Origin of the sequence: Paenibacillus sp. 2TAF8 (genome assembly GCF_052114825.1) — a bacterium.
Lineage (GTDB): Bacteria > Bacillota > Bacilli > Paenibacillales > Paenibacillaceae > Paenibacillus.
Genome location: NZ_JBFRFN010000012.1, coordinates 1 through 57671, shown reverse-complemented (window position 1 = coordinate 57671; position 57671 = coordinate 1). Strand labels below are relative to the sequence as shown.

The following is a 57671-nucleotide window of genomic DNA, read 5'->3' as shown; positions in this document are numbered from 1 at the left end:
TGTTCATCAAATTAAACGAGAACAATTCTTCTCTGCATCCCAAGATTGTGAATGGCAAAGTGAGTGTGACCATTAGATTGTATGCCAAAGGGGTCGTTGTGGATAACGAATCAGATTATGGTGACAAGCGTGAGAAAGAAATTTCGAATTTAAATGAAGCTATTCACCAGAAGATCAAAGAGGATATTGAGGAAGGCGTAAAGCTGGTTCAGCATAAATTCAAAGCGGACATTCTTGGCATCGGTCGATCTATCCATAGACAACTACCCAAGGAGTGGGACAAGATTAAAGATCGCTGGGAAGTTCTGTATCCAGATGTTCAGGTAAGTGTGGAACCGCATGTCATTATTGAGAATGTGGGTATTGTCAATAAACCAATTGGGGTCGTAGAGGAGGATATTGTGCATGATTAAACCGCTGCTGTACACCTATCTGGCAATGGTTGTTGGAGTGCTCATTATGGATTTCAAGCATCTGAAAGAAGCAGCCCCCATTAATCGCTGGTTGTCTTATGGCATCATCGCGCTTGGAACAGGCATCTGGTTTTATGTTACAACGTTGAAAAAAACCTTGTTCGTATCCGTATGGATGAGTCACATTATTCAACGTCTGCTGCCATTGCCTTGAATGACGTGGGATATGGCGGTTTGATATGCAAGAAACAGGTACGGAAGGAGGTGCAGGATGATTCAGAAGGTAACGCACAGGCAAATGGTCTTGATGCTCATGCTACTAAGTATTACGGGGACATTGCTGCAACCTCATGCACAAGCTATTTATTATGCGGAACAGCATGCCTATCTTTGTTACATACCGGTGGTTCTGATTATGTTTACATCGATGTGGATGCTCAGCCGTGTCCAGCGGCGTTTTCCGGACAAGGATCTGTTTGAATCGTTAGTGACACGATTTCCTTTTCTGGGTAGACTAGCCGGGTTCATGTACATTGCGTTTTTCTTCTTTGTATTTGCGAGGGATATTCGGCTAACAGGAGATTATGTAAGTATTACATTGCTGGAAACCACACCAATATCCATTATTGTGCTTACGCTGCTCATTATGGCTATATTTATCGTGCGGGGTGGTTTGGGTTCTCTGATTGGCATGGTCGAGCTGTATGTGGCTCTTTTTCTGTTGAACTCCATCATTGTACCGTTTATGCTGATCCAGCAGATCAATCTGGATAACCTGAAGCCTTATTTCGATGTTGACCTGGCGGGTGTGGGCAGGGGAAGCTGGTATCTCTTTTCATTTTATGGGGAGATGATTGCTCTGCCCTTTGTGATCAGGGGAAGTGACTTTCGAGTAAAATCGATTTTCACTGGCAACATAGTTACGGCACTACTGATGATGCTTATTGTCATCGAAACCATTACATCCATTGGTGTACCCATTGCTTCGAGGCTTGTGTATCCATCGTATGAGCTGGCAAGACAGCTGCAGATTAGTGACTTTCTAGACCGTTTCGATCTGGCGCTTGCCGCAGCAACTCTGCCATGTATCATAACCAAGATTGCATTTGACCTGTATTTTGTGTGCTGGGGATTGAAACGCATGATTCCCAAAGTATCCGGTAAAGTATTGACCGGACCGATTGCACTGCTCGGATTTGTCTGTGCATTCTGGTTTTTCCGTAACGCGGTTCAGCTGAATCGATTCACCCGGGAATGGACCTGGATTGCGATTGTATTTGAGGTGATATTTCCAATCGTTTTCTTTCTCTTCCTCCGTCCGCGCAAAAAGGAGGCTGGGCATGCCCCGAACTCCGAATCGGGAGAGAGGGCATCCAGAGGAAAACAGCAGGAAGGGGAGCAGAAGCAGGAGCAGACATCTGGTGAACCAGATCATTCTGAAGGGAAGTCAGAAAAGAAGTCTGGTGCTTCAGCGGAAAAGCCTATAGAGAAGAAAGGTAAAACATCACATGGTGGCGGCAATTTGCAGCCTTCCTGATGAAAATCATAAAAAATCGTTATAGCTAATTAGGCCAGAAAGCAAGCAGACGTGGTTTCCCTACGTACAAGTAGCCTGTATACTGTAGTCAGATTGATGAACTTTCGGCTTAATAAACGGGGGGAACATGAATGGCTCAACATTTGGCAGGGGTACGTGTGGCATTAACCGGACCTAGAAAGTCCAAAGAGATGTCTGTGTTGGTAGAGAAAATGGGCGGAATTCCGCTTGTGCGTCCTGCACAAGGCACGGTGTTTCTGGATGATCGTAACATTCGAGATGGACTGGTTTCCTGGATTTCTGATCCGCCGGATTGGGCAGTGTTTACGACGGGCATGGGGCTGGATGCTCTGTTCAACATGGCTGAGGAAATGGATATAGCCGGGCAACTTCGGGATGTATTGGCTGAATCATGTATTGCAGCCAGAGGGTACAAAACGGTAAATGCCTTGAAGAAGCTGAAACTGACTCCTTTGGTACGAGATGATGACGGCAGTACAGACGGATTGATTCGGGAATTTGGCTCACATGATCTGGCGGGGAAAAAGGTGATGTTACAGCTGCATGGAGAAACGGCTCCAAAGCTGATGCACTGGTTAGATAAACAAGGTGCTATTGTGAGGCAGGTATTGCCATACCGTCACGTACCGCCGGAAGAGGCAGAGCTGGAGCTGCTGTTGCATGAGATCATTCAGCATAAGCTTGAGGCTGTTGCTTTTACAAGCGGGCCGCAAGTTCGATTCTTGACAGAATATGCTGGATCCCAAGGCAAGCTGGAGCAGATGCTGACAGCCTTCAAGGAAGGTGTAATTCCGGCCTCCGTTGGTAAAGTTACAGCGAATGCTATGCGTGAGGAAGGTATCGAAGCACTGGTTGTACCAGAAGATGAGAAGATGGGAGCTCTCATTGTTGAACTTGGACGTTATTTTGTTGCGAATCCGGTGGGTGTTCGGGAGGAATAATAAAAAGAGTATTCATGGGGCAAAGATGCCCTAAGCGGGACTCTATTTCGTAATGATATGTAAAGGTTCTGATCCGTTTGCGGATCGGAACTTTTTTTCATTTTTATCCAAAATTAATGTATAGGACAATCTGGAGAAGCGTGGACATTATTTCCTGACCGATGGTATGATGAAGTCAATATGAAAGCAGCAAGGTGCTCTTGCATTAAGCAAGAGGTAACAGGGAATCGGGTGAAAGTCCCGAGCGGTCCCGCCACTGTAATGGTGAAGCGCTTTTCAACAAAAGTCACTCGGTATAACGGGGAAGATAGAAAAGATAGCTAATGATCCAAAGCCAGGAGACCTACCTTGCGTGTGTCACCAAACCCTTCGCGGAAAGGAGTGGTGTACGATAAGTTCGGGAAAGGGACAACAATGAGTTTGTCCTGTGAGGCTCTATATGGGCTATTATGGCTGCTTGTAATTCCTTATTGTGGAATATTACAGGCTAGGTTTCCTGAGTGTAAGTACATGCGTATCTCATCCGTGATCAGGATGGGATTTTTTTGTTTTTTATGGACAGGAACGAAGTTGCCGGGTTGAGCAGAAGAAATGATGTGTTACAGGGGAATAAGGTGAAAGAGGCACATCTGTATTGTAATAACTTTGCATTGGCGTTAAGGAGAAGCTTTCTTGAAGTGGACCTTTTAGATAAACAAAGGTTGAGGCGTTAATCGTATGACAAGTGAGGGGGAAAACGGTATGCAAAAGCAAGGCAAGCTGCTGATCATCGGTTTCGGTCCAGGTGCGATGGAGCACATCACCAAACGGGCACTGGATGCTTTGCAGGAAAGCGAGGTCATTATTGGATATAACACCTATGTGGATCTGATCCGGCCTTTGTTGAATGGACAAGCCATTGTGCGTACGGGCATGACAGAGGAAGTCAGCCGGGCACAAGAAGCGGTAAGACAGGCGGAAGCAGGACACATTGTTGCCGTAATCTCCAGTGGAGATGCTGGGGTGTATGGCATGGCAGGGCTTGTGTACGAAGTACTCATCGAGCAAGGCTGGAAGCCGGATACTGGCGTAGCTGTCGAGGTTATTCCTGGTGTGTCGGCTATTCAATCGTGTGCATCCTTGCTTGGTGCGCCAGTTATGCACGATGCCTGTACGATCAGCCTCAGCGATCATCTGACACCCTGGGAAACGATTATTCGCCGGGTTGAAGCTGCGGCTTCGGCTGATTTTGTTATTGCTCTGTATAATCCCCGTAGTGGACGGCGTACACGCCAGATTGTAGAGACGCAGCAGATGTTGCTTCGTTACCGTGATCCGAAGACACCGGTTGGCCTTGTCAAAAGCGCATATCGGGAGCGCCAGGACGTGGTCATGACAACGCTGGAGGAGATGCTGAATCACGATATCGGTATGTTAACTACCGTGATTATCGGCAATTCTTCCACCATGATGTACGAAGGAATCATGGTCACACCCCGCGGATATCAGCGGAAATATACGCTGAACTCCGCGGAACAGCCGCTCAGACCCCATGAGCGGCTGCGCACCGAAGCCGAGCCATGGTCGCTCGGCGCACAAGAAGCCCGCGCTGCCGCCTTCGGCGAGGCAGCGGGCGTTAGCGCGGCCCGCGATGCGCTGGCCGTGCTAACGGCGGAGCCGGCCCTGCGCGGCGCCAGCGCCGGAGCGGGCACGGCTCCGCAAGGGCAGCCGCCCGCAAGCGCATGGGCGGCCACCCCGCCTGCGGCAAGCCCGGCGAGCGCTGCTGGCACCGCCGTGCTTGCCGCAGAGCGGCCCGCGTCCGCGGCGGCGGAGGCCGCACCGCGCGCTGCCGCTGTGGCGCCACGCGCCGGTGCAGCCGAGCTCGCCGCCGAGGCTCYGACGCGTCTCGCGGCAGGCGGTGCGCTCACGGGCGAAGCGGCAAGCCGCTGGCTGGACGCGGCGGCGTCAGGCCCGGCAGCCGCGGGCGCGCTGGGCGCGAGCAGCGGCGCAACGCCGCTTGGCACCGCTGCTGTGCCCGTGCCGGGGCGCAAGGCGCCGCTCTTTGAGATCGGCATATCGCCCGGCGTGGGCAACAAAAAGTTCACCCCCGCTCAGATGGCGCTGCTGGCGCAGTGCGCAAGCGAGGATGGCGAACTCGAGTATACGCCAGAGCACCAGATCATTCTGAGAGTGCCGACGTTTGAGCCAGAGGCGCTGGTGGACGAGTTACGTGCAGCGAACTTTATCGTTGTTCCCATCGGTGATGTCATCAAGGTCAAAGCCTGTGACTTCTGTAACCTGGAGAAGGACGATGCGGTGCCGATGGCTAACCATTTGCAGGACGTCATCGGTGGATTATCCGCTCCGAAGGAGACGAGCGTAGCATTAAACGGCTGCGGTATGGCTTGTTACGGGGCGGTGCTGGAGGATATCGGTATCGTTTATCGCAAAGGCGGTTATGATCTGTTCCTTGGCGGCAAAAAGTTTGGCCGTAATGCACATCCGGCTCAGCCTGTGGCGGAGGGCATTCCAGGTGATCAGATTGGCGGTATCGTAGAACGCATTGTAGCGGAGTACAAGGAAAAAGGCCATCCGAACGAACGCTTCCACAAGTTTTTTAAACGCGTTGGAGTTATTCAAGGCTTCCGCCATGTGGATGCGCCAGTCACCGTTGAAGTTAATCCGGTATGCGGTGACTAGGACGTGGGGTTGCCGGGCTGAGCAACTTGAAGACGATGAAGACAACATGATGTTGCAGTCATCGAATCAATGAGAATGGGAATAAGGCAATGATGTATTGAACCAAAAATGCTGATACGGCAGTCATAACTGCGTTAGAACATGTAATACAACTCGGCTGAAGCCCAGCTGATTGAGATAGATACTAACATTCAAAGTGGCACTCATTACAGCATTAGATATATAGATTGAACTTTCTTCCTTGGAACCGAGTGGGGAGCCTTACGAATATGAGAAATCTGATCTGCGGATCGGACAGAGGAGGAAATACGAAGATGGATGCAATTTTGTTGGTGGGACACGGAAGCCGTGATCCCGAGGGGAATCGCGAGTTAAAGGAGTTTGCACGTGAGGTTGCGGAGCAAGCACCGGAGAACACACTGGTGGAAACCTGTTTTCTGGAATTAACCAGACCAAGTATCGCGGATGGGGTTACTGCTTGTGTAGATCGAGGCGCGACACGAGTCGTACTCGTACCGATTATTTTATTTGCCGCGGGTCATGCCAAGATTGATATTCCGAATGCAATTGACCGTGCCAAAGCGCGTTATCCGCAGGTGCAGTTTATATATGGCCGTCCAATTGGTGTGCATGAAAAAGTCGTGCAAATCATGCAAACCCGTCTGCAAGAAGCGCAGCCTGTGCGGATTGCAGCTCAGGGTGAAGGTGAAACCGATACAGCAGTTGCAGTTGCCGCTCCGCCTGCTGCGGTACCTGTAACGGATGAAGAGACAGCCGTACTTGTACTGGGACGGGGAAGCAGTGACCCGGACGCTAACAGTGACTTTTTCAAAATGACCCGGATGTTGTGGGAGAAGCTGCCGTACAGATGGGCGGAAAGCAGTTTTATCGGGGTGACCCAGCCTTCTTTCCCGGATGGATTGGAACGTTGCCTCTTGCTTGGTGCGAAAAAAATTATTGTCATGCCGTATTTCCTCTTTACCGGAGTGCTGATTAAACGCATTGATGAGATGACGGCTGAATTTGCAGCTGCGCATCCAGACATTCAAGTCGAAATCGGTGGTTATTTCGGCTTCCATCCGAAGCTCGTAGAACTGGTACTGGAACGTGCTCACGAGGGATTGTACGGTCGTGTTACAGCCAACTGTGACAACTGCCAATTCCGACTTGAAGCGGCCAAACATCATCACCACCATCACGACCACGACCACGGGCATGATCACGATCACGACGACCATCACCACCATGACCATGATCACAATCACGAGCACCATCATCATGACCACAGCAGTAATCACAGTCATGAGCACCACCATGATGATCATAGTCACAGTCATGGACACGATCATCATCACGCAGATCAACATGTCCACAGTCATGGTGAGCATACACATCACAACCATAATCATAGTCAAGACCACGAGCACTCCGAGCATATTGTCGTCGACCATGAGGCAACGCTTGATTTCCATCATGACCATGATGAAGAATTGCATCATTCGCATCACGAACATGTAGGAAACCAGAACAGCCAGAAGCATGACCAAGCAGAGATAGCAGGGAATGTACAGCAACATGCATCCTCCGCTCAAGCACAAGTAGCAGCGACTTCCGAGCAGGTGAAACGTTCATGATTTTCATGTTATGCGGTACGAGTGATGCACGTGAACTAGCGGTTCGAATCCGGCAGCAAGGCCATGAAGTGCTGACCTCCGTTGTGACCGAAAGTGCAGCCCAAAGTCTGACAGAAGCCGGTTTACCTGTGCGGACAGGGCGATTGACAATAGAGGCAATGGTGAAGCTGATTCGTGAAAAAAATACCCCTGTCCTTGTGGATGCAAGCCATCCTTTTGCCGAAGAAGCCCACACGAATGCCATGGAAGCCGCGAAGCAGGCGGGCATCCCTTACATTCGTTACGAACGAACCGGGCTCGCTTATGATGATCATGAACTATTGCATGTCGTGTCATCTTATGATGAAGCAGCACTCAAAGCCAAAGAGCTGAAAGGCTCCGTCATGTTGACGACGGGAAGCAAAACCTTACAGATCTTCACCAAGCACCTGCTCGGTGATCCGGATATACGACTTGTTGCACGCATGCTCCCCCGTCTCGACAATATGGAGAAATGCGGTGAGCTGGGCGTAGAGCAGCGCAATATTATTGCGATGCAGGGGCCTTTTTCGAGAGAAATGAATGAAGCACTTTACAAGCACTATGCAACAACGGTAATGGTCACCAAGGAAAGCGGCAAAACCGGAGCAGTGGACGAGAAAATCCAGTCTGCACTGGAGCTAGGCATTCATGTTGTGCTGATCTCGCGTCCAGAGGCGGAGTTTGGCACGGTGTTTGATCATTTTGATGGTGTACTGGACGAGCTGAAAGGGATTTTGGGGCAGTAATCTGCCTGATAGTCCTAATTTGAATAGTGCAACTTTGAACGGCTTGATTGTAAATATCGAAAGAAACATGGAACCAAATGTGTGACAAGGTCACCCCTGAAACGAAGTGAGAGGTTTATTCTGGCAAAAAGTAGAAGGACGAGAAGTGGCTTTGCAGAACTAAACCTCTTCATCGTGCAGAGGGTGATCTTGGAGTACGTCCAGGTGACCGATGCAATGATGTATGGGACAGTTGTTCGTACGATGAAGATGTTTGTTCAACTACAAGGAGTGGAGTGATTCGGGTGGATTTTAAAACAGAGTTTAAACCGCTGACCGTGCAACCTCAGGAAATTGAAGGTAAGAGCTTTGAGATAATTACGGAGGAACTGGGTGAGCATCCGTTTACGGATGAGCAGTATCCAGTCGTACAGCGTGTCATTCATGCTTCGGCTGATTTTGAACTGGGCCGTAGTATGGTGTTTCACCCCGATGCGATCCAGGCAGGGATTGCAGCGTTACGTGCAGGTCAGTCAGTCATTGCCGATGTGCAGATGATTCAGGCGGGTGTGAGCAAGGATCGTATTCGCGGTTTTGGCGGCGATGTACACGTACATATTTCCGACCCGGATGTGATGGAGGAGGCGAAACGTCTCAATACAACCCGTGCCATTATCTCGACACGCAAAGCAACCCAAATGTATGACGGGGGTATCTACGCCATCGGTAACGCCCCAACGGCGCTGCTGGAGTTAATTCGTCTTGTCAAAGAGGGCGAGGCCAAGCCGGGGCTAATCATAGGCATGCCGGTAGGTTTTGTATCCGCTGCCGAGTCGAAGGACGAGCTGCGCAAGCTGGACATTCCTTTTATCACCAACATTGGTCGCAAAGGCGGCAGCACCATCGTTGTGGCAGCCTTGAACGCAATCTCGTTGATGGCTGTAAAGGCATAAAGCGGCAGGAGTGCTAAGGCGGTGTACCTCGCTCGGCCAGTGAGGCCAAACGAAATCTAACTGAGCTGATTTAGGTCTGGTTAGCGAGCCGTGCCGAATCCTAATGAAAACTGGAATAGTCCTCACTAAGGGCTATGTCCGAATCTGTTAAAGTCCAGCGTCCAGCAACGTCTAACGATCACCAGGAAGCTTATTTAGCGTAAAATCASCCTTTTGAAATTCTAACGATYCTGAGGAACGTTATTTTGCCGAAAATCACTCGAAAACGGCTAAAATGCCATTTTTTTAGAGAAATAGCGTCTCCTGAGATCGTTAGAAATCCAGCGAGGGCAAATTAGTCCAAATAACGTTATCTGTGATCGTTAGCGCGCACTTGTGGCGTAGCGGATGTTATGTAACTGAGATGGTTAGCGTGTGGGGCCAGTGAGTGTATCTAGTTTCTAGTCCAGCAACTTCTAACGATCTCCAGCGGTTAGTGTACAGTTACTAGCGCCACAGTTGTTGAGTACAACTAAAAATCAATGAATCAACAATCCATACAAGACCAAACAACTACCATCATTAAACATAAGCGTGCCAACAAGCGAGCAAATAGAAGGACGGGAGGTTCAAAGCCATGGAAAAGAAACGCATGAAGAGCGGAGAAGCGCAAGAATCGGATAAACCGATGCGTTCCGGCTTTACGACCGGTGCGTGTGCGACAGCCGTTGCCAAAGGAGCGACGCAGCTTCTGCTCACGGGTCATATTCCTGCACAAGCCGTGGTTTCCTTGCCCGCCGGCTTTGACCACTCGTTCGAGCTGATCGAGCAGGGGCTGATGACGGATGGCACGGCGACCTGCGCCACGATCAAGGACGCCGGGGATGACCCGGACGCCACGCATTTGGCGAAAATCATTGCTCATGTGTCTTGGCGGGACGAGCCGGGGGTAGAGCTGGATGGTGGCATTGGTGTGGGGCGTGTTACGAAGCCAGGACTACCCGTGCCTGTTGGGGAAGCGGCCATTAATCCCGTGCCACGCCGCATGATTACCGAAGCGGTAACACAGGTACTTGCGGAACATGGCACTGCCAGAGGGGTACGAGTGGTCATCAGCGTGCCAGACGGCGAAGAGATTGCGAAGAAAACGCTCAATGCGCGGCTTGGCATTCTTGGCGGTATCTCCATTTTGGGCACACGCGGCGTGGTCGTTCCGTTCTCTACTTCGGCATACAAAGCCAGTGTGGTGCAGGCCATCTCTGTGGCGCAGGCTTCAGGATGCGAGCATATTGTGCTGACAACAGGCGGCAGTAGTGAGAAATACGCGATGAAAATGATGCCTGAACTGCCAGAGGAAGCCTTTATTCAGATGGGGGACTTTGTCGGCTTTGCGATCAAACACGGGAAACGGCTGGGCATGAAACGTATCAGTCTGGTCGGGATGCCAGGCAAATTCGCCAAAGTAGCTCAAGGGGTCATGATGGTGCACTCCAAAAGTGCGCCGGTGGATTTTGGATTTCTTGCGTCCGTGGCTCGCGAGACCGGGGCAGGCGATGAACTGGCGCAAGCGATCGAGGAAGCCAACACGGCGACTCAGGTGGCGGATATGATGACCGAAGCGGGATATTTGCCTTATTTTGAAAAGTTATGCCTATACGCATGCCAGCACTGTCTCGAACATGCGGGCGGCGGCGTAACGGTGGAAGTGGTGCTGGTCACCATGAAAGGAATGGAACTGGGGAGGGCGGAAATCAGTGAACTCGAACACAACAACTGGAGCAAAGAATCGTAACATCCGCATTATTGGCGTGGGTGAAGAAGGCGCAGCGGGGCTGACAGCGGATAGTCTGAATCTCATTCAGGAGGCCGATGTGCTGGTGGGCGGCGAACGTCTGCTGCAATTTTTTCCGGCGTTTGCGGGGGAGAAGCTGGTGATCAAGAGCAGTTTGAACGACCTCGTTGCGAAAATAAAAGCGTTACAGGACACGCACAACATCGTTGTGCTCGCCTCGGGAGACCCGCTATTTTACGGCATCGCCGGGTATTTCGCGCGCAAACTCGGCCCGGATCAGCTGGACATCCGGCCTAATCTCAGTTCGCTGCAGCTGGCATTCGCGAGGCTTGGCGAGAGCTGGCATGACGCCGTGCTCGAAAGCGTGCACGGTCGCCCGCTCAAAGGTCTCGCCCAGCGCATCGATGGCAAAGCCAAAGTCGCGCTGCTCACGGACGAGCATAACAGCCCCGCCGCGATCGGGGCGTATCTGCAACAGTTCGGCATGACCGAGTATGATGCCTACGTTGCAGAGAACCTTGGCTCGGCAGATGAGCGTGCCCGCCATTACACCTTGGACGAGCTGGCAGCGGCTGAGTGCAGCCCGCTGAACGTCGTCATTTTGCTGCGCCGCAAGGATGCACCGGCGCCGCGCAAAGGGTTCGGGTTTGCCGATGAGGAATTCCATCAGCGCAAACCCGAAAAGGGCCTCATCACCAAGCGCGAAGTCCGCGCGTTCAGCTTATCCGAGCTGAAACTGGGCGAGGACAGCATCGTGTGGGATATCGGCGCAGGTTCAGGCTCGGTGGCGGTAGAGTGCACGCGGCTGGCGCCGCGGGGCCAAGTCTTCGCTATCGAAAAGAACGAAGGTGACCTCGTGAACATCGAGGCCAACCGAATCAAATTCCGGACGGATTTTACCGTCCTTCATGCCAAAGCACCAGCGGGGCTGGACGAACTACCGAATCCGGATGCGGTGTTCATTGGCGGCAGCGGCGGCGAACTCGCGCAGCTGATCGCTCTGTGTGCGTCCCGGCTACGCCCCGAGGGACGCATCGTGGTGAATGCAGCGACCATCGAAACGCTGCATGACAGCATGAAGGCGATGCGCGATGCAGGCATGGATGCCTCCGTGACTTTGTTGCAGACGGCGCGGAGCAAGCCGATCCTAAACATGACCCGTTTTGACGGACTGAATCCGATCTATGTTATTACAGGGCAATTTATCGCATTAGACGAAGCGGAAGCTGTGAACGGAGCAGAATAGTTTTTTTGGCAAGGAACCAAAGGGGGAGAGCAGCATTAGCACAACAACAGGAAACATCACAAGTGATGCATCAGGTTTTGCAGGAACCAATTCGAAAAGTTCTATAGCAAGTGCAGCAGCAAGCGAGACGGTGACTGTAGCCGGAGGGGACGCAGCTGTAAGCACAACTGTGAAAACGACTGTCGGAGAGGTGTCAGCATCGGCTTTGTCAGAACCATCGCCACCGGGCAAAACGGTTGGTACACTCTATGGCGTCGGTGTCGGGCCGGGAGACCCGGAACTGATTACGGTCAAAGCATACCGGATGATTCGCGAATGCCCGGTGGTCGCCTATCCGAAGAAACGCAAAGGCGGTAAATCCTACGCCCACGAAATTGTTGAATTATATGTGAATCCAGAGGAGAAAGAGATGCTGGGGCTGATCTTTCCGATGACCAAAGACCCGGTTGTGCTTGAACGGGAGTGGGGCAAAACCGTGGAAGCGTGCTGGGAGGCTTTAAAGGAAGGGAAAGATGTAGCGTTTGTGACGGAAGGTGATCCGAACTTATACAGTACATTTATCCACCTTGCACGTCTGATGCGTGAACTGCATCCTGAAGTGCCGATTAGCTCGATTCCGGGCATATCCTCTGTTCTTGGTGCGGCGGCTGCACTCGATATTCATCTGGCAGATGGCGACGAGCAGGTCGGCATTATTCCCGCGACGGCGGACAAAGAAGCGATGCGGCAGGCGATTGAGCATCACGATACGATTGTGTTTATCAAAGTAGCGAAGGTACTGGACCCGATGCTGGAGCTGCTGGACGAGATGGGACTTGGCGGTAAAGCGTCGGTGGTTACCAAAGTCACTTCCCCTTATGAACTGGTCTGGCGTGACGCCCGTGAACTGAAAGGGCAGGAGCTGGAATATTTAAGCCTGATGGTGGTGAGCAAATGAAAACATTAGAACCGAAAGTGTACATTGTTGGTGCAGGCCCGGGAGACCCTGAGCTGATTACGGTAAAGGGCTCGAATATTCTGAAAAATGCCGACCTCGTTCTGTACACGGATTCCCTTGTGAATGATGAACTGATTGCAACAGCCAAACCCGAAGCCGAAGTGCTGCAAAGCTCCGGCATGGATTTGGAACAGCAGGTCGAGCTGATGTGCACTGCGGTCCGGGCAGGACGCAGCGTAGCACGGGTACATACGGGTGATCCAGCGATGTATGGTGCCATTTTGGAACAAATGGTGCTGCTCAAGCAGCAGGGCGTGGAGTACGAGATTATTCCGGGCGTTAGCTCGGTATTTGCTTCAGCAGCGGCGCTGGGAGCGGAACTGACTGTGCCGGAATTGACGCAGACCGTCATTCTGACGCGTGCGGAAGGACGCACACCTGTGCCTGAGCGGGAGAAGCTGCGCGATTTGGCCTCCCATCACTGTACGGTGGCGCTCTTCCTGAGTGCGACGTTGGCCAAAAAAGTCGTGGTGGAATTCCTCGCCGCAGGCTGGAGCGAAGATACACCGGTCGCGGTAGTGCAACGCGCAACATGGCCGGATCAGAAAATTGTGCGTACCACGCTGGCCAATCTGGCTGCCGATCTGCGTGCCGCAGGCATTACGATGCACGCGATGATTTTGGCAGGCTGGGCGCTTGATCCTGATCTGGTGAACCGGGATGCTCATCGTTCCAAACTGTACGACAAATCCTTCACCCACGGCTATCGCAAGGGAGTGAAGTCCGGTGAGTAATCCGTTTGCTGCTGTAGCGATTACGAAGCATGGCGTGGAGATGGTGCGTAACCTGGAAGGGCAGTTTCAGGGCACGGATGTTTATTATATGAGCAAATTCGCCCGTGGAGACGAGAAGCAGTTGGGGTACACGTTGTTCGAAGGCTCGGTAAAGCTGATTCTGCCAGACCTGTTCAAACATTACAACGGCATCATTCTGTTTATCTCTCTGGGTGCCGTTGTACGCATGATTGCTCCGTTACTGGTGGACAAAAAAGTCGATCCTGCCGTTCTGGTCATTGATGACCGCGGCGAGAACGTTATTAGCGTGCTGTCCGGCCACCTTGGCGGTGCCAACGAACTCACGCGTCAAGTGGCGGAAGTACTTGGTGCGCGTGCAGTCATCACGACAGCTTCGGACGTGCAAGGCACGATTCCGGTGGATATGTTTGGACGTGAGCTGGGCTGGATCGTGGACAGCTTTGATAAAGCAACCCCGGTGAGTGCGGCGGTGGTCAATGAAGAGCCGGTGGCCCTTATTCAGGAGACAGGCGAACGCAACTGGTGGCGTTATAACAAACCGGTTCCTGATCATATCCGGGTCTTCGGTAATATGCAGGAGACGGAATCGTTTGCGTTTAACGCTGCACTGGTAGTCAGTGACCGTTTGCTTTCAGCGGCGGAAGAGGAACGTTTTCTAACGAATGGTGTGTTGTATCGTCCGAAAAGTCTCGTGCTCGGCATGGGCTGCAATCGCGGAACGGCGATGGAGGAGTTGGAGCAGGAAGTGCTTGCCACGCTGGAAGAGCTGTCCCTGTCCGTGAAGAGCGTGCGCAACGTGGCTACCATTGATCTGAAAAAAGATGAGGAAGGCCTGCTGGCCCTATGTGCTAAGTATGGCTGGGAACTCGTCACTTACACACCTGCGGAGCTGAATACGGTGCAACTTGCCAAACCGTCCGAAACGGTATTTAAATACACCGGAGCCTACGGCGTAAGTGAACCTGCGGCGCTGCTTTCTTCGGGGGCTGACCATTGGCTGCTGGAAAAGAAAAAGAGCGGCAACCTGACGATCTCTGTCGCACGGGTTGTGTTTGATTAAGCCCGATTCGTGTAATCGAAAAGCAATTTGGTGTGGTCAACAAGCGAATTCATGTGATAAACCAGCGTTTCGTGTACTAACATGCATCTCTTGTGATCAACAAGCATCTCGTGTGATCAACTAGCGTTTTGTGTGACCAACAAGAAGCTCGTGTGATCCATTAACGTTTCATATGATCAACCAGCGTTACGTGTGACCAACAGCATTTGTTTGACTAACAAGCATGAGCGTGTTTTCGATCGTCTACGTTACCAAATAATTACGATGTATCTTGGGGAGCCAAAATTACCGAACCGAGGCATGTTTTTATGTGAATAATTTGAAGTATCACCGATCATCAGCAGTCATCAGATGTAAGAAGTAAACAGTAAACAGTAAGCAGTAAGCAGTAAGTTGTAAGTAGCGAGCAGTAAGCAGTAAGCAGTACGCAGTACGCAATAAGTAGCTAGCAACAAGCAACAAATATTTCTCCAAAATAATTACCCTGGCAGCTCTAACGATCACAGATGACGCTATTTGCCCCAAATCGGGCAACTCTAAATTCTAACGATCACCACAGACGTTATTTGAGCATTTTGCAGAGAAAATGGCTAGAATTCGAGCTTTTCATCCCAAATAACGTTCCTCAGGATCGTTAGAATTTGAAAGTGTACTTTTTTCGCAAAATAAGGTTTCTGGTGATCGTTAGAGGTGGGGTTTCATAAGGAAGGGTCGGTACTTAGGTACTTCTTTATTTCTTTACTTCTTTACTTCTGTACTTCGGTACTTTGAGTTGCTATGGGTTGCATCAGTTGTCTCGGTTGCCACCCGTTGCCATCAGTTATAGAGTCAGAGTTACGTCTGCCGAGGCGAGATGACGCAGTCCCTCCGAGTGGACTAAAGCTACATTTTCACCTTGATGCGTTCACACACATAAAGTAGTTGCTATCACCTCTTGAACATGACCGTCCCAGCCGTTGAAACCGATATGGGAAGGTCTATTTGTTATATGTAGAACAAAGGCGGGATGAACGATGAATTCAAAGAATTCAAAGAACTCGAAGAATGTAGAGACCACCGTTTCGAATAATGAGGCCTTACCCATGAATGAAGTTTTACCAACTGAGTCTAATAACGGAGTCACGCCAATGACGTCTAATAATGGGGCCGCAACAATGATCACCAATAACAAACCCATAACAGCGATGTCCAATAATGAATCCGTACCAACGACGCCAAATAACAAACCCATAACAGTGACGTCCAACAACAAAACCACAGCTCGGCTGATTATCGCAGGTACGGGGAGTGGGGCGGGTAAAACGACTGTAACGCTCGGTCTAATGAAGGCACTTGCCCAGCGCGGATTCAGCGTACAGGGGTTCAAATGCGGTCCGGATTATATTGATCCAACGTATCATACGGCAGTGACAGGTCGAGCTTCACGTAATCTGGACGCATGGATGACTTCGCCTGCATATGTGAAGGAGACATTCCAGCGGGCATCCGCAGGTCATGATATTTCCATCATTGAAGGGGTGATGGGCCTCTACGACGGTAAAGATCCGCTCAGCAACGTCGGCTCTACCGCAGAAATTGCGTTGATTACACAGACACCGGTGATTTTGGTTGTGGATGTACGCAGTATGGCGCGCAGTGCGGCAGCCATCGTTCTGGGCTTTCAGCAGTTGGAGCCTGAATTAAACATTGCTGGTGTGATAGTGAATCGGTGCGGAAGTGCAGGGCACTATACGATTGTGAAAAAAGCGATTGAACAAATGTGCGGCATTCCGGTCGTCGGTTGGCTGAAAAGGGATGAAGACATGTGCATCCCGGAAAGACATCTCGGACTGGTCCCTGCCATTGAGCGTGGAGAACTGGAGCCTTTATTCCAACGGGCAGCCGATGTGTTGCTAGAGGGTACAGATCTGGATCATCTGCTTAAATTGGCAGCAAGTGCTCCCCCTCTCTCGTATTTAGAAGGAAGCGATGATGTTACAGCTAACTCTATAATCCAAGCGGTCATTGCTCACGACTCAGTCCAAGATGCTAGTTCTGATCACTCTAGCGACACCAGAAAAGACAGCCTTGTGGCTAACTCTACCGATATCAGTAACATTACCTATACAGCCAGCGTGAACGATGCCGAGCATGTGTCCCAGCTGAAGGCTCTCCACATTTACAGCAAGCCGGAAACGTACCAGCCTGTTATTGCCGTCGCTCGAGATGCCGCGTTTAACTTTTATTATCCTGACAATTTGGAACTGCTCGAAGCGGCGGGGGCGAAGCTAAAGTATTTCAGTCCACTCGCTGGCGAAGGCATTCCGGCGGAGGCGGATAGTGTTTATCTTGGGGGTGGTTTTCCAGAAGAGTTTGCGGCGCAGATTGCCGGAAACGAGCTTTTTCTGGAAGGGCTGCGAGCAGCAGCACTTTCCCGGATGCCGCTGTTCGCGGAGTGCGGCGGCTATATGGTGCTGGCCGAAACGTTGACAGATCGTGAAGGACAGACGTATACCATGGCAGGAATTATTCCTGCTCAGGTACATATGCAGAAGAAGCGAGCTGCACTGGGATATCGGGAAGCGAGTGCGGTTCAGGACTCTTTTTTGCTAAAACAGGGTGAAGTGCTACGAGGGCATGAATTCCATTACTCCACGATGACGTACCGCGAAGAAGGAGCCATTCCATATGCGTATGAAACGAAGGGATTAAGGGGTTCGAAGCAGGAGGGATACGCTTCGGGCAATATCGTGGCTGGATACACACATGTGCACCTCGGTTCTGATCCGCAAGCCGCACAGAGATGGGTGGAGCATTGCCGGCTGTACCGTGAGCACCAAGATTAGTTCAAGTGGAGCATGCATATGTAAAATTCGTGTTCAGAAGTGTTCAGAACGAACGTTTAACGCATCCATGTGTGGCACGGCAGTAAGGTTAAATATGGATGCGCAGAGCCCGAATTGGAGGGATATGGCCTGAAAAGTGTCTAGAAACCGCTTGGACGAGGACTGATTTTTCGTTTTGTCGAACCAGCCTAATCTCCCTCTTTCGGGAATGAGCGTAAGGGCATGAATTTGTTTTGAACCTCCTGAGACTTTGGTCGTGAAGTTGAAGATTAGACTGTACAATTAAAGGTTTTTAGTGAAACATGTGGAATGTGTTAGGGATGAGGCATCTTTTTTGAAAAAGGAGACTGGGGAGCCAATATTGATCGGAATGATGTGGATATGCCAAAGCATAATTCGGCTATACTAGGAAGTATTCTGAGTCTGTAGATATCCTGTTCAAAACCGATATGGAAGATATACACTCACCTCTAGTAACGGGTGTAACAGAGGTGTTTGATTTTGATGTTAAATTGTGCACATGCCTTGCAGTAGAAGTGAGGTAGAAGATTCACAGGTAGTCGATGATACAAAGTGTGGTTAATTTATAGGATATGGAGTGTGCAGACGAATCAAAACGAACAAGGTCAGAAGAAAGGAGATGATTGTAATGGATCATCGCAAAAAGGCACTTTTAATTGGAGATTATACACATCCGGACTGGCATCCACTACAGGGGGTAGACGCGGAGATTAGCCGGATTTTTCAAGATACGATTACGGTTCAGTGCAGTGAAAATCGCAACATGTTGCTTCATGAAAATATTTCAGGGTTTGATGTATGTATCTCCTACATGGACGATTGGAGAGGAAAAGTCTCCCCGCAGCAGACAGCAGGTCTGTTGTCTTATGTGAGTAACGGGGGTGGGCTGGTCATCTTACATAATGGAATCTCGCTTCAGAACCGAAATGAGATCAAACAGATGATCGGAGCCAAATTTCTTCATCACCCGCCTTATGCGCCATTGGAGTTCACGGTTACGGCGGAGAATCATCCCGTGACGGAGGGGGTTTCCGGTTTCACAATGGAAGAAGAGCCGTATGAGTTCGAGTTCGGTTCATTTACAGAGACCAAAATTCTGCTGGAATATCAGTCCAAAGAGGGGCCTAAGCCGGCGGCATGGGCGCATAAATATGGACTGGGCCGAATTGTATATTTGATGCCTGGGCATTCTGTTCCATCCTTTGCAAACGAAATGTATCGTCGATTGGTTTTGCAGGCAGGTAAATGGGCAGCGCGGTACGTATAACAAAGCTCTCCTTTTTGCATGTCGAGGTTTAAGAGGTGTAATATAGAGACAACCAAAGAGGAGGATGAATAAGATGAGCGATTTGTTCAAGAAGGCGTTCTCGTTAGGGCTTGGTCTTACGTTAGTCAGCAAAGAAAAGATTGAGAAAACCGTGGATGAGCTGGTGGAACGCGGGAAGCTTGCGCCCGGAGAATCCAAAGCGTTTGTTGAACGATTGTTGGAGCGCGGGGAAGAAGAGCAAGGCCAGTTGAAACGTGTCATTCAGGAGCAGGTCAAACGTGTGCTTCAGGAAGCTGGCGTGGCATCCGAAAGTGACGTGACCAGTCTGGAGCAGCGCGTTGCGGTTTTGGAAAAAAAGCTGGCCGAGCTGAATCAGACACCGCAGCTTCAACTAGATGAATCCCCGGCTCCGGTTGTTGAAGACTCTCCTCCTCTCAAAGGAAACGAGATCGAATAGATGGCTGTGCGGATCAAACATGTCGGCAGATACCGGGAGATTGCCATGGCGCTGGTGCGTCATGGCTTCGGTTATATGGTCGAGGAGCTGGGATTATTCCAGCTACTGGCCCTGCCCAGACGGTGGATGTCGCGTGAAGCACAACCCACCAAGACGTTAAGTGAACGGATCAGGCTTGTTCTGCAGGAGCTGGGGCCGGCTTTTGTGAAGCTGGGGCAACTTGCAAGCACAAGGGCAGATCTTTTACCTGAATCGGTTATTCGGGAACTGGTCAAATTGCAGGATCAAGTTCCGCCGTTCTCATCAGAGACGGCACGGGGTATTTTGGAACAGGAATTGGATATACCGCTGGAGGAGATCTTTTCCCGGTTCGAGGATACCCCGGTGGCCGCGGCCAGTATTGGTCAGGTGCATCTGGGCAAACTTCAGAGCGGAGAGGCGGTAGCGATTAAAATCCAGCGCCCGGGCATATCACGGATTGTGCAGCGTGATCTGGACATTCTGTGTGAACTGACCGCGATGGCAGAGAAACGTTGGGATTGGGTGAAACAATACCAGATTCCGCAGATGGTGGAGGAGTATGCTCAGGCTCTGATGGCGGAACTGGATTATACGGTAGAAGGTCGCAATACGGAGAAGATTGCACAGCAATATCAGCAGGACCCTAAAGTGAAAATTCCGGTAATCTACTGGGATCAGACCTCATCACGTGTACTGACGATGGAGTATATTGAAGGCATTAAGCTAAACAACCGGGATGAACTGGTGAAGCGTGGTCATGATCTGAACAATATTGCTGAGCGGTTGGTGGATGCGCTGCTTAATCAAATTTTTATGCAAGGTTTCTTCCATGCCGATCCGCATCCGGGCAATCTGATGGTGCTGAAGGATGGGCGACTGGCTTTCATTGACTTCGGCATGGTCGGCAGTCTGAGTGATGAGATGAAGCAGCAGCTTGCCTCGCTTATTATCGGGCTGATGCGTAAGGATACGGATAGTATGATCCGTGCAATTGAAAAGTTAGGTATGATGCCGGATGACATGGATGCGCGTGCCCTACATGTGGATTTGGACAAACTTCGAACGAAATATTACGATATTCCTTTTTCCAAAATCAGTGTAGGACAGGCGCTCAATGACCTGTTTGGCATTGCCCAGAAACATAGCGTTGTCATGCCCGCAGATATACTCCTGATGGGTAAATCGTTGCTGACAATGGAAGGGGTCATTGAACATCTTGATCCTACCTTAAGCATCGTGGATATGGCGGAGCCGTTCGGACGAAAGTTGTTGAAGGAACGTTTTAGCCCAGGTCGGATCAAAAATCGGTTATTTCGCAGTGCCGCAGACATGGCGGAAAGTGTCATTGGCCTGCCAGGGCAGCTGCGACAATTGTCCTCCATCATCAGCAAAGGCAAGCTGCGGCTGGAGATCAGCGTACCCGAATTAGAGTCACTCATGCGTAGATTAGATCAGATCAGCAATCGTTTATCATTCAGCATTGTGCTACTGGCCTTCTGTATCATCATGGTGGGACTTATTATCGGATCTTCGATTAGTCACCAATCCACGATGCTATGGGATATTCCGGTGATTGAGATTGGTTTTCTCGTGGCAATCCTCATGGTGGCGTTCCTGTTGTACTCGATTTTTAAATCGGGTAGGTTCTAAGCCGGAAGTTCAACCGCAAGGCCTTTTATGAAAGGTCTTTGCGGTTTTTTTTGATGAGTAGAGATAAAGGGAGTTAAATCTAGCAGGATGAAGATAATAGGAGATAAGCACCTGTTTTTACGATATTACAGTGTTCGTACATATGTATGTCTGTAACTATAATAATAGGTCAGTAGATTAACGGCCCCGGTTTTTTTGAGAGAGGAAAACTAACAACAGGCATTGCTCTGTCTATCCAGCAAACGTAGTTGAGATTAGTTGGTGAGACGAGATGCCGTAAGCAAAAAAGACAGCTGAATGGTAACGGAAATGGTCAGTACATGCTGGAACGGCAATGACATGATGATTATGAGACGGTGTTTGCGGCTGAATCAAGGCATTAGACCATCATGCACTTAGGGACAAGTAGACTGCTAGCGATAGACAGGTTAAGGACGCGGTATGCTTTTAGACATCACCATGAGCAGGCGAAGAGTCAGGCAGATAATAGTAGTTTTTTCTGCGAAGACTTATCCGTTATTTTGTGTTGTTTGCAGACTTCCCACTGTCATTTTTATGGGTCCCAAGGTGAGAAATTGGACGTGTATGACTCCCGTTATTCTCCAGCAGGTTCGTTAATTTGAGGGACACATCTAGGAGGCAACGCAAGAACATATGAATACGTTAAAACAACAGTGGTTTGGCAACATTCGCGGAGACGTGCTGGCAGGAATTACGGTAGCACTCGCGCTTATTCCGGAAGCTATTGCCTTCTCCATTATCGCCGGTGTCGATCCGATGGTCGGCTTGTATGCATCGATTACGATTGCTATCGTCATTTCGATTGCAGGAGGCAGACCGGGCATGATCTCGGCAGCAACAGGCGCCATGGCCGTATTGATGGTGGGGCTGGTCAAGGATTATGGCGTGGAGTATCTTTTTGCGGCGACTATCCTGACGGGCATCATCCAGTTTATTTTAGGCATATTTAAAGTAGGGCGATTTATTACGTTTGTGCCTCATTCGGTGTTGACCGGATTTGTGAATGCACTAGCGATTCTGATCTTTATGGCGCAACTTACCCACTTTACGGGAGCGAACTGGATCATGTATGTGATGGTGGCGGGAACGCTAGCTATAATCTATATTTTGCCGCGTTTTTTCAAAGCAGCTCCAGCTCCGCTTGTTGCCATTATTATTATGACTATTATTACGGCGATTTTTCATCTCGATGTCAAAACGGTGGGTGAAATGGGCAATCTGACGAGTACGTTGCCAATGTTCCATCTGCCGAATATCGCGTGGACATGGGATACACTGGTGATCCTGCTTCCTTATTCGTTTACGATGGCACTTGTCGGTTTATTGGAGTCCCTTTTGACCGCGACCATTGTGGATGAGATGACGGAAACGAAAAGCAGCAAAAACCGAGAGGTACGTGGTCAGGGGATTGCAAACTTTGTAAACGGATTGTTTGGCGGGATGGGTGGCTGTGCGATGATCGGACAGTCGGTGATTAATGTGAAGTCAGGCGGACGTGGAAGGCTGTCCACATTTACGGCAGGTGCGTTCCTTGCCATTTTGCTACTATTACTGAGTGGTGTGGTGAAACAAGTCCCGATGGGTGCGCTGGTCGGTGTGATGTTTATGGTGTGTATCGGTACGTTTGATTGGAGCTCTGTGAAAAATATTGCCCGCGTACCATGCGCAGAAGCTTTCGTTATGGTGGTGACGGTAGCCATCGTTGTTTACACGCATGACCTTTCGCTTGGTGTAATGGTCGGTGTCGTGCTCAGCGTGCTGCATTTTGGCTGGAAACAGACCAAAATTCGTGTACAGGCTAGCGAGGAGCAAGGACAGAAAGTGTACCTTGTACACGGGCCGTTCTTCTTCGGTTCCTCGTCCCATTTCGTGGATGAATTCGATGCGGAAACCGATCCGCAGGACATCACCATTGACTTTGGCGGGTCTCATATCTGGGACAACACGGCAGTTGTGGCGATTGGCAAAGTGAAATTCAAATATGCGAAGCTCGGCAAAACCGTGCATCTGCGTGGATTGAATGAAGAAAGTTCCCGTCTGCTGGAGCGCAGCGGATTTAATGTGTCAGGTGCAGGTACTGGCGGACACGGAGCGTAAAGTAATTGTTTCAGGGATTATTCTTATGTCGTAATAAGAGCTCGGTTGCAAATGCAGGCGACTGAGTTTAAGCGATAGTTAGGTAACGGTAAGCCTTGAAACGGCTACGGTTGATAGGTAATGCTACAAAGTATTGATGCGTAGCGGTCTCCTTGTGGTTTATGCGAGGGGAGCCGCTTTTTTTTGTAGTCGTGAGCGCTAACGATCATGAGATGCCTTATTTAGGCGTATTTGGGCCATTTGCATTTCTAACGATCACCAGAGACGCTATTTAGCTGATTTCACTCCTTTTTTGGGGGATTTCTTTGATTTTTGAGGAAATAAGCTTCCTGGTGATCGTTAGAATTCTGACAGTGCGTATTTCGAGCAAATAAGGTTTGTGGTGATCGTTAGAAATTGGCGTGATCTTTTTCTAATCGCTCAGGTTGGCTTTAGTCTTCAAGGTTAGCGATACCAGCATTCAAATCATATAGGATGTAGAAATGATTCCATTTGCGTGTGGTCACAATTTCCTGTTTGCCTTCTTTTATAAAAAAATACCCGGAGCCTTCTTGCTGTTGATATTTCCAACCTTCACGTTGCATTCTTGACTTTAACCGTTCCTGCGGATCATTCTCGTCTTTGGTAAGGTAACGTTCCCTGCCCGGCGAGGGATTGTCCATCTGAATGATTGAGTGGCCGCTTCGTTCTAAACGTATGATTTGCTTTACGTTGCCATAACCAACGTTGTTCAGGATCGAAAATAAAGTAAGGATGGCTAATACCAACATGCCAGACAGTCCCCATATGATCGCTCTTCGGAATCCTCTCGCTTTCATCGCATATTGACCTCCTGTTCTTCCTGAGAAGTAATAATGTTATGCTGCACATTAGATTAAACACGAGCACACGGATGTTGGTTACCAAAATGTTGCTATTAAGTGTGCGGGTAGGTAAGACGAAATGACTCAACAAGCTGTTTTATTAAGCTGATTTTTAAAAGGAATAAATAAATTAAACGAACTGTAAAACAAGGAGCAAGGTTATGTTTAAACGGGGCTATTGATTTATCTCTAAAATGCTCAGTAATACTGCCTGGTGGACACATTGTTTTACTAAATATTTGATTTTTTACGATACGTTCATGCTACAAGTTGGCGCGGTAGCTCGGTTTCGCTTTTGTTTTACTGGATGAACGTGTAAACTACAGGATATGGAGAAGAAGAGCAATGGAATGATTGCTTTTTAAAAATTCATTTCATAATCAGAGTTGAATTCAGGAAAACTAGTTTGGACTTACAGGATGTATGCTGCAGGTACAGGTGTGTTTGGAGTAGAGAATCAGGTTCAGATGCAGAATTCGGGCACGAGGACGCCAATAGCAGGCTCGTATGCCGCCTCAAACAATGACATAGACTCAATCAAGTTCAGACGGAGATGCCTATGCATTTCCAAGTGGCTAGGGTCTTCTATGAAATGGACTTATCTAAATGAATATACAGAGGTGTAACGATTGGCAAATTTTGAACAACTAGGTATTCGCCCGGAATGGTGCGAGGTGCTGAAACATCAGGGAATCGCTGTGCCAACTCCGGTACAGGAACGTTCGATTCCCGTACTGCTGGGTGGACGTGATATTATCGCCGAGGCACAGACGGGCACAGGAAAAACGCTGGCTTTTTTGCTGCCGATTATTCAGAAAATTAACGTATCGGACCTCTCTCCGCAGGCACTCATTATCGCGCCTACGCGTGAGCTGGCTTTGCAGATTACGGAAGAAGCGAAGAAACTGACTGCAAACGATGACAAGCTACATGTGCTTGCTGTGTATGGTGGACAGGATGTAGAGAAGCAGCTGCGTAAGTTGCAAAACGGAACTCAAATCGTTGTAGGAACACCAGGCCGCCTTCTGGATCACCTGCGCCGTGGTACATTGAAGCTCGATAATGTGAAAAAACTGGTGCTGGATGAAGCGGATCAGATGTTACACATGGGTTTCCTGGACGATGTAGAGACGATTTTGCGTGAGCTGCCGCATAAACGGCAAACGATGCTGTTTTCGGCAACGATGCCTAAAGGCATTCGTGTATTGGCGAAGAACTATATGAAAGACCCGGAGGACGTGAAAGTTTCCTCCAAGTCCGTGATTCCGATTCATCAGATTCGCCAACAGGTGCTGGAATGTACAGATCGCGGCAAGTTTGATGCACTTCGTGGCATGATTGATACCTATCGCCCGTATTTGGCGATTATTTTCTGCCGGACGAAACGCCGGGCTTCCAAGCTGAACGAAGATCTGTGTGAAGCCGGATATGAAAGTGACGAGCTTCACGGGGACTTGTCCCAAGCGAAGCGGGAGAAGGTAATGAAGGCATTCCGCGATGCGAAGTTACAAATCCTTGTGGCCACGGATGTCGCCGCACGCGGTTTGGACGTTGAAGGGGTTACTCACGTATTCAACTACGATATGCCACATGATGCGGAAAGTTATATTCACCGTATCGGTCGTACAGGCCGGGCAGGTGGAACGGGTCTTGCCGTAACTTTTGCGACGCAGCATGACAGACCGGAGCTTGCTCGAATCGAGGAAGGCACGAATCAGAAGCTGAACCGCATTCAATGGACAAGTGAAGGCCCGGTTGCTTCTACGGGAGCTTCTCGCCGCGTAATTAATAGCGAGGGCAATGATGAACGCGGCGGTCGTACTGCCGGGACAGGCAGTGCCCGTCGCGGTGCAGGACGTAATGACCGCCGTGATGGTGGACGTGGCGGTCGTGGTTCGCGCGGCGGCGAAGGTGGCCGTAGCGGTGGACGCAGTGGCGGCCGTAGCGGTGATGAGCGCAGCACAGGCCGCGGATCGGCGCGCAGCAGCGACAGCAGTCGCGGTGCAGCAAGCCAAGGCCGCAGCAGCAGTAGCCGCGGTACAAGCCAAGGCGGCCGCGGTGGTGCAGGCCGCGGCGAAGAGCGCAGCAGCGGCGGCTGGGCTGGCCGCAGCGCAGACAAGCGCACCGCTGGGCGCGGTGGCGCTGGTTCGGGCCGCTCGGACTCCGCAGGACGCGGTCCGAGCAGAGGCGACCGCCGCGATTCTCGTCGCGGGCGGTAACACACTGGCGCAAGCGGCGATGCAGCCGCATCTTGCGCTAGAAGCATCATAGCCATGCGACCGCAATAGCGGATGCCGCATGGCTCATATCAAGAGTGTTCGGGTACGCAATCGTACCGAACGCTCGAACCAAGGGTCGCGACGGAAGCACGTCGCGGCCCTTTTTTACGCCAACGTTACAGCACTTATTTTACATGTACTTATCTACACGATGAACCTCACTCCAGCTCTCGCTCGTTGTATAGTCCCACGCTATGATCGCTACACCACTGCTAGTTTTGATGTGATATCGTCTGCGAGTTAGCCCCTTTGTTACCTCAATGTTGTCCCATGAGTGCCGTCGACTGCCGCGCGATACTTTGCCTTCTATCAAACTACATATGAGTTAGCTTTTAATCCCGCTAAACTACCACATGATCTCATCCCCGAGCGCTAACGATCACGAGAAGCCTTATTCATGCTTTTTTGAAGAGTAAAAAATTCTAACGATCACGGGAGACGCTATTTGGTGAAAAAGTTGCTAATGAAGGGTGAGTTGCGGTGATTTTAGCAAAATAGGGCTCCTGGAGATCGTTAGAATTGTTATAGTGATAATTTGGCCGAAATAAGCTCCCCTGTGATCGTTAGAATCCGAGCAATAAGTACCAGAACGACAAAACACCTCATCCTAGACCTAAGGACGGGGTGTTTTCGGTTTAAAACTTATATGATTAAAAGATGGCACGATATCTTGCTTACTAGATCACATCAATGCAGGGAAGCCCAGTGTACCGTTCGTCTATAGTTAGGGAGCTGATTTGCATTATTTCACTTATGGAGTGTACAGCAGGTGCACAAGCAATGTATTCACTTTTCTGAATCTGAACGTATACTAGTCCCGGTGCCCGTACCTCTGCACATTCACATATACAAGTAACGCAGCTGGTTCCAGCGACCGTGCGCTGGTGTTAATGTAAACGCAAAGTTTTTTCTCACTGCTTACGATATACTCTGACATCGGCTGGTTGCACGGTTACCCATGGACATCATCAGCGTACTGATCCCGGTACTTCTCGTTATACACTCGTCCGACGGACTCCGCGAGTCCACCGCGTGCTTTGGTCGGATAACGTTCGATGGTGTGATAGAGCCGCATAAAACGGTCTTTCGGCATGAAGCGTGCATAGCGGGTAATCAGGCTGGGAAACAGCTCAATATATTTGCTCTTACGCACGGCAGCGGCCGCCACGGCGGTCAGAATCTGGATGCCATTATGCAACTGTAAAATGTGAACCTCATACGTCGCGATATAACGAATCGCGTCTTCACGGATCAATTCCGGCTTCAGCCTGGCAATTTCGCCAATATACTCGGCGAGCAGCCGCTCGAAGTTATGGAGCAGGAGCGGTTTCAATTGCAAGTCCATATCGCTTCGCAGCACGAAGGATTGCAGTAACGCAATCTGTTGCAGGCGAATGCGGTCGTTATAGATCAGAGATCCGATCTCGCGCAGCATCTCATATGCGAGTGCCTCGTCTTCTTTTCGCGCTTCGGCAACGAGAGCCCAGTTTCGGTTGATGCTCTGGCGGATCACTTCTTCATCCAGTTGCAATAAGCGTCTCATCTCGCGTCGCTGTTCAACCTGGAATGAGCGCTGCTGCATGAAGATCAGTCCACCGAGCAGCAATAGCGACACCGTAGCCGCGATCATGGACTGATCGAGCGTTTCACCGAAATAAGTAGCTGCTGCGCCGATCAATAGAACGAAGAACACATCACGCACCATCCGGCGTTTCACTCGTGAATCTGCTTTCTCTTGCACAGAGACAAGTGTGCCACGCCCGCAGGAGGTGCAGTGTTCTTCCCAAAGGCATGTATATTGTCCGCAGCGCTTGCAAATATGCAACTTTTCAAAGGCATATGTCGTTCGGTTAAATGGCCGTAGGGATACAACTTTTTTCGTATTCATGCTCCATCACGTCCGCCATTCAGAATATTGTACAGGGTGCGATCAGTGTCTTCGCGGGAGACGGGTTTGCGGCGATGAACCTGAAACGTGATCACCCTGATGATGACAAAAAGAAACAATATGGCGAGGCATACGTATGTAACCATAATTCCGTCCCTTTCTATGGCTTGAGAATCAAGCACTGTTATATTGCAGTTTGCTGGCAATAACTATATCATATTTCCATAGTTGGAATTATTGTTCCAACCAAAGCCCTAAAATCGTCGATTTTTGTCAGACATTACAAAACTGTAACTCAGAATAGGGGTGCTTTTCAGATTTTATTAGCAGACTGTTAAGATTTCCTTAAGGCTTGACGCCTATAATAAACTATTCCCATTTTAATCTCAAACGTGAAGGAGTACAGCCCATGCTGCGGATACACAAAAAACGCTGGCTCAGCGGAACCATGGTTCTGCTGGCATTACTAACCCTGCTGCTGCCTTCGGCACTGCTCCCCCAAGCGGAAGCCGCTCAGGCACAGACGAGTGGAATTGACGCGGTGCTTGTAGCTGATGTCAGCAACTCGATGAATACAAGTGATCGTGACAAGATCAGTAATGAAGCGATGAAAATGTTTATAGATATGCTGCCAACCGTCGGTGATAAAGTAGGTATTGTCGCCTATACCGATCAGGTAGAGCGAGAGAAGGCTATGCTCGAGATTCAGTCTGACGCAGATAAAAGCAATCTGAAAGACTTTATCGACCAGCTTGGCAGAGGCCCTTACACGGATATTTCCGTTGGTGTTGCGGAGGCTGTGAATATTTTGAACCATGGGGCTGACACATCACACTCGCCCATGATCGTACTGCTGGCGGATGGCAATAACGATTTTAACAAAAGCAAAGGACGCACCCAGGCCGAGTCGGATACGGATCTGGCGAAAGCCGTTAAGGATGCGCAAGCGAAAGGCATTCCAGTCTACACCATCGGACTTAACGCAGATGGCAAGCTGAACAAAAATGCACTTGCAGACCTCGCCAAACAAACGGGAGGCAAGTCGTTTATTACCGATACACCGGATGATCTGCCACAGATTCTAAGTGAAATTTTCGCCGATCATGCCAAGCTGAATGTTGTAAAGCTGCCATCTATAACCGGAAACGGCAGTTATCAGGAAGTTACCGTGAGTGTGCCGAATGACAGCGTGCTGGAAGCCAATATTTCCATCATGTCCTCGAAGCCGGTACAAATACAGTTAACCGATCCTTCAGGCAAAAACGTGAACCTGAATTCGAAAGAGGCCAAGCTGTCTACATCCAAAAGTTATTCACTCGTAAAACTGCTGAAACCTCAGGAGGGCGACTGGAAACTTCGGGTAAAAGGGGCTCCCAAAGACAGCATTGATATCAACCTGCTGTTTAACTATGATCTTCAACTCGTTGCGGACCCAATTAAGACCAAGTCCTATACGAAGGGCGACAAGATCGACCTGTCAGCGAGGCTGGAAAATGGCGGTCAGCCGCTACAAGATAAGGATCTATACGCGGATATGAAGGCCACCCTGGTTGTGAATGACAAGGACACAGGCAAGAGTGAAGAGCAACCGCTTAAGAACACGGGTACCGGTTTTGCCGGAACCTTTGAAGTGCCGGACAATCACAACTATGAACTGGTCATACGTGCAGAGGAAGATAGCTTTTACCGTGAGAGTGCACCGATCATCATTAATGCAGGGGGCGCAGGTGGAAGTCAGGCACAGCCGACGACACCAGCTGCTGCGAATGACAAGCCTTTCCCTTGGTTGCCTGTCATCCTAGGTGTAATTGCCCTGATCGTGGTGGCGGCGTGCGGCTGGTTTCTGATGGGCTGGCTGAAACGTAAAAATCGCGGCTTTGTCGGTCAGATCATCGTAGAGATTCGGGATGAGAACACCGGAGACAAGTCTTATCCGCAATACAAAAAGCTGGCATCCTTCCGGGGCAAGCTCCATTTGCATCAATTGTTGCAGCTTGACCCTGAACTGAAGGAAACAGAGAAATATATTTTCACCCCTGGCAGTGGAGACCGACTAATGATCCGCAATACCGCAGGGGGAACGCTGGAGAAATCTGGCCGTGCGGTGGATGCAAGCTCAGGCGTTGAACTGAAGAACGGTGATCGACTGAGCATCCCGCTGCAACAGGCGGATAAAACGATTTTGATTGAGTATTTGGTGTAACATGATTGTTCGGTTTATTGGTTTAAATTGATAATTTGTTTTAAATGCATGATTTGATTTAAAGGGATACCAATATAAGTTGGGCTAATTGTTTACACGTTAACGGAGAGGACAGAGAAAACCTGAAGAAGCGGAGCGTGCGCCTTTATCACCAGATTTTTTCTTTTAGAAAAGGGAATCAAGAAAATCTGGGGATAACAGCGATCGGAAGGTTACTCTGTCATTGGAGTGGCGAGTGTAATGAGTTGTACCCAACTGGTTTATTAAGGGAGGATATTGAATGAAACCGATCGTGAGAGAACATATTCAGCAACTGGATGTATCACTGGGCGGAGGGATCGTCAGTGAGAAAATCAGAGTCGATACGATTGATAACCCGATTCTGATTATCGGTCTGGGCGGAACGGGAATTGACGCGCTGTTGCGTCTGAAATATCAGATTAATCGCCGCTTCAAGCTGCCGCAAGACCCGGTGTCCAAGAAAAAGATGGAGAAGCCGGACAATGTTGAATTTCTTGCTTTTGAAACGAACGAACAGGATCGTGCGAAGAAATACAGAGGCATCGGACTGGATCCGATCAACGAGTTTGTACTGTTATCCAATGCCGAGATTGGCGGCCTATTGCAGAATCGCAGCGTACTGGAGCCGTATATCACGGATTGGCTGTCCCCTGAACTGAGCATCACGGATGGCATGAACGGAGCCGCAGGAGTGCGTCAGGCTGGACGTTTGCTTCTGTTTACAAAGATCAATCAAGTGGTACAGGCGATCGATAAAAAGATCAAAACGTTATCCGTGGGCACGAACAAAAAACTGATGGTATTCCTGCTCACCGGATTGTCCGGTGGTACAGGTAGCGGATGCTTCCTCGATATTTCCTATATTGTGCGCGGCATCATCGAGCGGGATCACGGCTCTGCCGGGATTGACCGCGTCAATACACTCGGTTATCTGTTCACGCCAGACGTGAACCTGTCCAACAAAAGCCTGAGCGAGCATACACGCGAGTATATTCGCAAGAACGGATATGCAGCGCTCAAAGAGCTGGATTACTGGATGAACGTGGACAGCCGCGGGGAGCGGTTTACGCAGAAGTACGGTAACATTTTGGCCGTGAACTCACCACTGCCGCCATTTAACCTGTGTCATCTGATCTCGGCGACGAATACGGAAGGCAAGTTATTGGAGAATGCCTACGACTATTGCATGAACGTTACGGCAGAGAACATCACCAACTTTATCTCCAGTGAAGAGAAGCAGTCTGGTGAGGAATTCGCGATCCATGACTACATCAGTAACATTCGCACCAACATCGCACAGATGAACAAAGTGTACCCGGCCAACTATGACTACAACATCATCGGTGCATCTTCCGCTGTACTGCCGATTGAAGAGATGACAACATATTTGGCATACCGGATGTTCGACAAGATGAGCACGATGTTCTCCAAAGCACCCAATCAGGAGGATACCGAGAAGTTCGCCCGTAAGCTGGGGATTGATCTCGAAAGTGTAGTTAAATCCTTCGAATCGCGCGTACCTGAACCGCTACCGGGTTACCAGAACAGCGAACGTCTATCCTATGGCAATGTGGTGAAATCCCAGGTCGTCAACATGGATACGGAGCTGGAACAGAATTTCCTGGCACGTGCCCGTGAGGAATATATCAAGGCGAAGAAACAACTTCCGGGTGAGATCGCGGGTCAGTTTACCGAGCAGATCCGGCGTATGTTTTTGCATCCTGAACAGGGGCCGTTCTATGTCTCTCGTTTGATTTATACCGAAAAAGGATTCTGTGTACTGAAAATGATTCAGTCGTACATCGAAACGCTGCGCGAAAATGCGTTCCGCATCCCGCGTGATATTGAAGCGGCTCAGGAGCAATCCGAAGAGAAGCTTGGCGATGCGAAGAGTGCTTTTGTCTCCAAAGAGAAGAAAAAGAATGCTTATATTGAAGCAAAAATTCATGAATACTGGCTGCATGCTGATGTGGAACGCAACGACCAGATGATCGAGTTCTATGAAGATTTGTATGAACTGCTGAATCAAGAGAACAGCCGCATTTATAACGTATTTTCCGAGACGCTGAATGCACTCAGCTCCATCTTTGCCAAGAACGGCGATCTGCTGACACGCGGCGAAGAGCAAACCGATCACAAAGGCAACAAAACATATTATTGGAACGTGGTAAGTGTACCGGATATCGTGAGTGTGGTGGACGGGTTGCTGGACAAACGCGATACGGACGATCTGATCCGCGACTTCTCGCGTGAGCTGCTGGAGAATTCCAGCCAGTGGGTGAAGGAAAATGAGATTGATATTGTCAGCTCCATCTCTGATTTTCTGAGTGAAAAATTCGGTGACCTCATTACCCGCTCCATGGAAGATTTCCTGGTGATCAAATACGGAAAAGACGAGTCTGTTGAAAAATTCGTGGAACGTTTCATTGCAGGCAAGCTGGATGACGAGGCCGTGCCGGTGTTTAATCTGAGCAACAGCACAGGCAGTCTGCACTTTCCTTCGTGGGGATTTGTTTCCGTGCCAGCACAGGCTCCGGGTATCCTGAAAGGAATTCGCAACTACCAGAACAATGCTGTGGGTAAATCGCACTTTACCGTTAAAGAGAGTGAAGTACGGAACCGGATTTTCTGGCTGAATACCCGCAACGGGGTACCGCTCTTTGTGTATACACCTCTTAAAGTCTATGAAGAGAGCTACGAACGCACGATTTTGGACAAAGAGGGTATTGGACGCCATCTGGTGCAAACGGAGAAAAATAACTGGACGTACCTGCCATCCCCAATCCCGGAAAAATCATGGGGAGATGTGTACGAGAATGCCCGCGTGAAGCAGTATAACGCAAGGGTTCGCAGTGAATTCGAGCAAGCGCTCGGCTATAACATTGTCACTGCCAAATCGGAGGATGAAAATACAAGTAACCGCTATGCGATTGTCACAACGGAACCGTTTGACTTATCTGCCAAGCTGGCTGCTTACGACATGCGTCTCACATCGAACGCGCCGAATCTGGGTGAAGTGAAACGGGCTGTCCTTGAACTGAAACGTCTGCAATCCGAGGGGTTGCCGCGGGTGAATGTGAAGGATATTTTTGGAAGTATTAATGAAGATATGGCCAAAGAAAACCTGGTACGCTCTCCGCAGCTCATCGCGCGGGTACGTGAGGAACTGGCGAAGATGAATGCCATCACCGCCAAAGTGACTGAACTTGAAGGCATCCTTGCTCAGTACCAAGACGAAGAGCAGTGGTATGACCGCTTTATCGAAGCACTCTATACCGATACGATTGTCAAAAAGGGTGCATTGTACGTCTACGACCGTGATCCGGAGGAAGATGCATGGGAGCCATTTGCCAACCTGATGAAGAGCCGCAATTTCGCTGAATACGAAGTATTTGGCAACTTCCGCGGCCTGTCCGAGAAGGACCGCAGCACATTGCTGCGTAAAGCCTCCCGCCGTGATACTGATCTGACGGCTTCCGAGGATATTACACCACTGCTGAGCAAGCTGGATGATCTGGCAACATTGTTTATGGAATCGCGTGATCGTCTGGAGTATGAGCGGGTAGAACTCGCGAACGGAGAAGACATCTACCAGTTCTACAGAACGATGTCGTCGAAGCTGAACGATATTCGTAGAAGGCTGAAATAAGGTGGCTGATGGTATGAATGTACCAAGTAATATGCAGCAAAAAGAAAACGGGATGCAACACGTACTTAAGCGTGAGCTTCAGAAGTATGCTGCCCGTTACGCTACAGAGCAGGAACGTCAGGGCAGCCAAGGGGATGGACGCAGTAGCATCCATTACCCGGCCCTGTTCCTTTTTGTCGGTGACCTGGTGAAACCAGCGGTGTCCGCTGTGCATGATATTAATCAGTTGAAGTGGGATAACGAAGACGGTGTGGTCTACTTGCACATTGGGACAGACGATGCATCTGTGAATAGGGATGAATCCGATCAGGAGAAAGCAAGATTAGGTTATGGGGCCGCGTCGTCACATGAAAACGCTCAGGTCACATACCACCGTTTACCACTCTCCACCTCGCCCACCTCGCATTCACAGCAGCGTTCTTCCAAAACGCTTCGCAAGGATGTACACCGTAACTTTCACGAGTCGGCAGCGGCGCTTTTTGGATTAAATCGAATGATGCGGCGGGTAAGCAACCGTATTGCTGACTATGGACGTCTGTATTCGTCCTTTGATCGAATTTACGTAACCGTCATTACAAGGGCGGATGATCCGCTGAATGTACTGCTGCCGGAGATTACGAAGCTGGCCGAGACTATCTTGGCACAGTCTTTCAAGTCGGTACAGACGGATCTGCATGTGCTGGTTAGCGAGATGGAGCAGGTTGATTCCTTCGGATATGCCAGCGCTGCAGGACTTGCTTTTCTGCGGGAGCTCGATTACATGCAATCGTTGGATTACAAGTTCAGCGGCAATCTGCTCGTGACGGAGGACGGAATATCCATTCCTGTAACTCATCCTGCAGCGCCTTTGTTCGATCTGGTTTACGTACTTTCGGATAAAAACGAACGTGGCACCGGTGTACCAGGCGGATGGATCGAAAATGCCGAGATCATCTGCCGCATCTGTCTGCTGAAGAACCGGAAGCAGGAGGAGAACTATGAAGACCGGGCTGCGATCGCCAGCACAGGCGCGAATAGCTACAATAATACGTCGTTTAAAAATAATATCCGTACTACCTCGGATCAGCATGGGTATGCCAGTGCGGGTTTTGCCGAGATCAGGCGGCCGAACAAACCGATTGCGCTGACTGTGTTGTACCATCTGTACCGTTATCTACTCAGCCGGATGCAACAGGAGCCAGACTGGAGCATCAAGGACAAAATGGCCTTTTTCGGACTGGATGTTTCTTCGGTAGAACGCAAGGTGGAGGGTCTGCTGCCAAGCGAAGATTTGGTTAGCGGAATGAGCGGCATCATGACGCATAGTCGCAGCTTCGCTGAGCTTAAGCCGCTCTCCTTACGGGAAGCAGAGCGAGCGCTTTATGGAGAAGGGGCAGAAGCCTACTTCCGTGAGAATGTGGTTCGTCCGGTGCAGGAGCGTGTGCGTGAACGCAGTTCCAGCGGGTCGCTTCGCCGTCAGGCTGAGCAGTCCCATATGGAGCACCCTGAGGTGGGGTACTTTCAATGGGTTGCCTGGAGTGATGGTGAGCCCGGTAGCGTGCGTGAAGCGCTACTCGCGCTGATTCGTGACAAATCGATGCAACTCGAATCGGCACGGGCGTTACTGGAACAGCGTCAGCAGGAACGGGTAGAGGATCAACCGATCAAACGTGCCCTCTTCCGCGACAAGCAGAACGTGCGCAATCTAATCGATTGTTTGCTTGAACGAGTATACGAACCCAAGGTAGACCTGCTGCGGCTTGAAAATGAACTGCATCTGCTTCGGATCTATGATACGGAAATGGAAGAGTTACACCGCTACAGCCGCCAGGTTACGGCTTCACTGGAAGCATTGGAACGCACATTGCGCGGAGCAGCGGAAGATAGTATCGCTGCTGCGGATGAATACATCGGTCAGAACGTGATGGAGTATTATGGAAGAGTGGCTGAAGAACTGATCACCGACCTGGAGGCGAGGCGGGGGCGGGATGTATGGTTCGAAGATCGACATATGGGAGACATGAACCAGCTTGCTACCGAAGGCAGTGAACGTTTGCTTGCACGTTTAATGGAAGTTTGCCGTGCCTTGCTGCTCGCCGCGGAACCACTGCGATTGCCATTCGAAGAGGAACTGTTGCAGCGGGCTAATGTCACAATTACGTATCGGGACCGGGATGTACTGACGCGGGATGATCTATTCCGCAGACTGTATCGTACATTGGAAGATCAGGCGGTTGTCCGGATCCGGGTGTTCGACTATACACAGGAGCATCGGTATGAAGAAAAGTACTTTTTTGGCGATCATGACAGTGCTTTTATGGACTACGCGGCACATGCCGAGGAAACCTCACGAATCTACAAGCTAGGTGTGGTATATGAGGAACGTAGCAGCGGGGTGGAGAAGCTTAATCTGATGGGTGGTTTCCATCTGGAGGATCTCATGGTGTACCGTAACGGCAAGGTGTACTACGAATCGTACACAGAGAACGGCTATGAGCTTCATCCTGCGGAGCTGGAAGAGAAACTGTCTCCGCTTCGGTAGCTGACTGAAAGATAATAAAGCACAATGCACGTTTGGAAGGGCATTCTGTTAAGGGAGTGTAGAGGTAAGGGTATTAAGTCAGCCCGCTCCTGGCGGGTTTTGAGAAAGGATGCATGCAGACATGCAGCGAAAAATCAATCTTCTCCTGGTGCTGTTCAGCCTGATTGGCGGAGCAGTGGGTTTTGCGGCAGGAGAAATCATGCTGCATCAGTGGCTTGGAGAGATGCCCCGCCTGCTGCTGATGGGGTTATACTTCGGTGTACTGACGCTTAGTGTAGGACTGTTCTGCCTGCTGGCGGAGATGATCTCACCGCGTCTGAATGGCGCTTCGTGGAAGCTTAGATATCTCAGTTTATCTTGGAAGCTGTTGGTACCGGCAACGTTAGCACTGCTGCTGGTTGTAGGGTTGGGATTGCAATTGCTCTATCAGATCAATCCGGGCGGGGCCAAACAGGTCAAGGACATCATATTAATGATCGACAACTCGGGTAGCATGAATGATACAGACCCGAATAACGGACGGTTTGAAGCTGCCAAGACCTTGATTAATCAGATGGAAAGTGACAAACAGGTCGCAGTGATTACGTTTCATGATCAGCCACAACTGTTGCAGCCGTTCATTTCCGTAGACAGCGAGGCAGCAAAAAATGAAGTGAACAGCAAAATCGACAGCATCGTCACGACGTCGGGTGGCACTAATTTTGATACGGTACTGCGAGAAGGCATGGAGCTGATTAAAGGCAAACAGGACCCGAAACGGGGAACAGTCGTTATTCTATTATCTGACGGATTTAGTGACGCCGATATCTCAGCTATTTTGCCGCAGTATGTACAAGAACAGGTGGCTATCCATACCGTTGGCTTGAGCCTTGTAGACCCTTCTGGCACGGATTTGCTCAAAAATATTGCTCAGCAAACTGGCGGGATGTACTATGATGTGCCAGACGCAGGCGGGCTGAATGTCGCGTTCCAGAAGATTTACGATACGATTGATGAACGTACTTTGGTGACGGAGCGTACCGGTGCGATGGAGCACAGCATGTATTTGGCTATTTTCCGCGTCGTTGCCTTGCTATTAATTGGTGTGGCGCTTGGCGTATCCCTAGGACTTGTGTTTGATAACCGTCATCTGGCTCTCAGCTTTGGTGTAGGCGGTGCAGTATCAGGATTGCTGGCTGGACTGTTACTGGAATGGGGATTGAACGGTTCGAATACAGGCGATGCTTTCGTTCGATTGGGAGCGATGCTGATCCTGTCGGGTGTACTAACCCTCTTCTCCTGGATTGTTCCGATCAAAGAGAACACACCACGTAAAAGTAAAGGACGCCGGGATGCTGGCAGTGGAACTCCTTCTGCGGAAGGATTCGGTAAGCGGCCAAGAGATACACGCAGCAAAGGATTTTAACATCGGGGAGGTCAATGGAATATGCGGTTTATAGGTGCAGATGCAGATCCTTCGGCTCCCCGGATTCGAAAGTTGACGCTCGCGGTGGACGAAGGTCGTTGCACACTTCGCTGGCTCTGGCCGGAGCAGCTTGAAGCGGTATACGTGGAACGACTGGAGCTCAATCGGATGAATGCTGATCGTATGGACGAAGGGCGTATGGGCGATGTTGACTACAGTTACCGTGGTGATGGATCGACACAGGGTAAGCTGAAGCTGTATACGCGTGAAGAATACAAGGCAAATAACGGGTATCCGGATCGAATCACCGGTTTTGGTGCGATCCAGTACACGGTGTATGCATGCCTGATGCAGGAAGACGGTCCTGTGCTGATTCGTCAGCAGGATGGAGATAATCAAGGTATTGCGAGTGCAGGCAAGGCGGATATCCGCTTTGCCATTCGTTACAAGAGCGGCTTTTTTCAGAAACGCAAGACGGTGTTTATCACCGTGACTGCCGAGGTACCTGTACCTAAAGAAGCCCTTTGTTATGTTCGCAAGCAGGGTGGCGTTCCACTAAATAAGGATGATGGTACTGTGTATCCGTTTGTGAGTGATTTTGCAGCAGGAAAAAATGAGATGCCACCTGTGGAAGTCGCCAAAGACGACTATGTAAGGTTGTTCTTCACGGACGGTCCCCTATATGGAGCCGCTTATCGGCTGATATCAGATTGAACACACATGACGACTGAAGTTGAATTTTTATATACACGGGGAGGGGAGTGGCTATGAGTTTCTTTAGCCGGTTTTTGAAGAGACAGCAGCCGGAGGAACGACCGCTGTTTTACGACATTGTATGTCCGTACTGTTTTAGCAAATTTTCACCCGAAGAGGTCGTGTTCCGTGCGGCGCACCATCGTGACGATGACGAGGACTATGCGCTCGGAGAAGATGCCAAGCTGAACAAATATCGGGAGCGCTTTGGGCTGGATACGGTGTTTGATATGGAAGCTGTACTGGCTCCGCATGATGTGCCCGAGGAACATCGGATCTATTCAGATAACATTGTCATGGGACTCAATGATCGCTACGGTGTCATGACACGCCGCCGTCTGTGCCCGCATTGTCATAACGAGTTGCCTGTAACGGCTGGTAAGGCACCAAGCAATATTATTTCGATTATTGGTGCGTCCCAGGTCGGGAAATCCGTTTACATGACTTCATTGATTCATACGTTGCAGCATTATACGGCTGATCATTTTGATGCCGCCTGTATGCCGCTCAACGCAGAGATCAGCCGCCGTTTCCGCGCGGATTATGAAGAACCATTGTTCGAACGAGGCGACTTGTTGGATTCTACCCAGAAGGAAAAGCTGCAGGAACCATTTATTTTTCAATTTGTGTTCAAGGACGAGGATAAAGCGCCGCTGACCCTGGTGTTTTTTGATGTGGCAGGCGAGGGTATGGTGGAGCAGGATTATCTGGGCTTGCATGGACAGCATATCAAAAACTCGGCAGGTATTCTGTTTATGGTAGACCCGCTGCAGATTCGTTCGATCCGGGACAAAATCCGCATTAACCTGGGCAACGAACCGGGTGAATGGACGCCGAAATACGATGAGCCGCGTGACGTGGTGCTGACCCTTTTCGGAGACTTTATCGCCTATCAGGACAAAGCCAAGACCAATATTCCAACCGCTGTCGTGCTCACCAAAAGTGACATGCTGCATTCCCTCAAGGACGAAGAGGGAGATTACATCAAATCCAACAGCAATGTGTTCCGCAATATGGTGCACCGCGATTGGTTCGATCTGACCGAGTTTGAGAATATTGATGGGGAGATTCGCCGTTTTATTGAGAAAGTGGATCGTCCTTTCAAAGGCACAATGGATGTGTACTTCAAGGACACCGCTTATTTCGCTGTATCTGCGCTGGGCAGCAATCCAGTGGACATGAAAATTCAGGGCGTGGTAAGTCCCATCCGTGTGGACGAGCCTTTCCTATGGTTGTTGTACAAACTCAAGTACATTGAGGGGAGAGTGGGATGATGCGTTCTTCCAACACTCCGCCCATTGAACAGCAGATGTACACAAGAGAGCGGCGCGGGGTATTCCGGACAACGGAGGGATTCGACACGGTGGCTGCATCACCGGGACTCGACCCTTCTTTTATCAAAAAAGTACTTCATCCTTACTGTGTCTATGACGCTCCTGCGGAGCTGACAGGCCGGAGTGAGAAGGACGAGAGTAAGTTCCCAGCATCCATGCACTTGCTGCATCTGGAGAACGGCGAGACTATTCTGGGGCAAAATGTGTACCAGGCTGCGGACTTTACCGGCCTGCGCAGCGCTTTTTTTGCTCACAATTATGTCCTGTCTCCCGCAAGCTCGGAAGAGTATATGAAACGTGGCGACTGGCTGGATAACGCGTTCGCGACTTCGTATGATATTGAGCAGGGCACAGAGCTGCCTGCGCTGACAGCGTTGCCTGTAGCGTCGGGAGAGGGTGCAGGTCATGGAACTGGACTACATGGCGGCAGCTTCGCACCAGACGCTTCACCGAGCCAGATTTTAAGCGCTCTGAAGATGGACGAGACACTCTTCAAGCGTATGCTCTATGCCGTGATGCAATCTGTAGCTGCCCGTCGCAAAGTATACATAGCGCTTGATGTGCCAGCGGAGGAAGTGACGGCAGGTGCCAAGGCACTGCTGCGTCTGCTGTACAAGGCATTGCCATATGCATTCCGGCGGCAACTTGGTTTTATGACATTTGCCAAGGAACCGCAGGCGAAGAAAGGTATTCATGTGCAATTTGTAGAGCGTGGCACACTGCGCCCGAAGGATCGGAATACGGAGAAGGATTTTACCTTTGATCTCGTTTCTGGACGTGTCACCCACGCGGACGCTTCTGTAGCGAAGCTTCCTTATACGGAATTTGCCTGGTTTTTGATGCAGGATCCGTCAAGGTCTGCCGAGTTCTATGGATTTGCCGATGAGATGCTTGCAGGTATGGAGCCTGGACGGGACCTTTCCATCGAAGCCTATGGGGAGCTATCTGTATTTTATAGCCTTGAACAGGGCGTAGAAGATTTATATTTGAATAATAAAAGCGACGTCTTGAGCGGCTTGCTGACGTATCTGAAGCCGGAAGACGGATTGCAGCAGCGTTCACGTCTGAACGAATTGTTCTTGACCTTGCTCAGCCGGGAGCTGGACAGTGTGCGGCGGGAAAATGTACCCGAAGAGGCGGTGGCCTCCCGTATCGGCGAGTATTTCCGGGTTGCTGCACCTGTAGTGAAAGCCCGGATTGTGGATTATTTTATCTACGCTGTGAACAATGCGCGTGCACAGAAACGGATGCGGGCTGTACAGGAGCTATATGCCATTTTGGATCGAGATGGTCAGCTGAATCAGGCGTTCTTCGATAAAGTGCTGGGCAATGCGTCTTTAACCAAGCTTTTATTTGAGCCGTATCTAGATAGTCAGCTGAAACGTACCGAAACGGCCGCGGGTGTAATTGAGCTTATCCAGCGATGGGTTACGGCTCATCCGTCTGCGATTCAATCTGCTTTTTTGCTGGAACGGTCTTGTGCCGAGTTGCGAGAAAGGCTGTGTTCAGCACCAGGCCCGGTGGAATCTGCGAATGAAGCTCTTCAGAAGGTTAGCGTTCTAGATCGGATCACGGGGAACGGTACGCTGGAACCGGAGATTACAGGATATATCGGTCAATCGGAGTTTACTGCCCATTCAGGACAGCAGGATGCGAATATGCATTCTACTGGCAAGCCAACTGCTCCAGCCCTTGGTGGACAACAGGCCGCATATCAGGAGGCTCTGACCAAGCTGGCTGACAAGCTTGCTTATGTCATCAACCTGTTTATGATCCAGGATCTGGATCTGGAACGAGTGAATCGGGAACAGCTCCTGCAGATCGATATTTTGCAGCATGAGCAAGAGGTTAGGGACTGGGCGGCACGTCAGGGCTCTGATGTTGCTGCAAGGACCAATATGATGCTTGCGGCCAAAGCGTGGCTTAGCGGTGAGGGGAATGCGGAGGAAGGGATGGAATCCCTCTCCCTTGCAGAGCGGGATGAGCTTCAGCGCTGGACCCGGCGTTGGCTCGCTACAGAGCTGCGGAATCAGCCCGGAGCGACAGCGTATGAGGCTCTGTCACTGGCATTCTATCGCGGAGGAAGTGGCAGCAACCGTATCGATTATTCGGGTCTGATCGAGTTTGTGAGAAGCCATACAGGGAACCCCGAAGCAATCTATTCCTTTTTCGAATGGTCTGGCACGCAGCGGATGTTTGTTCGTGGTCCCAATGCGCATAAAGGTTATGCTGATGCTATCATCTTGTATTTTAAAACTCATGATCGAGAAGCATTTCGATCCAAATCTGTTTTTAAGCCGTATTATGCAAAAGCAGGAAAGGCCCTGAAACCGGTCTATGACCGTGCCAAAGCAGAACTTGCCTCTCCGCTTATGCGCATGTTAACTGGACGTAAGAAAAAGCGTTGGCTAGGGTTGTTACTACTGTTTCTGATTCTAGGTATTGCAGGTGGTACGTATGCTCTGATGAACAATTCATCTGAACCACAGGCACAGCCACCAATAGATCGGGAACCGGTTGCTGCAGTTGATCCCGAAGCAGAGCCAGCAGACTATATTGCTTACATTGTGGGAGCGAACAAGCAAGAAGGGGCTGAATCACCAGCCCGATTAGTCCTCCGCTTTCGCAGCGAAACGGGCGGAATTCCTTTTGAAAAAGGCAACCTCCAGCTGCGTATGGATGAAGGAAGCACAAAGGAGCTGGAGGTTACAGACCAGTGGGAAAGCCTGGATGGTGTTGAAGGCACCGGGACAGATACAGATGCAGGCAAAGGTGAAAATGCAGGTACAAGTACAGGTCAAGGATCTGCTGATTCAACGACTGGCGTAACAGACGAGACAACAACGAAACAAGTTGATTCCTCAAAGGAACAGCCAGATACTTCAACGAGTGATGCGGATAAGGATGCTGCATCCGAAGTTGACAACGCGTCAACCGGCACAACCAGTGAATCACCGGCGCAAAGCCAAGATAAATCAGGTGAAAATTCAGCCGATGCTGCTTCGCCAGAGGGCCAGAATAACACTGACACTCCAAAACAATTGAYTGAGGCAGAAGCAGATCGCTTGTACCCTTATGGCATGCAGATCTCGATCCCGGACAATATCAATCCCGAGCATATTGTGAGCATCCAGCAGGGCGCCAAGGGTGCAGAGATCACGATTAATCTGATGCAGAAGCCAAGTTGATTGAAGCAAAAATCAAGTAATATATTTGTATAAAGTACAATGTAAATCGGAATAGCGAAGGAACTATAAAGTGAGATTTGAGGGATGATTCTGAAACGGAGGTTTCAGGATCATCTTTTTTTACGTAATAATTATCGTTTCCAGATGAAGTGTGCTTATGAGTTTTTTTGTTCACAAATTAGACATAAATAGATTGATTCAAATTAAGGGAATTAGGCGAACAGTGAAAAATGGCACGGAATCACTGAGAAATGATCTCATATAATAGGTGTCAGAACTGTCGTAGAGATGCTGAATTCGAGCAAAAAAAGCCTTATACCATCAAAATAATTGCGATTTTCGGTTGACAAGTGATAATGATTATCAGTATCTTTAGTGTAGCAGATTTAATTGTTTAGTTTAGAAGATCGAAGCGCCCGTAAAATTCAGAAATACCGAATCAGAATTTAATTTCGTTGTCGTTACTATAGCCGGAATACATACCGGGATTAATGAGAGAGGGATGATCGCATGTTTCGTCTGGAGACGTCCAAGCTGGATATCGCTTATGAGGAAAGACTGATAGTTGAGGATCTGAACATTCAGATTCCCCAAGGGAAAATTACCGCACTTGTGGGAGCCAACGGTTCGGGGAAATCAACAATCCTGAAAACGATGGCTCGCATTATGTCTCCAAAGGCAGGCAGCGTGTTACTCGACGGCAAGTCCATCCATAAGCAGTCCACGCGTGAAGTTGCCAAGCAGCTTGCGATACTGCCTCAGAATCCTACAGCACCGGAAGGGCTAACCGTTACAGAACTGGTTTCTTATGGCCGTTTTCCTTATCAAAAAGGGTTCGGTTCCATGCGTGCAGAAGATAAACGCATGATTGAGTGGGCGATCGAAGTGACCGGTATGGTAGAATTCCATGACCGTCCAATCGATCAGTTGTCCGGTGGACAACGTCAACGTGCCTGGATTGCCATGGCACTCGCWCAGGAAACCGATATTCTGTTCCTGGACGAGCCAACAACCTTCCTCGATATGGCTCATCAGCTTGAAGTATTGCAATTGCTGGAGCATCTGAATGCAACGGCTAATCGTACCATTGTAATGGTTGTCCATGACCTGAACCATGCATCTCGTTATGCTCAGCACATGATTGGGATCAAGCAAGGTAAAGCCATTGCGGAAGGCTCACCGGTAGAAGTGATGACCTCAGATGTACTGCGTGAGGTATTCAACATTGAAGCTGATATCGTTATGGACCCGCGCTCCAATGTACCGCTGTGCTTGCCATATGCACTCGCTGGGGAACGTCCAAGACCAATTGCTCCTGAAACCAAAGTTGTGAACAGTGCGATGGTTCATGCGGCAGGCCGTACGGAACATCGTGTGCAAGCAACAGGTAGTTAAAATAAACGAGTTGGATCGGATGTACGATCCTAAATTATAGAAATGAAGCCGCTGTGCGCTGTTAGCACGCGGCTCATTCGCATTCACAGGAGGTTTTCATTCATGAGTGCTATCAATTATACCTGGCTTGAACAATATGCACGTATTTCGGCGAATCCCGTTTCGAACTCTGTTTACGATACACCTCTGGCTTCGTTAAGAGACGCGGAGCAGGCAAAAGATATGCTAACAGCATACAATGAACATTTGCGTGCAGACAGCTTGCAAACTGCAGCGGTGTATTTCATGCATTCTATTCGTGGTTTGCTTCTGGGGATACATTATCTAAACGCGATGTGTGACAAGCTGCTGGATATTTCTCTGGATAATATCCGATTACAACTCACTCTTCGGGACGGATATCCCGCATTTCATTTTCAACTGTTAGATAACACTGAACAGGCTCATCCCGCGCCACCCGTTAACGACGATCCTGACTCAGCCGTAGCTTCTATATCTACGCGTCAGGTGATGCTCACGGCTTATTACGGAGAACAGCTTCGGCCTTTAATTGAAGGGGTGGCACTGGCTGGCGGAGCGAATACAGGTCAGATGTGGGCACAGTTTGCATCGATCCTAAGATGGTTCAAGACGCTCGCTGTACAGATGGATATTACAGAACAGGAGGGAGAAGCTGTTATTCGGGGGTATGAGCATGTGATAACGATGCCACCGGAAGTTCTGGGATTGCGTAAAAATCTGTTGAAATTCAAGCCGGTAGAGATCGACAGTCCGTATCAATCGGGAGAGAAGATTTTATTGAAGTCAACATGTTGCCTATATTATAAGGTGGATGGGGGTCAAGATTATTGTTACACCTGTCCCAAACTGAGCAAATCCGAGCGGCAAACTCGATATGAGGCGATTGTGGCTTCCCGGTAAATTTGAAGTTCATACTTGAACACGTTTATAATTGGTGTATTACGATCTCATAGGAGGAATTAGCAATGTCCGTATATTCGTACAAGGCGGTAACCACCGCAAATCAGGAAGTGCCGCTGGATATGTATCAAGGCAAGGTGCTCGTTATTGCAAACACAGCGAGTAAATGTGGATTGACTCCGCAATACGGTGAATTGCAGAAGCTCTATGATCGTTATCGTGATCAAGGCCTCGTCGTACTCGGTTTCCCTTGTAACCAATTTGGTGGACAAGAGCCTGGGACAAGCGAAGAAGCAGAATCCTTTTGCCAGATTAACTATGGCGTTAATTTCCCGGTCTTTGCAAAAGTAGATGTGAACGGGGAAGAAGCTCATCCCCTGTTTCAATATTTGAAAGAACAGCAGCCTGGCTCAGGTGAAACCAGCGACATTCAATGGAACTTTACCAAGTTCCTTGTGAACCGTGAAGGTGAAGTTGTTGGCCGCGTTGAACCGAAAGAATCACCAGAGTCCATGAGTGCTGCGATTGAGCAATTGCTCGGTTAATGTGCTACATCTGTAAGGTAAACGTATGATGACGAGAAGCCTGTCCTGCTATTTCGCAGAGACAGGCTTCTTTTATATGTCTACAGTGTCACATCTCCGCATAGGGGATACTCACTAAGCACTTTATTCATAAATCTAAACCTAGTAAAAAGTATAAAATGATTATGATTTGGGAAGTGGCTTGCTAAGCTTGTAATACCCTTGTTCGGAGGCAAGCTTCAGCAGATTACGAGCGTAACTTCCTGCCCAAGAGTAGCCATGTCTGCGTTCCTCGCTTATTTCGAGAATGTTCATATATTTTTTGCCGTCCCGATCTGCGTAAAAAGGAACATCTTCATCTACTTTGTAGAAACGGTACCAGATTACACTGCCAGCATCCGGCTCGAAGTATACAGGGCCTTGTCGATTGTATTTGGTACCATCTTCCCGAACGGTATCGAACCATTGCAAGGCACTTTTGGCAGCATGTTCGATTTCAGGTGTTTGCGGTATGGACATTAGAAATGCTGTAACAGCGACAGACTCTGATCCCGATTTGGAAGCCAGCTCATAGGCTCTGCCAGGTAACGGTTCATAGGTCACAGGATCATGCTGTGCTCCCCAGACGGTGGGGACTCCGTTATTCATAATCTGGGCTTTCAGGGTATATGCAATACCTTTATCCAGTGCGGCCTTTAGTTTACTGCGTTCCTGGTTTGTCAGGATATCATTATCAAACCCGTGTTTGCGCTGGGTGATGTCATCCAGCAGGATCATCATCTGCACCATCGCATTATCATTGTACGTTACGGCATCCGAGTAATTACTGCGTTTAGGATAGACCTGAGGCCAGCCACCCGAAGGGTACTGTGACACGAGAATGAAATCAACGGCTTTGCGGACACTGTCCTTAAAGATCGGATTACCGGTTTTGACATACATATCCGTAAGAAAGCGGATTTCTGAAGTTGTAGCATCATTATCAAAGGTTCCAAGCTCAACACCATTCGGGTCTTTCCACCCAGAGCGCTCGGTCACACCATCCCAAGGGTTTGCGTATTGTTTCTCCATGTCCTTGTAGAAGCCGCCGTGTGGCATCTGCCAGGAAACGATATTCAGTGCATATGCGGTATCTTTGGCAAGATCCCCTGTGGAGAAATTACTGATATCCCTGAATTTTTGCAATAATGAGGATACATCTACTCCGATCGAACTGGACTTCTGGCTCGGCAACACTTCGGTTTTAATTGTCACTGGGGCGGAGGAAATATCAGTAGTACCGGAAGCGGCGGCATATGGGACGGATAAGCCGGCGGTAATCATGGCGATGGAAAGTGTAATGGGAATGATGCGTAATGGGGCTGGCAATGTACGGTTACTCAAGTGAACGCCTCCCTAAAGCTATTATTTTCTTGTGACTAATATGGAACATATATAACAAATAATCGAATAAAAGGATTCTGTAAATTGTAAGCGCTTCCTATTATAGAAATCAACCCTAAATATCAAAAGGCATCATTTTTACATCCTGTTCATTGTGTTCGATAGAAGAGAAGCCTGATACGTTGATACGGAAATTGAATGATTTGGAGAGCATAAGCAAAATGGTACTGGGGGAAAATGAAATTAGCGAAAAAAAGGATTAGGTCAGTGCCAACAACGTATTGAAGTCACTAATAAACCGAGCGTGGAAGCTGAACTAGCACTATTTTATGAGGAAACAGAAATTATTTTTGCAAAACCTATTGCAATGTGAAAAAGATCACATTATAATGAGCGTATAAAGTGAAATAAATCACATGGACATTATCGAATCAATAGTGAATTATTTCACAACCATAATAACGTTTATCATTCATTATTTTATATACTCCAAGGAGGAACTACTCATGAAAATCGCAGTCATCGGATGTACACACGCAGGAACAGCAGCTATCGTAAATACCGCTAAATTATACCCGGACGCCACCATTACGGTCTATGAACGCAATGACAACATTTCCTTCCTGTCTTGTGGCATTGCGCTCTACGTCGGTGGAGTGGTGAAAGATCCGGAAGGCTTATTCTACTCTTCGCCAAATCAATTGGCCGACCTTGGTGTGGTGACCAAGATGCTGCATGAAGTTACAGCGGTTGATGCGAAAGGGCACACCTTGCGGGCTAAAAATCTGCAAACCGGGGAAGAATTTGAAGATACATTTGATAAACTGATCGTAACTACGGGTTCATGGCCTGTTGTACCGAAGCTTGAAGGCATCGAGATGGATAACATTCTGCTCTGTAAAAACTACAATCACTCCAACACCATTATCGAAAAAGCGAAGGATGCGAAACGCGTGACCGTAGTCGGCGCAGGTTACATCGGTGTTGAGCTGGTGGAAGCATTCGAAATGAATGGCAAGGAAGTAACACTGATCGATAGCGTGGATCGTATTTTGAACAAGTATCTGGACTCCGAATTCACAGATGTAATCGAAGATACACTGACTGAAAGAGGCATCAAACTGGCGCTTGGTCAAACGGTGCAGAAGTTTGAGGGTGAGGATGGTAAAGTAACCAAAGTCATCACTTCCAAAGGGGAGTTTGAGACTGACTTGGTCATCCTCTGTATCGGATTCCGTCCAAATACGGAGTTGCTCAAAGGTCAAGTAGATATGCTGCCTAACGGTGCAATCATCGTGGATAAATATATGCAAACAAGCCAAGAGGATGTCTTTGCTGCAGGTGACAGCTGTGCGATTCATTACAATCCGACAGGCAAAGCGGCTTACATTCCACTGGCAACAAACGCCGTGCGGATGGGTACACTCGTAGCACGCAACCTGGTTCGTCCAACGACACCTTATATGGGAACACAGGGCACATCAGGCATCAAAATTTATGAGCAAAATATTGCGGGAACAGGTATGACCGAAATGTCTGCAAGAGAGGAAGGACTGGTTGTAGAATCAGTTATTCTGGAAGACAACTACCGACCGGAATTTATGCCAACCGCTGAGAAACTGCTGCTTAAAGTGGTCTACGAGCAAGCCACTCGCCGAATTGTTGGTGCACAGGTGATGTCACAAGTGGATCTGACGCAGTCGATCAATACGATCTCGGTTTGTATCCAGAACAACATGACGGTGGATGAGCTGGCATTTATCGACTTCTTCTTCCAACCACATTACAATAAACCGTGGAATTTCTTGAACACTGCAGGTCTGCAAGCTCTGCCTCCGGTAGAAGTTAAAGCACCAGCACTGGTGTAAGCTTGGGCAAAGCATTCACAATGAAGGCAGCTAGCAACTATAGAGAATTCGGGAGCATCATACAATAAAGACAAAGGGGAGGCTGGCGATCATATCGTCAGACTTCCTTTTTGTCGTCTCTGTCGTCCGAGCTGTCTGTCTGTATCATCTTGTTTCTTAATTTTCTTACTTCCATCTTATTTCTAAGGGTTTCGGATTTTTTGGGGGAAGGCAAGTGGGAAATTGGATCATCTTCTTGATTGACTTTGTGATTATTTACACAAAGTTTTGCGAGAGGTCGATATACAATGAATGCATGGATAGAGTTCCTTAACATACGAACGGATCGAAGACAAAGGAGAGGATGACATATGGCGACTAAAACCCCTCAAGAGGTTGCACAATATACGGCACAGGCCGGGTTGAAGAAAGCACAAAATCCGGTTTCCTCAGTACTGATTCTGGGGTTCTTGGCAGGTGCCTTCATTGCGCTTGGGTTTCTGCTCGATATTCGTGTAATTGCATCTGCACCAGCAGAGTGGGGAAGTATTGCAACATTTATCGGAGCGGCGGTGTTCCCGGTAGGTCTGATTCTGGTCCTGATTGGCGGGGGAGAACTGTTGACGGGTAACATGATGGCTGTACCGCTTGCTGCAATCACACGTAAAATCACTCCAGCCAGCATGCTGAAGAACCTGCTGCTCGTTACATTGGGCAATCTGCTCGGTGCCCTGTTCGTGGCCTTTTTCTTTGGTCATGTACTTGGGCTTACAGCCGAAGGTGTATACCTGACTAAAGTGGTTGATATGGCAGGACATAAGCTGCACGACAGCTTCCTGCAGGCTTTTATCTCAGGCATAGGTTGTAACTGGCTAGTGGCACTGGCAGTCTGGCTGTCTTATGCAGCCGATACGATGAGCGGTAAAATTCTGGGTATTTGGTTTCCAACGATGGCATTTGTGGCAATCGGATTTCAGCACGTTGTGGCTAATATGTTTCTTATTCCAGCAGCGATCTTTGAGGGACACTATTCCTGGGGGCAGTATGTCATGAATTTTATTCCGGTCTGGCTAGGTAATCTGACGGGCGGAGCTTTGTTCGTAGCGGCTGCATACTGGATGGTATATCTGCGCAAGACCGAGCAAGTAGCCACGGTAGTCAAAGAGGAAACAATGGTTCCTGCTGTAACTTCTCCTATGGAAACAGAGGGCAGAGCGATGTGGAGCAAACAGGCGTAATCCATGGCAGAGTCGACACTTAGGAGCATCGTATTTGCAAGTATAAATAGTCAGAGTGTAGGAAAGTAGTTACGGAGACTTATCAGATAACAATGCAGAAATAATGAGGTGAGATGATGCATCTTATCGCTTCACGACAAGTTTGGTCGTGGCGAGAGGAGATGGGTCATCTTTTTTTTTTGCGCAAATTAAATTCGCCATGACAAGGTTCGGGGGAACGAAACCTGAGCATGGCGAATTTCGGGAGTGGTCCATGATATGGCATGAGGAGGAAGTGGGGAAACACCAGCCTAATGCCTTGTTCTTAATTTACCCCTGGATTCAGAGAATGAATCAAAGGGATAAAAACTTTTTTTGAAAAACAAGAATAATGGATTTGCACAGAAATATGATACCCGACATCCACGAAAATTTGGCCGATTTACCCTGTTCTCTTTACGTTTTAACCCCGGACGGGATATGATATAGGGATAGCCATTGAAAGAGGGGGAGCCTAATGATGATCGATCAGGAGAATGGTGTGTTTCCAGCGGTATGCCCGCTCGATTGTCCAGACACATGTGGTCTGCTATTACATAAAGAAAACGGTAAAATTACGAAGGTCACGGGTAATCCGGATCACCCGATTACGAAGGGCGCGATCTGTAATAAAGTGCGAAATATGACGGAGCGGGTGTATCATCCCGAGCGTCTTCAATATCCGATGCGGCGTGTCGGCGCCAAAGGTGAAGGCAAGTTCGAGCGGATCAGTTGGGACGAAGCCATTCAAGAAATTACGGGGAAGTTCAAAGACTTGTCTGCAACATATGGACCGGAGAGCATTCTCCCTTATAGTTTTTACGGGAATATGGGTGTGCTCGGCGTAGACGGCATGGATCGGCGTTTCTTCAATGCACTTGGCGCAAGCGTGCTGGAGCAAACGATATGTAATGCTGCCGGTAATACGGGCTGGAAATATACGATGGGAGCTAACCACGGCACGTTGCCTGAGGATACAGAGCATGCAGATCTGATTGTGGTGTGGGGTGGGAACATCGTCAGTACCAATATGCATCAGGTTGTACTGGCGGAGAAGGCCCGTAAGAATGGTGCCAAAATCGTTGTTATTGACGTTCATCGCAACCGTACGGCTCAGTGGGCAGACTGGTTTATTCCGCTTTATCCAGGTACGGACAGCGCACTGGCACTGGGTATGATGTATGTGCTGTTTGAGCAAGGACTAACGAATGAAGCATTTATGCAAAAATATACGGTAGGACACGAAGCGCTGCGCGAGCATGTCCGTAGTTACACCCCGGAGCGCGTAGCACGTATTACAGGCGTGCCGGAAGAAACGATTGTGGAGCTGGCACAGCTCTACGGGGGAGCTCAGGCTGCTCACATTCACATTGGCAATGGCTTGCAGCATCATGACAATGGGGGCATGAACGTACGCAGCATTGCCTGCTTGCCTGCGATTACGGGGCAGTGGCTGAAGCGTGGCGGCGGTGCGGTACGTACGAACAGCTACGCAAGCACCAACAGTGATGCGCTGGAGCGACCTGATCTAAGGCAACAGGCCGAGCCGCGAGTCGTAAATATGAACCGGATTGGCGAAGCATTGCTGGAAGCGGAGCAGCCGATCCGGGCCATGTTAGTTTATTGCAGCAATCCACTGGTGGTAGCACCGGATACAGAACGAGTGGAGCGAGGTTTTGCAAGGGAAGATCTGTTTACGGTAGTTCATGACCTGTTCATGACGGATACGGCAAAATATGCAGATATTGTGCTGCCAGCGACATCATCTTTTGAAGCAACTGACCTGTACCTATCCTACTGGCATCAGTACGTCCAGTTGCAAGAACCGGTTATCGCGCCAATCGGCGAGAGTAAAAGCAATGTGGAGCTGTTCTCGCTGCTTGGACAGGCCATGGGTTATGATGCGGACATCTTTGGTGAGAAGCCGGAGCAGATGRTTGAGAATGCACTCCAAGGCACTGAAAATCCTTATATGAACGGGGTTACATTGGATCGTCTGAAGCAGCAGCGGTTTGTGAAGCTGGACATGTCGGCCCACGAATCTTTCCTGGAACATCTGCCTACGCCATCAGGCAAGATTGAATTATACTCCGAGCAGATGGAACAGAAGGGACTACCGCCATTACCGACATATGCCGCGCTCGTTGAAGGTTTTGATGGAGAGAATCCTGCTGGGCTAGGTGATGCGTATCCACTGATGTATGTGTCGCCGCCTAACCATAATTTCCTGAACTCCAGCTTCGGCAATTCAGCTAAACATCAACGTTTGGAGAAGATGCCGCTACTGCAAATTCATCCACAGGATGCGGATCGTCGTGATGTGCAGGATGGCGATACAGTTGTGGTATGGAATGAACGCGGACGTATTGAACTGACCGCCAAAGTCACGGATGCCATGCTTCCGGGAACGGTCATCAGTCAAGGACTGTGGTGGGACGGCGAAGGCAAAAAACAGCGCTCCAACTCGCTGACATCGGACCGCTTGTCGGATATGGGGAACGGTGCTACCTTTTTCTCGGCCACTGTTGAAGTGAAGCGAAAATTAGGGTGATTGCAGTTAATAAGACGCATTTCTCTGTAGTAATGTAGTAGTCCAAAATTACAAAGGAATGATAATATGAGACAATTATCAGAGTATGAGTCGGCGAAGCGGGATATTGTCATGTCCAGCATATATATTATAGGTGTTCTTATACTATTTTATATGGCTCTGGAGGCCTCTTTTATCATTGCTATTGTTATTTGTGTACCTTTGGAAATTGCGTTTGTAATAAGATTGATGTATGAAGTGAAGAAAATAAAAAAAATCAGGCAACGCGATGCTTCTTAGATTAATTCCGATGAAAGGCTTTCGCCGTAGCGAGTCATGCTACGTGTGCGGGAGCCTTTCGTCTGGAAACAGGCTAGTGGATGTCGGTTTAGTAAGGTGTAAGGGGTAATGGACGGATGGCTCGCAACAGGAACCGCTGCGATTGCTCTGCTTGGATTCGTGCTTCATGCAGCGAAAAAGCATTGAATATGGCAAACCAATCTCAAAAAAATATTGACAAAATAAATTAAATATGCTATAATTTACATATATTAAGTTTCCGTATATAATGGGGTTCCCTGGCCAGGGGAACCTCATTTCTGTTTATATGGGAGGAAATTACTACGATGAGCCAAAATAAGCCCAGCATCACATCCCTGATTTCAGCTTTTGCCCGAGCCTATCATGTTGAGCATGATGAACCGCTTATTATTAATGATTTTTTAGCGACAAAGCTGATCACCTCACAAGAATGTGCAGATATAGGAGCAAGTATGATTCAAGGCATTGATTTCTTTCACTCGGACGCAGATCGTCAGTTCGGCGGAGACCGGGATCAGATTTTAAAATGGATCGTTCAAGTCCAGCTCTCACCCATAACATTGGCTCGTTCTGCCTATAGTGAGCAGTTGATGCTACAAGAAGCTGCATTGGGAGTGAAACAAGTGGTTATCCTTGGTGCGGGCATGGATACGTATGCGCTCAGACACCCGGAACTGGAGTATACACTAGATATTGTTGAGGTGGATCTTCCGCTCGCCCAACAGTTGAAGAAAGAGCGTTTGCAACAGGCAGAGCTTTTGATTCCGAGCAATCTTCATTTTGTTCCTATGGATTTTACCCGAGAGATTATTAACACTGATTTTACGAGCACAGTATTGAGGAATGTGAAAACCTTATTTACATTACTCGGGGTTTCGTATTATCTGTCCAAAGAAGATTTTTTTAGCTTGATCCATCAAGCCTTTGCGACGCTCCCTGCTGGAAGTTCTATCGTATTTGATTACGCAGATGAGCATCTTTATGAGGAGAAAGGCAAGTTTAATCGGGTTGAAAACATGGTTAAGATGGCCGCGATGGGTGGCGAACCGATGAAATCCTGTTTCACCTATGTGGAACTGGAGCAGTTGCTTCAACAAGCAGGGCTTCTGATCTATGAGCATCTGTCACCTGAAGATATACAGGAGCGTTATTTCAGTCAACGAACGGATGACTTGTCTGCCTATGAGACGATTCATTTTATTCATGCGGTAAAAAAGTGAAATTCAACTATACATTAGAGGTGAAAACACTATATACGGGCCAACTGATGTAATATATGGTGCAGTTGCCTTCATATAAAAAAACAAACGCCTGAAGAGACGTAGTCGTCTTTCCAGGCGTTTGGAATTCGTGATTGCATTATTTGCGATTCTGCTCAGCACGCTCTACAATCATATCTGCCAATTCTTCAGCCTGACCCTGGATTGCAATCGGGTCAAAGTACCAGTACCGATCCTCCTGCAATTCATACACCTGATTGTTTTTTACCGCAGGCAGGGACTTCCATACGGAATCGCCCTGATAATTCTTATTGTTCTCACCAACGGTCAGGAAAATATGATCGCCTGCATAATCACCAACAACCTCACGTGAAATTTCTTTCCATTGGGTATCGCCCATCAGTTCTTTTCTGGTGCGTTCAAGCGGAGCGAGTTCCAAAGCACGGTAAACCGCTTGTCCTCCTCGACCAAAATTGTCTCCATATCCATAATAACTCTTGTCCGATACTTCAAGGATCGAGAAGGTTTCCTCTGGACGGATGACCGCCTTCACTTTGGAACGAGCGACTTCTATCCGTTCGTTGTACGTTTTCAGCCAAGCTTCGGCTTCTTCGGATTTGTTCATGAGCTCTCCGAAGCCACGGATCTCCTCCTGTACATTTGTGAATGTACCGTAAGGGATAACTACGGTCGGTGCGATTTTCTGATAATTCTCAATTTCCTGGGCCTGGTCAGAGTAGGTGATAATCAGATCCGGATCCAAGGCGGCGACCTTTTCTAGCGATACAGCATTCCGATCACCAATACTTTCGATGCCTTTCACCTGATCCAAATAGTACGGATTCTCCAGGTAATATTGGATAGCGCCAACGGGCTTCACACCGATTGCCAGCAGATCACTTACGTACATGTCTGTAACAATCCGTTTGGGCTCAGCCGGAATTTCAACATCCCCACTTAAGGACTTGTAGATTCGTTTAGCATCCGAAGTAGCCGAACCGGACGACGCATCTGTGCTGACTTCGGAAGTTCCAGGTATGGCTTCTGTTCCCGCCCCGCTACCGCAAGCGGTCAGGATCATAAGCATGGCAAGCATAAGCAGCAAGCCAGAGAATCTGTTTCTAAAAGAATACATGTACTGATTCCTCCCTATGTATAGTCCATAAATAATAATGATTATTATTCTCATTAATAACATAGAGGAAGATGTCTGATTTGTACATGGACAACGATGATCACTAAGGCATGGACAGATGTGATATGAAATGATGCATCATGTGTTTAAATTGCTTCATCATGGATACAGGGTCAAAACCGTAGAACATGTCTGCATCAATTTCGTATACACAACCGTTACGAATAGCCGCAAGGCTGCTCCATGATGCTGTATTCATCTGTAAATGGACGGCTTGTTGCTCTACAGTTTCCTCAGGATAGGCTATAAATATGTGATCTGCGGCATACAAATGAATATCGGACAGAGGCACATGGATGTATCCGGTCGGCAATTGCCCATCCTTGAGCATACGTGCCGGTGGTTGAAATCCAAGAGACTCATACAGAATATGAGAAGCTCTGCCCCACCCATGACCAAAAAGGTATGCACCTTGTTCATCATTCAGGAATAAGCATACCGCCGAACCTCGGGTTTCACCCATTAGATTGTCCAAAGTCTGATTGGCTTCATGCTCCAACTGGTGATAACGGTGAATAATAGCCTGAGCTTTGGGTTCCATACCTGTAATTCGACCGATCTGTATAAACTGCTGCTTCCAGTCCAGTTCTTCAAAAGGCATCAGAATGGTGGGGGCGATCATTCGCAATTCATTCAGCGCTGGATGAGGTGCATAACCGATGATTATGTCGGGATTGGCCTCCGTGATCAACTGCGGATGAGCTAACAGTTCATGCTCCGCGTACTGCCTCATCTGCTGTTGTACATGCTCATCAAGGTCAGGTTCCATCCAGCTCGCAACAGCTCCTATGTGGGGAATACAGCCCAGTGCAAGCAGGGAAGCCGTGTAGTTGAAGGTCAAAGAGACGATTTTCTTCGGTGTTTGCCGGTAATGACTCGGTGCTGCACCAACGATCTGTTTGAACTTGCGGCTCAGATAGAACGAATCTTTATATCCGATCAGTCTAGCCACTTCCTGTAATGTAGGATTTCCCAACAGCAGATGTTCTTGGGCCATCCTGATCCGTAAACGGGATACATATTCAATGAAGGTAAATCCGGTATACCGCTTAAATTCCCGTGAAAAATGTTCGGGGCTCACATTCGCTGCCTTGGCCAGCTGCTCACGTGTGAGAGGGTGCGCATACATTTCATGAATATAGCGGAGTGCACCATCCAGCCAAGAGTGATCTGGTTGCGGAACAAGAGCGGCTTGCTCCTGCAGCATATCCAGAAGTTCATAGAAAAGAATATGCGGTCTGAACAGGCTTGTATTTTGTCCTGACATGCATATCTGGGCCAGTTCTACTGCCTTCTCAACAAGCAAGTGGCTGGATAGTGGAGCTGGGGACCCAAACGGCCAGAAGCGCTGTTCTTGATCGGTAAAATCGAAAGCGATGGCGATGCCCTGTACTGGCGAGAGCGTACCTCGGTAGCGGTCATGCTGCAACAGGCGGCCTGCACGGCGAATAAATGCGGAGCCAGGAGTTAATGTCAGTTTGCCCTCTGCTCCAATGAGTCTGACCTGACCTGAGGTTATGACATACAATACATGGAGCTTGCTCCAGGAGTCCTCAATCTGGGCCAATGCTTCAAAGTCGTGAAGCTGAACGAGATGTATCAGCTTGAATAGAGCTTCTGGAATAGGCTTTATGTAGGGTAAGGAAGCGAGCCAGGAATGTTCGTGGACTGGATCGGCAGGCTGGTTTTTTTTCATGACGTAACCTTCTCCTTATTATGATTTGGAAGAGCTGTAACACTGCATCGTACTTCTTCTGCTGGTCAAATTGATGAATTTGAACTATTATGCAGTATATATGATAAACAAGACTTCGTGGACAAGTGGTCGAAAATTGTACTTATTTCTGCGAAATTAGATAAAAT

Annotated in this window: 39 protein-coding genes and 1 riboswitch (1 of these 40 running past the window's edge); of the genes, 33 read left to right on the top strand and 6 right to left on the bottom strand. The window is 49.0% G+C overall.

Translation table 11 applies throughout. From position 1 onward, the window contains the following. The 18 genes from AB4Z30_RS18330 to AB4Z30_RS18245 all read left to right on the top strand — a co-directional run. Nucleotides 1–413, top strand: the 3' portion of a protein-coding gene (locus AB4Z30_RS18330; protein WP_441928925.1) for a Ger(x)C family spore germination protein. Its footprint begins 787 nt before the window's first position; the window shows 413 of its 1200 coding nt (coding positions 788–1200); its start codon lies off the left edge, out of view; it ends in the stop codon at nucleotides 411–413. Next, nucleotides 406–627, top strand: a complete 222-nt coding sequence (locus AB4Z30_RS18325; protein WP_441928923.1) for a hypothetical protein — start codon at nucleotides 406–408, stop codon at nucleotides 625–627. The genes AB4Z30_RS18330 and AB4Z30_RS18325 overlap by 8 nt, the downstream gene beginning before the upstream one ends. A gap of 57 nt (nucleotides 628–684) precedes the next feature. Beyond that, nucleotides 685–1950, top strand: coding sequence for a GerAB/ArcD/ProY family transporter (locus AB4Z30_RS18320; protein WP_441928921.1), 1266 nt, complete (start codon nucleotides 685–687; stop codon nucleotides 1948–1950). Between the two features lie 131 nt (nucleotides 1951–2081). Then, the gene (locus AB4Z30_RS18315; protein ID WP_441928919.1) at nucleotides 2082–2912 is read left to right on the top strand and encodes a uroporphyrinogen-III synthase; all 831 of its coding nucleotides are present in this window, start codon (nucleotides 2082–2084) and stop codon (nucleotides 2910–2912) included. Between the two features lie 175 nt (nucleotides 2913–3087). Next, nucleotides 3088–3277, top strand: a riboswitch (cobalamin riboswitch). Nucleotides 3278–3653: 376 nt separating this feature from the next. Next, the gene (cobJ, locus tag AB4Z30_RS18310; RefSeq protein ID WP_441928917.1) at nucleotides 3654–5591 is read left to right on the top strand and encodes a precorrin-3B C(17)-methyltransferase; all 1938 of its coding nucleotides are present in this window, start codon (nucleotides 3654–3656) and stop codon (nucleotides 5589–5591) included. A gap of 314 nt (nucleotides 5592–5905) precedes the next feature. Then, the gene (locus AB4Z30_RS18305) at nucleotides 5906–7225 is read left to right on the top strand and encodes a sirohydrochlorin chelatase (RefSeq protein WP_441928915.1); all 1320 of its coding nucleotides are present in this window, start codon (nucleotides 5906–5908) and stop codon (nucleotides 7223–7225) included. Next, the gene (gene cobK / locus AB4Z30_RS18300; protein WP_441928913.1) at nucleotides 7222–7992 is read left to right on the top strand and encodes a precorrin-6A reductase; all 771 of its coding nucleotides are present in this window, start codon (nucleotides 7222–7224) and stop codon (nucleotides 7990–7992) included. Before AB4Z30_RS18305 ends, cobK begins: the two co-directional genes overlap by 4 nt. Before the next feature lie 284 nt (nucleotides 7993–8276). Further along, nucleotides 8277–8924, top strand: coding sequence for a precorrin-8X methylmutase (locus tag AB4Z30_RS18295; protein ID WP_441928911.1), 648 nt, complete (start codon nucleotides 8277–8279; stop codon nucleotides 8922–8924). Nucleotides 8925–9540: 616 nt separating this feature from the next. Then, nucleotides 9541–10695, top strand: a complete 1155-nt coding sequence (locus AB4Z30_RS18290) for a cobalt-precorrin-5B (C(1))-methyltransferase (protein ID WP_441928909.1) — start codon at nucleotides 9541–9543, stop codon at nucleotides 10693–10695. Next, nucleotides 10658–11941 carry a precorrin-6y C5,15-methyltransferase (decarboxylating) subunit CbiE gene (cbiE, locus tag AB4Z30_RS18285; RefSeq protein ID WP_441928907.1) on the top strand — a complete coding sequence of 428 codons (1284 nt, stop codon included), beginning with the start codon at nucleotides 10658–10660 and terminating at the stop codon, nucleotides 11939–11941. Before AB4Z30_RS18290 ends, cbiE begins: the two co-directional genes overlap by 38 nt. A 205-nt stretch (nucleotides 11942–12146) precedes the next feature. Then, a complete protein-coding gene (cobI, locus tag AB4Z30_RS18280; RefSeq protein ID WP_441929069.1) occupies nucleotides 12147–12878 on the top strand; it encodes a precorrin-2 C(20)-methyltransferase in 732 nt (243 codons plus the stop codon). Next, a complete protein-coding gene (gene cobM, locus AB4Z30_RS18275; protein WP_154890305.1) occupies nucleotides 12875–13672 on the top strand; it encodes a precorrin-4 C(11)-methyltransferase in 798 nt (265 codons plus the stop codon). Before cobI ends, cobM begins: the two co-directional genes overlap by 4 nt. Beyond that, nucleotides 13665–14753 (top strand): cobalt-precorrin 5A hydrolase, encoded by a 1089-nt coding sequence (locus AB4Z30_RS18270; RefSeq protein WP_441928904.1) that lies wholly within the window; start codon nucleotides 13665–13667, stop codon nucleotides 14751–14753. The genes cobM and AB4Z30_RS18270 overlap by 8 nt, the downstream gene beginning before the upstream one ends. Nucleotides 14754–15835: 1082 nt before the next feature. Continuing rightward, nucleotides 15836–17578 (top strand): cobyrinate a,c-diamide synthase, encoded by a 1743-nt coding sequence (locus tag AB4Z30_RS18265; protein WP_441928902.1) that lies wholly within the window; start codon nucleotides 15836–15838, stop codon nucleotides 17576–17578. Nucleotides 17579–18227: 649 nt separating this feature from the next. Then, nucleotides 18228–18866 (top strand): ThuA domain-containing protein, encoded by a 639-nt coding sequence (locus tag AB4Z30_RS18260; RefSeq protein WP_441928900.1) that lies wholly within the window; start codon nucleotides 18228–18230, stop codon nucleotides 18864–18866. Between the two features lie 73 nt (nucleotides 18867–18939). Next, complete coding sequence (locus AB4Z30_RS18255) at nucleotides 18940–19323, top strand: phasin family protein (RefSeq protein ID WP_441928898.1); 384 nt, start codon at nucleotides 18940–18942, stop codon at nucleotides 19321–19323. Beyond that, on the top strand, nucleotides 19324–20994 hold the full coding sequence (locus AB4Z30_RS18250) for an ABC1 kinase family protein (protein ID WP_441928896.1): 1671 nt from the start codon (nucleotides 19324–19326) through the stop codon (nucleotides 20992–20994). Nucleotides 20995–21648: 654 nt separating this feature from the next. After that, a complete protein-coding gene (locus AB4Z30_RS18245; RefSeq protein ID WP_441928894.1) occupies nucleotides 21649–23112 on the top strand; it encodes a SulP family inorganic anion transporter in 1464 nt (487 codons plus the stop codon). A gap of 431 nt (nucleotides 23113–23543) precedes the next feature. On the opposite strand, the gene AB4Z30_RS18240 is transcribed toward AB4Z30_RS18245, so the two are convergent. Continuing rightward, nucleotides 23544–23930 carry a hypothetical protein gene (locus AB4Z30_RS18240; protein WP_441928892.1) on the bottom strand — a complete coding sequence of 129 codons (387 nt, stop codon included), beginning with the start codon at nucleotides 23928–23930 and terminating at the stop codon, nucleotides 23544–23546. A gap of 674 nt (nucleotides 23931–24604) precedes the next feature. Between AB4Z30_RS18240 and AB4Z30_RS18235 the strand changes: the two genes are divergently transcribed. Continuing rightward, a complete protein-coding gene (locus AB4Z30_RS18235; RefSeq protein WP_441928890.1) occupies nucleotides 24605–26194 on the top strand; it encodes a DEAD/DEAH box helicase in 1590 nt (529 codons plus the stop codon). A 1012-nt stretch (nucleotides 26195–27206) separates the two neighbouring features. Here AB4Z30_RS18235 and AB4Z30_RS18230 read toward each other — a convergent pair. Both AB4Z30_RS18230 and AB4Z30_RS18225 read right to left on the bottom strand, forming a co-directional pair. Further along, nucleotides 27207–28142: a hypothetical protein gene (locus AB4Z30_RS18230; protein ID WP_441928888.1), complete on the bottom strand. Its 936-nt coding sequence runs from the start codon at nucleotides 28140–28142 to the stop codon at nucleotides 27207–27209. Further along, a complete protein-coding gene (locus AB4Z30_RS18225) occupies nucleotides 28139–28288 on the bottom strand; it encodes a hypothetical protein (RefSeq protein ID WP_434749071.1) in 150 nt (49 codons plus the stop codon). Before AB4Z30_RS18225 ends, AB4Z30_RS18230 begins: the two co-directional genes overlap by 4 nt. 263 nt (nucleotides 28289–28551) lie before the next feature. Here AB4Z30_RS18225 and AB4Z30_RS18220 point away from each other — a divergent pair, with 263 nt between their 5' ends. The 10 genes from AB4Z30_RS18220 (at nucleotide 28552) to AB4Z30_RS18175 (ending at nucleotide 46077) form a co-directional block, all read left to right on the top strand. Beyond that, nucleotides 28552–30345: a vWA domain-containing protein gene (locus tag AB4Z30_RS18220; RefSeq protein WP_441928886.1), complete on the top strand. Its 1794-nt coding sequence runs from the start codon at nucleotides 28552–28554 to the stop codon at nucleotides 30343–30345. A 280-nt stretch (nucleotides 30346–30625) separates the two neighbouring features. Continuing rightward, the gene (locus AB4Z30_RS18215) at nucleotides 30626–34015 is read left to right on the top strand and encodes a tubulin-like doman-containing protein (RefSeq protein ID WP_441928884.1); all 3390 of its coding nucleotides are present in this window, start codon (nucleotides 30626–30628) and stop codon (nucleotides 34013–34015) included. A 13-nt stretch (nucleotides 34016–34028) separates the two neighbouring features. After that, the gene (locus AB4Z30_RS18210) at nucleotides 34029–36536 is read left to right on the top strand and encodes a transcription initiation factor TFIID (RefSeq protein WP_441928882.1); all 2508 of its coding nucleotides are present in this window, start codon (nucleotides 34029–34031) and stop codon (nucleotides 36534–36536) included. A gap of 121 nt (nucleotides 36537–36657) precedes the next feature. Then, entirely contained in the window at nucleotides 36658–37941 is a 1284-nt protein-coding gene (locus tag AB4Z30_RS18205) for a vWA domain-containing protein (protein WP_441928880.1), read from the top strand. A gap of 21 nt (nucleotides 37942–37962) precedes the next feature. Continuing rightward, nucleotides 37963–38655, top strand: a complete 693-nt coding sequence (locus tag AB4Z30_RS18200; protein WP_441928878.1) for a beta-mannanase — start codon at nucleotides 37963–37965, stop codon at nucleotides 38653–38655. A 53-nt stretch (nucleotides 38656–38708) separates the two neighbouring features. Beyond that, complete coding sequence (locus tag AB4Z30_RS18195; RefSeq protein ID WP_441928876.1) at nucleotides 38709–39968, top strand: TRAFAC clade GTPase domain-containing protein; 1260 nt, start codon at nucleotides 38709–38711, stop codon at nucleotides 39966–39968. Continuing rightward, nucleotides 39965–43216: a GAP1-N2 domain-containing protein gene (locus tag AB4Z30_RS18190; RefSeq protein WP_441928874.1), complete on the top strand. Its 3252-nt coding sequence runs from the start codon at nucleotides 39965–39967 to the stop codon at nucleotides 43214–43216. Before AB4Z30_RS18195 ends, AB4Z30_RS18190 begins: the two co-directional genes overlap by 4 nt. A gap of 510 nt (nucleotides 43217–43726) precedes the next feature. After that, nucleotides 43727–44611 (top strand): ABC transporter ATP-binding protein, encoded by an 885-nt coding sequence (locus AB4Z30_RS18185; protein ID WP_441928872.1) that lies wholly within the window; start codon nucleotides 43727–43729, stop codon nucleotides 44609–44611. Between the two features lie 102 nt (nucleotides 44612–44713). After that, nucleotides 44714–45532 (top strand): (2Fe-2S)-binding protein, encoded by an 819-nt coding sequence (locus AB4Z30_RS18180; RefSeq protein ID WP_441928870.1) that lies wholly within the window; start codon nucleotides 44714–44716, stop codon nucleotides 45530–45532. Between the two features lie 65 nt (nucleotides 45533–45597). Beyond that, nucleotides 45598–46077 (top strand): glutathione peroxidase, encoded by a 480-nt coding sequence (locus AB4Z30_RS18175; RefSeq protein WP_441928868.1) that lies wholly within the window; start codon nucleotides 45598–45600, stop codon nucleotides 46075–46077. A 162-nt stretch (nucleotides 46078–46239) separates the two neighbouring features. Here AB4Z30_RS18175 and pelA read toward each other — a convergent pair whose 3' ends face one another. Beyond that, the gene (pelA, locus tag AB4Z30_RS18170; protein ID WP_441929068.1) at nucleotides 46240–47379 is read right to left on the bottom strand and encodes a pectate lyase; all 1140 of its coding nucleotides are present in this window, start codon (nucleotides 47377–47379) and stop codon (nucleotides 46240–46242) included. 566 nt (nucleotides 47380–47945) lie between these two features. Between pelA and AB4Z30_RS18165 the strand changes: the two genes are divergently transcribed. From AB4Z30_RS18165 to AB4Z30_RS18150, 4 genes are all read left to right on the top strand, one after another. Beyond that, nucleotides 47946–49307 carry an FAD-dependent oxidoreductase gene (locus AB4Z30_RS18165; protein WP_441928866.1) on the top strand — a complete coding sequence of 454 codons (1362 nt, stop codon included), beginning with the start codon at nucleotides 47946–47948 and terminating at the stop codon, nucleotides 49305–49307. A gap of 350 nt (nucleotides 49308–49657) precedes the next feature. Further along, nucleotides 49658–50524: a formate/nitrite transporter family protein gene (locus AB4Z30_RS18160; protein ID WP_441928864.1), complete on the top strand. Its 867-nt coding sequence runs from the start codon at nucleotides 49658–49660 to the stop codon at nucleotides 50522–50524. Between the two features lie 499 nt (nucleotides 50525–51023). Then, a complete protein-coding gene (locus tag AB4Z30_RS18155) occupies nucleotides 51024–53093 on the top strand; it encodes a molybdopterin-containing oxidoreductase family protein (RefSeq protein ID WP_441929067.1) in 2070 nt (689 codons plus the stop codon). Between the two features lie 605 nt (nucleotides 53094–53698). After that, the gene (locus AB4Z30_RS18150; protein WP_441928862.1) at nucleotides 53699–54613 is read left to right on the top strand and encodes a class I SAM-dependent methyltransferase; all 915 of its coding nucleotides are present in this window, start codon (nucleotides 53699–53701) and stop codon (nucleotides 54611–54613) included. A gap of 139 nt (nucleotides 54614–54752) precedes the next feature. Here AB4Z30_RS18150 and AB4Z30_RS18145 read toward each other — a convergent pair whose 3' ends face one another. After that, nucleotides 54753–55748 carry an ABC transporter substrate-binding protein gene (locus AB4Z30_RS18145; RefSeq protein ID WP_441928860.1) on the bottom strand — a complete coding sequence of 332 codons (996 nt, stop codon included), beginning with the start codon at nucleotides 55746–55748 and terminating at the stop codon, nucleotides 54753–54755. A 103-nt stretch (nucleotides 55749–55851) separates the two neighbouring features. Next, entirely contained in the window at nucleotides 55852–57504 is a 1653-nt protein-coding gene (locus AB4Z30_RS18140; RefSeq protein ID WP_441928858.1) for a helix-turn-helix domain-containing protein, read from the bottom strand. Between the last annotated feature and the right edge of the window lie 167 nt (nucleotides 57505–57671).

Bases quoted from the DNA above. Each gene is read 5' to 3' on its own strand.
- pelA (WP_441929068.1), bottom strand. From the start codon at position 47,379: ATGATTACCGCCGGCTTATCCGTCCCATATGCCGCCGCTTCCGGTACT.
- AB4Z30_RS18320 (WP_441928921.1), top strand. From the start codon at position 685: ATGATTCAGAAGGTAACGCACAGGCAAATGGTCTTGATGCTCATGCTA.
- cobM (WP_154890305.1), top strand. From the start codon at position 12,875: ATGAAAACATTAGAACCGAAAGTGTACATTGTTGGTGCAGGCCCGGGA.
- AB4Z30_RS18210 (WP_441928882.1), top strand. From the start codon at position 34,029: ATGAATGTACCAAGTAATATGCAGCAAAAAGAAAACGGGATGCAACAC.
- AB4Z30_RS18255 (WP_441928898.1), top strand. From the start codon at position 18,940: ATGAGCGATTTGTTCAAGAAGGCGTTCTCGTTAGGGCTTGGTCTTACG.
- AB4Z30_RS18290 (WP_441928909.1), top strand. From the start codon at position 9,541: ATGGAAAAGAAACGCATGAAGAGCGGAGAAGCGCAAGAATCGGATAAA.
- AB4Z30_RS18215 (WP_441928884.1), top strand. From the start codon at position 30,626: ATGAAACCGATCGTGAGAGAACATATTCAGCAACTGGATGTATCACTG.
- AB4Z30_RS18240 (WP_441928892.1), bottom strand. From the start codon at position 23,930: ATGAAAGCGAGAGGATTCCGAAGAGCGATCATATGGGGACTGTCTGGC.
- AB4Z30_RS18205 (WP_441928880.1), top strand. From the start codon at position 36,658: ATGCAGCGAAAAATCAATCTTCTCCTGGTGCTGTTCAGCCTGATTGGC.
- AB4Z30_RS18305 (WP_441928915.1), top strand. From the start codon at position 5,906: ATGGATGCAATTTTGTTGGTGGGACACGGAAGCCGTGATCCCGAGGGG.
- AB4Z30_RS18265 (WP_441928902.1), top strand. From the start codon at position 15,836: ATGAATGAAGTTTTACCAACTGAGTCTAATAACGGAGTCACGCCAATG.
- AB4Z30_RS18140 (WP_441928858.1), bottom strand. From the start codon at position 57,504: ATGAAAAAAAACCAGCCTGCCGATCCAGTCCACGAACATTCCTGGCTC.
- AB4Z30_RS18150 (WP_441928862.1), top strand. From the start codon at position 53,699: ATGAGCCAAAATAAGCCCAGCATCACATCCCTGATTTCAGCTTTTGCC.
- AB4Z30_RS18315 (WP_441928919.1), top strand. From the start codon at position 2,082: ATGGCTCAACATTTGGCAGGGGTACGTGTGGCATTAACCGGACCTAGA.
- AB4Z30_RS18325 (WP_441928923.1), top strand. From the start codon at position 406: ATGATTAAACCGCTGCTGTACACCTATCTGGCAATGGTTGTTGGAGTG.
- AB4Z30_RS18225 (WP_434749071.1), bottom strand. From the start codon at position 28,288: ATGGTTACATACGTATGCCTCGCCATATTGTTTCTTTTTGTCATCATC.
- AB4Z30_RS18220 (WP_441928886.1), top strand. From the start codon at position 28,552: ATGCTGCGGATACACAAAAAACGCTGGCTCAGCGGAACCATGGTTCTG.
- AB4Z30_RS18180 (WP_441928870.1), top strand. From the start codon at position 44,714: ATGAGTGCTATCAATTATACCTGGCTTGAACAATATGCACGTATTTCG.
- AB4Z30_RS18165 (WP_441928866.1), top strand. From the start codon at position 47,946: ATGAAAATCGCAGTCATCGGATGTACACACGCAGGAACAGCAGCTATC.
- AB4Z30_RS18260 (WP_441928900.1), top strand. From the start codon at position 18,228: ATGGATCATCGCAAAAAGGCACTTTTAATTGGAGATTATACACATCCG.
- AB4Z30_RS18230 (WP_441928888.1), bottom strand. From the start codon at position 28,142: ATGAATACGAAAAAAGTTGTATCCCTACGGCCATTTAACCGAACGACA.
- cobK (WP_441928913.1), top strand. From the start codon at position 7,222: ATGATTTTCATGTTATGCGGTACGAGTGATGCACGTGAACTAGCGGTT.
- AB4Z30_RS18250 (WP_441928896.1), top strand. From the start codon at position 19,324: ATGGCTGTGCGGATCAAACATGTCGGCAGATACCGGGAGATTGCCATG.
- AB4Z30_RS18200 (WP_441928878.1), top strand. From the start codon at position 37,963: ATGCGGTTTATAGGTGCAGATGCAGATCCTTCGGCTCCCCGGATTCGA.
- AB4Z30_RS18145 (WP_441928860.1), bottom strand. From the start codon at position 55,748: ATGTATTCTTTTAGAAACAGATTCTCTGGCTTGCTGCTTATGCTTGCC.
- AB4Z30_RS18175 (WP_441928868.1), top strand. From the start codon at position 45,598: ATGTCCGTATATTCGTACAAGGCGGTAACCACCGCAAATCAGGAAGTG.
- AB4Z30_RS18160 (WP_441928864.1), top strand. From the start codon at position 49,658: ATGGCGACTAAAACCCCTCAAGAGGTTGCACAATATACGGCACAGGCC.
- AB4Z30_RS18195 (WP_441928876.1), top strand. From the start codon at position 38,709: ATGAGTTTCTTTAGCCGGTTTTTGAAGAGACAGCAGCCGGAGGAACGA.
- AB4Z30_RS18245 (WP_441928894.1), top strand. From the start codon at position 21,649: ATGAATACGTTAAAACAACAGTGGTTTGGCAACATTCGCGGAGACGTG.